This is a genomic window from Streptomyces sp. NPDC086989, assembly GCF_044745505.1.
Taxonomy (GTDB): domain Bacteria; phylum Actinomycetota; class Actinomycetes; order Streptomycetales; family Streptomycetaceae; genus Streptomyces.
Genome location: NZ_JBIVAL010000002.1, coordinates 565562 through 622617, shown reverse-complemented (window position 1 = coordinate 622617; position 57056 = coordinate 565562). Strand labels below are relative to the sequence as shown.

Genomic DNA, 57056 nt, shown 5'->3' with positions numbered 1-57056 from the left:
TACTGGGCACCCCCCGTTCCCGTCCCTGCGCCCCCACGGGTCCCGGCCACTCGGGGGCGGTCCGCGAGCGGTGCGTTCAGAACAGCACGCTCATGAACGCGCCGACCTCGCGGAAGCCGACCCGCCGGTAAGCGGCCCGCGCCGCGGTGTTGAAGTCGTTGACGTAGAGGCTGACCACGGGCGCCACGTCGCGCAGCGCGAAGTCGACGACGGCGGCCATCCCGGCCTCGGAGTGCCCGAGGCCGCGGAATTCGGGGTCCACCCAGACGCCCTGGATCTGGCAGGCCCGGGCGGTCGCGGCGCCGATCTCCGCCTTGAAGACGACCTTGCCGTCCTCGATGCGGGCGAAGGAGCGGCCGGTGCCGACCAGCTCGGCGACGCGGGCCTGGTAGAGCAGCCCGCCGTCGCCCGCCAGCGGCGAGACGCCCACCTCCTCCGTGAACATGGCCACGCAGGCGGGCATGATCAGGTCCATCTCGTCCTTGCGGATGCGGCGGACCAGCGGGTCGGGGCGCACCTCGGCGGACGACTGCTCGGTGACCATGAGCGGCTGGTGGGAGCGGACGTCGCGGGCGGGGCCCCAGCTGGGCTCCAGGAGCCGCCACAGCAGCCGGGTGGCTTCCGCGGGGCCGACGATGGAGGAGCAGCGGCGGCCGGTGCGGCGGGCCCGGTCGGCGAAGGCGCGGACGGCGTCGGGGTCGGCGCAGACGGGGACCAGGTTGGCGCCGGCGTAGCAGAGGGAGCGCAGCCGGCCGTCGGCGTAGTAGCCCCACATCTCGCCGCCGAGGCGCCAGGGGTCGAGTCCGGCGACCTGGACCCGGGAGGTGACGAAGGCGTTCTCGACCGGCTCGCGTCCGAGGACTTCGAGGGCGGCGTCGAGATCACTGGGCTCAAGGACCCGGGTGGTGGTCTGGGTCAACACGGGGGCCTCACCATACAAGTCTGCTGATCTCCGCACTGTACCCGCCGTCACCCGAGGATGCCCGGTCACACGGGTCACGAAAGCGCCCCGGCCCCGCCCGCGAGCTGCGGGAACGGGGCCGGGGCCGGGTGTGCGGGGCGCCGGGCGCCCGGGGTGCTCAGACGCCGATGGCGACGGTGGGCTCGCCGGACATCACGCCGTCCTTCTCCATCTGCTCGGCGATCTTCATCGCCTCTTCGATGAGGGTCTCCACGATCTTCGACTCGGGGACGGTCTTGATGACCTCGCCCTTCACGAAGATCTGGCCCTTGCCGTTGCCGGAGGCGACGCCGAGGTCGGCCTCGCGGGCCTCGCCCGGGCCGTTCACGACGCAGCCCATGACCGCGACGCGCAGCGGGACCTCCATGCCGGTGAGGCCCGCCGTGACCTCCTCGGCCAGCTTGTAGACGTCCACCTGGGCGCGGCCGCAGGACGGGCAGGAGACGATCTCCAGGCGGCGGGGCTTGAGGTTCAGCGACTCCAGGATCTGGAGGCCGACCTTGACCTCCTCGACCGGCGGGGCCGACAGGGAGACGCGGATCGTGTCGCCGATGCCCTCGGAGAGCAGCGCGCCGAAGGCGACGGCGGACTTGATGGTGCCCTGGAAGGCGGGGCCGGCCTCGGTGACGCCGAGGTGCAGCGGGTACGTGCACTGGGCGGCGAGCTGGCGGTAGGCGTTGACCATCACGACCGGGTCGTTGTGCTTGACCGAGATCTTGATGTCGCTGAAGCCGTGCTCCTCGAAGAGGGAGGCCTCCCACAGCGCGGACTCGACGAGCGCCTCGGGGGTGGCCTTGCCGTACTTCTTGAGCAGGCGGGCGTCGAGGGAGCCGGCGTTGACGCCGATGCGGATCGGAGTGCCCGCGTCGTTGGCGGCCTTCGCGATCTCCTTGACCTTGTCGTCGAACTGCTTGATGTTGCCCGGGTTGACGCGGACGGCGGCGCAGCCGGCGTCGATCGCGGCGAACACGTACTTGGGCTGGAAGTGGATGTCGGCGATGACCGGGATCTGCGACTTCTTCGCGATGACGGCGAGGGCGTCGGCGTCGTCCTGGGTCGGGCAGGCGACACGGACGATCTCGCAGCCGGAGGCGGTCAGCTCGGCGATCTGCTGGAGCGTGGCGCCGATGTCGGAGGTACGGGTGGTGGTCATCGACTGCACCGAAATAGGCGCGTCGCCACCGACGGCCACCGATCCGACCTGGATCTTGCGGCTGACCCTGCGGTCGGCAAGCTTCGTCGGCACGGCCGGCATTCCGAGAGAGATGGCAGTCATCTGCTGTGCAACCCCAAGGTGTGGATCAAGGTCCCGAGATCGGCGGGCTCCAGGCTTCGAGATTACGCCAACCAAAGGGCGGCCCATGCATCCGAGGGCCCGGAACACCCGAACGTAGGGAGCCGGGCACACTTCGTGCCCGGCTCCCGCACCTCTTTCCGCACAAGCGGACGTACTAGGTGATCTTGATCGGGTTCACCACGTCGGCCACGAGCACCAGCAGCGTGAAGCAGACGAACACGCCGGCCACCACGTACGCGGCGGGCATCAGCTTCGCCACGTCGAACGGGCCCGGGTCGGGGCGCCGGAAGACCCGCGCCACGTTGCGCCGGACCGACTCCCACAGGGCGCCCGCGATGTGCCCGCCGTCGAGCGGGAGCAGCGGGAGCATGTTGAACAGGAACAGCGAGAGGTTGAAGAAGCCGACGAGCTGGAGGTAGAACACCAGCCGCTGCTCGGCGGGGATGTCCAGGGTGGCGATCTCACCGCTGATCCGGGCCGCGCCGACGATGCCCATCGGGGAGTCGGGCTCGCGCTCGCCCCCGCTGAAGGCCGCGTTCCACAGCGCGGGGATCTTGGCGGGGAGCTGGAGCAGTCCCTGGACGCTGTTGTCGACGACCTCGCCCATGTGGTCCACGGACTGGCCGAAGGTCAGCGGGGCGATCTCGCTGCGGGGGCTGAAGCCGAGCCAGCCGGCCGTCACGTACTGGCCCTTGACGTACCCGCCGTGGCCGTCGGTCTTGGCGACCTTGTTCTCGATCAGCTTGACGGGGAGGGTCTGCTGCCGCCCGTCCCGGACGATGGTGACGGTGGCGGGGCCGACGGTGTCGCGGATCTGCTTCTGCAGGGCGGCCCAGTCGGCGATCCTGCGGCCGTTGAACGCCACGATCCGGTCGCCCTCCCGCAGGCCGGCGGCCTTGGCCGGGGCGACCGGGTCGCCGGCCTTGCAGACCTCGCGCTTCTCGCTCTGCTGGATGACGCACGGCGAGACGGTGGCGACCTGCGTGGTCGTCTGGTTGATGCCGAAGCTCATCCAGACGCCGAAGAAGACGGCCAGGGCCAGCACCAGGTTCATGAACGGGCCCGCGAACATCACGATCACGCGCTTCCACGGCCTGCGCGTGTAGAACAGCCGCGTCTCGTCGCCGGGCTGGAGCTCCTCGTACGCCGCCGAGCGCGCGTCCTCGATCATCGAGCGGAACGGCGAGGTCGACCGGGCGGTCACCTTGCCGTCCTCGCCGGGCGGGAACATCCCGATCATGCGGATGTAGCCGCCCATCGGGATGGCCTTGATGCCGTACTCGGTCTCCCCCTTGTGCCGCGACCAGATGGTCGGGCCGAAGCCGACCATGTACTGGGGCACGCGGATCCCGAAGAGCTTGGCCGTGGAGAGGTGGCCGAGCTCGTGCCAGGCGATGGAGACGAGCAGCCCGAATACGAAGATGAGTATTCCGAGCACCGTCATGAGTGCTGTCATGCGCGAGCCTCCACGGCGGCCCGGGCCGCCATCTCCTGTGCCCGGGCCCTGGCCCAGGTCTCCGCTTCGAGGACGTCCGCGACGGTCAGGGAAGTTCCCGCGTCCGGCGTTCCGTGCTCATCGACCACGGCAGAGACCGTATCCATGATTGCTGTGAACGGCAGCCGACCGGCCAGGAACGCCTCCACGCACTCCTCGTTCGCCGCATTGAACACGGCGGGGGCGGTGGAGCCCACGGTTCCCACGTGCCGGGCCAGTCCCACCGACGGGAAGGCCTCGGTGTCCAGCGGGAAGAACTCCCAGGTCGACGCCTTGGTCCAGTCGAAGGCGGGCGCCGCGTCCGGGACTCGCTCGGGCCAGCCGAGGCCGATCGCGATGGGACCGCGCATGTCCGGCGGGGTGGCCTGGGCGAGCGTGGAGCCGTCGGAGAACTCCACCATCGAATGGACGTACGACTGCGGATGGACCACGACCTCGATGCGGTCGAAGGGGATGTCGTAGAGCAGGTGCGCCTCGATGACCTCCAGCCCCTTGTTGACCAGGGTCGCCGAGTTGACGGTGATCACCGGACCCATGGCCCAGGTGGGGTGCGCGAGGGCGTCCGCGACGGTGACACCGGCCAGCTCGGCGCGGGTGCGGCCGCGGAAGGGCCCGCCGGAGGCGGTGACCACGAGCTTGCGCACATCGGCGCGGGTGCCGGCGGCGAGGGCCTGGAAGAGGGCTGCGTGCTCGGAGTCGACCGGGATGATCTGGCCGGGCTTCGCGAGGGCCTTGACCAGCGGGCCGCCCACGATCAGCGACTCCTTGTTGGCCAGGGCCAGGGTCCGGCCGGCCCGCAGCGCGGCGAGGGTGGGCGCGAGGCCGATGGAACCGGTGATGCCGTTGAGGACGGTGTGGCACTCGGAGGCGGCGAGCTCGGTCGCCGCGTCGGGCCCCGCCAGGATCTCGGGCAGCGGCTCGGAGGCGCCGTACTGGGCGTTCAGGGCCTCCTTCAGGGCCGGTACGACGTCCTCGCGGGCGACGGCCACGGCGTTGACCCGCAGCTGCCGGGCCTGCTCGGCCAGCAGTGCGACGCGCCCGCCGGCGGCGGACAGCGCGGTCACCCGGAACCGGTCCGGGTTGCGCAGGGCGAGGTCGATGGCCTGGGTCCCGATGGACCCGGTGGACCCGAGGATGACGATGTCCCGCCGGCCGGCCGCGGGGTCGAAGAGGAGATGCGGATCGGCGAGGGGGGCTGGGCGGTCGCTCATGCCCCCCATTGTTGCCGCAACTCAGACGCGGTTGGACACGGAGTCCCCTTGGACGACACCGGCGAGCAGTTCGGGCAGCGTCCCGGCGAAGTCGGGGAGGGCGGTGGCGGCCCGCCACCAGGCGTCGGCGTCGTCGGCGAGGGCCGCGTCGAAGAGCCGGTCGGCCTCGGCCCGCGCGGCCAGCACCGCCTCGGGCCGGTCGTGGCGGTCGGGGTGGTCCACCTCCCCCAGCCAGTGGCCCTCGTCCAGGGCCCAGGCGGCGGGGGCCTTGTGCCGGATCACGTCGGGTCCGGCCAGGACGCCGCCGTCGAGGCAGGCGCGGACCCACCGGACGTCCTCGCGCAGATCGCCCATGGCGTTGGGCACTCCCAGGCTCGCGAGGGCCAGCTCGCGGTCCACGCTGTCCTCGGGCTCCCACCGGGCTCCGGGGGCGAGGGCGTCCACGGCCGCGGCGAGACCCGGTATCGCCCCCTGCGGCTGCGCCGGGGACGCGGTGGGCGCGGTCCCGGCGGCCACGGCGGCCGCCAGCTCGGGCAGGGTGCCGGTGAAGCCGGGGGCGTGACGCGCCAGCCGGGCCCACAGCCGGGGGTCGTCGCCGAGCGCAGGACGCAGCACCCGCATCAGGGCGGAGCGCATGCCGGCCCACTCGGCGAGGTTCCAGCCGAGGCCGCCGGCGGCGTGGGCCTGCCCGAGGAGCAGGGTCCGGTGGGCGGGTGCGACGGCCGTGACGAGCTCGTCGAAGGTCAGGGAGCCGGTCCGCACGGCGCGGACCGCCGGCCGGTGCCACCCGCGGCCGTACGAGGCCTGCGCACGGGTGTCGAGCAGCGCGAGCCGGGCCGGCCGGTCCAGGTCGGCGACGAGCAGCAGGGCCTCCACGGAGCCGGGCGGCAGCGGGGCGCGGGCGTGTTCGCCCAGCAGGGTCTGCGGGTCGGGCTCGTACGGGAGGGACAGCACGTCGAGCGGTATCCGCGGCCGGCGGCTGCCGTGCCGGCGCAGCAGGCCGGCGAGTTCCCCACCGGTCAGCGGCGTCCCGTCGAGGGGGCGGCCGAGTTCGGCGGCCAGGGTGGCGAGCAGTTCGGGCGCGGGGGCGGGGCGGGCTGCGTACCGGGCGGGGCCGGGCAGACCGGGCAGCGGGCGGCCGAGCACGTGCGGGCTGCGGGCGATGGTGCGGCGGTCCTCGTCGGTGCCCGCGCGCAGCAGCAGCGTGACGGCGGAGGCCGGCAGGTACTCGTCGCGGCAGAGGTAGCGGCGCGTCGGTCCGTCGAGCCGCCGCAGGAGGTCGCAGGCGACGGCGTCCGGTGCGTGGCGCAGCAGGAGCGCCACGCACCAGGCGAGCCGTCGGCTCTCCCTGTCCACGTTCACATGCATCGCTTCCCCGGGTTCCTGTCGCCAGTGTCGTACGCCTGACGGGCACCCGGCGATGATCGCAGGTCAGCGGATGGGGCGGTGGACGTTCTTCCGGGTTGACGGGCCGGGGGCGGCGTCCGCGATCCAGGGGCCGTCGCCGGAGGGGTCGAGCACGCCTTCCTCGAGCCAGGTGTAGGTGCCGGAGAGCACGCCGGCGACGACCTTGCGGTCCAGGTCGTCGGTGTTGGACCAGAGCCGGCCGAAGAGCTCCTCGACGCGGATCCGGGACTGCCGGCAGAAGGCGTCGGCCAGCTGGTAGGCCTCGCGGCCGTGTTCGCCCGAGGCGCGCAGGTGCTCGGCGCGGACGCAGGCCGCGCTCATCGCGAAGAGCTCGGCTCCGATGTCGACGATCCGGCCGAGGAAGCCCTGCTTGGTCTCCATCCGGCCCTGCCAGCGGGACATGGCGTAGAAGGTCGACCGGGCGAGTTTGCGGGCGCTGCGCTCGACGTAGCGCAGGTGGCCGGAGAGGTCGGGGTGGCCGCCCGGGTGGAACGCGCGGTACGCGCCGGGGACGTGGCCGGGGCCGGTGGCGAGCTTGGGCAGCCAGCGGGCGTAGAACCCGGCGGCGCGGGCCCCGGCCTTCGCCTTGTCGCCGAGTGCCTTCTCGGGGTCGATGAGGTCGCCGGCGACCGAGAGGTGGGCGTCGACGGCCTCGCGGGCGATCAGCAGGTGCATGATCTCGGTGGAGCCCTCGAAGATCCGGTTGATGCGCAGGTCGCGGAGCATCTGCTCGGCGGGGACGGCGCGTTCGCCGCGGGCGGCGAGGGACTCGGCGGTCTCGAAGCCGCGGCCGCCGCGGATCTGGACGAGCTCGTCGGCCATCAGGCAGGCCATCTCGCTGCCGTAGAGCTTGGCGAGGGCGGCCTCGATGCGGATGTCGTTGCGGTCCTCGTCGGCCATCTGGGAGGCCAGGTCGACGACCGCTTCGAGGGCGAAGGTGGTGGCGGCGATGAAGGAGATCTTGGCGCCGACCGCCTCGTGCCGGGCGACCGGGCGGCCCCACTGCTCGCGGACCCCCGACCATTCGCGGGCGATCTTCAGGCACCACTTCCCGGCGCCGACGCACATGGCGGGCAGGGACAGCCGTCCCGTGTTCAGGGTGGTCAGCGCGATCTTGAGGCCGGCGCCCTCGGCGCCGATGCGCTGCGAGGCGGGGACCCTGACCTGGTGGAAGCGGGTGACGCCGTTCTCCAGGCCGCGCAGGCCCATGAAGGCGTTGCGGTGCTCGACGGTGATCCCGGGCGAGTCGGCCTCGACGACGAAGGCGGTGATCCCGCCGCGGTGGTTCTCCGACTTCGGCACGCGGGCCATCACCACCAGCAGGTCCGCGACGACCCCGTTGGTGGTCCAGAGCTTCACCCCGTCGAGGACGTAGGCGTCGTCGCCGTCGGGGACGGCGGTGGTCGCCAGCCGTGCCGGGTCGGAGCCGACGTCCGGCTCGGTGAGCAGGAAGGCGCTGATGGCGGTGGTCGCGCAGCGCGGCAGGAAGGTCTCCTTCTGCTCCTGCGTGCCGAACATCTTCAGCGGCTGCGGGACGCCGATGGACTGGTGCGCGGAGAGCAGGGCCCCGATGGCGGGGCTGACCGACCCGACGAGGGCCAGTGCCTTGTTGTAGTACACCTGGGTGAGGCCCAGGCCGCCGTACTTGGGGTCGATCTTCATGCCGAGGGCGCCGAGCTCCTTGAGCCCGCGCACGGTCTCGTCGGGGATCCGCGCCTCGCGCTCGATGCGCGCGCCGTCGATCTCGGTCTCGCAGAAGGCCCGCAGCCGGGCCAGGAAGGCCTCCCCGCGCCGGACGTCCTCGTCCGCCGGCATCGGGTGCGGGTGGATCAGGTCGAGCCGGAAGTGCCCCAGGAAGAGTTCCTTGGCGAAGCTGGGCTTGCGCCAGTCCTGTTCCCGGGCCGCTTCCGCGACCTGCCGTGCCTCGCGCTCGGTCACCTTGGGCTGTGCGGGCTGTGTTGCGGACATGAGGGGGCTCACCTCGCCGCCGGAGTCGGTGGTACCGGCCTACTGGCCGGTGCTACCTGTGAGTCGTACCCAATCCGTGCCCGCGGGAAAAGGGGGACGGCCGGAGCCCCCGCACAGTAGGCTCCGGCCGTCGGCTTTTTGGCCGTACGGGAATCAGATGTCGAGGCCGGTCAGGACCAGGACTCGCTCGTACGTGTAGTCGTCCATCGCATAGCGGACACCCTCTCGGCCGACACCCGACTGCTTGACGCCGCCGTACGGCATCTGGTCGGCGCGGTAGGACGGCGCGTCGCCGACGATCACACCGCCGACCTCGAGCTCGCGGTGGGCGCGGAACGCGGTCTGGATGTTCCGGGTGAAGACGCCGGTCTGCAGACCGAACTTCGAGTCGTTGACGGCGGCGAAGGCCTCGTCGGTGTTCTCGGCCTTGTGCAGGGTGAGGACCGGTCCGAAGACCTCCTCGACGGCGAGGGTGACGCCCTCGGGCAGGTCCGCGAGGACGGTCGGCTCGTACGAGGCGCCCTCGCGCTTGCCGCCGGTGAGCAGCTTGGCCCCGGCGGAGACGGCCTCGTCGACCCAGGACTCGACCCGCTTGGCGGCGTCCTCGGAGACGAGCGGGCCGACGTCGGTGGCGTCGTCGTTCGGGTCGCCGGTGACCTGGGCCTGGACCTTCGCGACGACCTTCTCGACGAGGCGGTCGTAGACGGAGGCGTCGGCGATCACGCGCTGCACGGAGATGCAGGACTGGCCGGCCTGGTAGTTCGAGAAGGTCGCGATACGGGTCGCGGCCCAGTCGAGGTCGGCCTCGGAGGACCAGTCGTCCAGAACCACGGCCGCGGCGTTGCCGCCGAGCTCCAGGGTGCAGTGCTTGTGGGGCACCGACTGCTGGATGGCGTAGCCGACCTTGTCGGAGCCGGTGAAGGAGATGACGGGCAGGCGCTCGTCCTTCACCAGGGCCGGCATCTTGTCGTTGGCGACCGGCAGGACGGACCAGGAACCGGCCGGGAGGTCGGTCTCGGCGAGCAGCTCACCGAGGATCAGGCCGGAGAGCGGGGTGGCCGGGGCCGGCTTCAGGATGATCGGCGCGCCGACGGCGATGGCGGGGGCCACCTTGTGGGCGCACAGGTTCAGCGGGAAGTTGAAGGGCGCGATGCCGAGAACCGGGCCCTTGACGAAGCGGCGGGTCAGGGCGAGACGGCCGACGCCACCGGCGTCGGTGTCGAGGCGCTGGGCGTCTCCGCCGTTGAAGCGGCGGGCCTCCTCGGCGGCGAAACGGAACACGGACACCGCACGGCCGACCTCACCACGGGCCCACTTGATGGGCTTGCCGTTCTCGGCGGAGATCAGCTGGGCGATCTCCTCGGTGCGCTCGGCGAGCCGCTTGGACACGTGGTCCAGGGCGGCGGCACGCACGTGGGCGGGAGTCGCGGAGAACTCGGCCGTCACGGCGTACGCCGCGGCCACGGCCTCTTCGACCTGGGCGTCGGTGGGCACGCTGACGGTGCCGACCAGGCGGCCGTCCCACGGGGAGTGGACGTCGAAGCTGTCCTCGCCGGTGGCCTCGCGGCCGGCGAGCCAGAAGGCGTGGGTGGAAGTCATGCGAATCCCGGCCCTTCGGATGTGTGCGGGGTCCTTGTCCCCTCCACCGTAGGTCTCCGTCCCGGTTTCGGCGTTTGTCCGGGGTGGAGCATGCCGGGCGCCGGGCGCGCCGCTTTGTCAGTGTCGCGGCCGCGCCGCTACGCCGTGGGGGGACTGGCCTTCAGGGCGAGCCACAGCTCCATGCGCACGTCCGGGTCGTCCAGGGAGCGGCCCAGGATCTCCTCCACCCGGCGCATCCGGTAGCGCAGGGTGTGCCGGTGGACGCCCAGGTCGGCCGCCGCCGCGTCCCACTGCCCGTGCCGCGACAGCCAGGCCTGCAGCGAGGCCACCAGATCACCGCGGCCCTTCTCGTCGTGCTCGCGCAGCGCCCGCAGCGTGCCGTCCGCGAAGGCCCGTACCGCGTCGTCCGCCAGCAGCGGGAGCACCGACCCGGCCGCCAGATCCTCGTGCTCCACCATCGGCCGGCCCCGCCGGCGGGCCACCGCCAGCGCCTGGTCGGCCTGCTTGAACGCCGCCGCCACCGCCGAGGGCCCCGCCGGAGCGGACAGGCCGACGACCAGTTCGTCCGGCTCCGGGCCCGTCGAGTCCCGCCCGCGCCGCGACTCCAGCGCCTCCGCGTGGTCCGCGCAGGCCTGCACCGCCGCGCCGCCGTCGGCCGCCAGCACCACCAGCCGGCCCGGCTCCGGCACCACCAGCAGCGCCTCCCCGGCCCGGGCGGCCGCCGACTCCACCGCATCGGCCAGCAGCGCCAGGCCTTCGGGCTGTGCCGTCCCCGGCAGCGCCGGCTCGGCCACGACCAGCCGGAACGGCGCCTCCAGCAGCGCCCCGTACAGGTCCCCGGCCACCGCGCGGGCGTGCTCGGCCTCCCCGTCCAGCAGCATCCGCAGGACCGCCGCGCCCAGCCGGGACTCGGCGTCGTGCAGCGACCTCGACCGTTCCGTGGTCAGGGTCAGCAACGCCACCGCCGAGTGCACGGCGTACCGTTCGGCGGTGCCCAGCGGGGCCCCCGTGCCGACGGCGAGCGCACCGCGGGCCCGCCGGCCCGTCCCCAGCGACTGGAGCTCGACGCGGTCCTCCGAGCCGCCCACCACCGCGCTCGCCGGCGCCGGGCGCTCCCGCAGCCGCTCCACGTCGGGGGTCAGCCGGGCGGCCCGCCGCGCGGCCCATTCCGGGGCGGCCGCGACCACCGCGCCCGAGGTGTCGTACAGAGCCGCCCAGCCGTGCACGTGCGCCGCCAGCTTCGCCAGCAGCTCGGCGGGGCCGTCGGCGGACAGCGCGGCCCGGGTCAGCTCCCGCTGCGCCTCGAAGCCGGCGGTCACCGCGCGGTACTGGTCCGCGGCCAGCGCCGCCGAGACGGCCTTGCTGATCGCGAGGAAGGGGGTGCGGCGGGGCACCTCCAGCAGCGGCAGGTCCTCGGCCCGCGCGGCGTCCACCAGTGCCTGCGGAACCGCCTCGTAGTTCACGCCGACCGCGAAGCCGATGCCGACGACCCCGGCCGCGGCGAGGCGGCGCACGTAGCGGCGCATCTCCTGCGGGTCCTCGGCGTCCACCTTCATGGCGGTGATCAGGAGCAGCTCCCCGCCCTCCATATAGGGGACGGGGTCGGCGAGCTCGCTGACGTGGGCCCAGCGCACGGGGGTGTCGAGGCGGCCCTCCCCCGCCCGGACGCTGAGTTTGAGCGCCGAGTGCTGGACGAGCGAGGCGAGGGTGAGCGGCATCGGGTTCCAGGGGCCTTGAAGAGGAAAGAGGAGGGGGGCGCGGGAGGAGCGGAGCGACGCGGCGGGGAATTTCGCCTTGTCGTATGAACGGCTCCCCTCGATTCTGCCACCCCGTACGGGTCGGCTCAGCCCGCCGCAGCCAGCCGGACCAGCAGCGGAGCCGCCCGTTCCCCCTTGACCGAGGTCAGCGAGAGCACCGCGTACCCGGGCGGCACGGCGTGCGCCAGTTCGGAAGCCGACCACCGCTCCCGCTCCACCTGCCGCACGGTCACCGCGTCCGTGGTCACGGCCTTGCCGGTGACGAGCTTGCGGAAGGCGTGGATGGCCCGGGTGAGGGGCTGGTCGGCGAAGACGGTGCGGTGGGTGACGTCCCGCGTCTCGACCCACTCGGTGCCCCAGGCCTCGGCGAATCGCTTGCCGTCCCAGGTCGTGACCCCGGAGAAGGCCATGCGACAGCCGACGGCCCCGAGCAGCGGGGTGCGCAGCGCCTCCGGTACGTCGTCCAGCGTGCGCAGCGTCAGCAGGACGCCCGCGTTGGCCGAGCGCAGTCGCTGCAGGCCCCGCACGGTCTGCGGGGTCAGCGTGTGCGAGGCGTCGTCGAAGGCGAGGAACGCGAACAGGGAGCGGTCGGCGCGGGCCGCGGCGGAGGCGTTGAACTGCGCGAGCAGCAGCCGGGCCAGGATGCGGGAGGCGTCGGCGTGGCCGCGCTCGGGCAGGTCGATGCGCACGCGCAGCGGATGCTCCAGGGCCCGCAGCGAGAAGGGCCGCCCCTGCCCGGTGGTGTCGAAGAAGCCGGCGAACGCCGGGCGGTCGAGCAGGGCCACCCGGTCGGCGAGGGCCGGTCCCGGATCGCCGGGGGCGCCGTACTGACGCGTCCGGGCGTCGAGTTCGCGGAGCATCACGTGCTGCCCGGCGTCCTCGAGGTCGGTGCGCAGCGCGCCGAGCGCCTCGGGCACCTGGTCGAGCAGTTCGCGCAGCTCGGGCACGGCCGGGAAGCGGCCGTACGCCGTCCGGAAGGGGCCGAGCAGCTGGGCGAGGGCGGTCGCGGCGCGGCGTACCTCCAGGCCGGGGACGTCGCCGACGAAGGCTTCGGCGAGCAGGGTGGCCGCCTCGTCGGCGTCGGTGGTGCCGCCGTAGAGGTCGAGGTCGTAGACGGACTCGGGGTCGCCGACGCGGACCACGACGTCGTAGGCGGCGTCCGGCCCGAGTTGGCTGCCGGCCGAGGCGACGGCGATGACGGCGGCCTGTCCGGCCAGCGCCTGGAGGGCGAGCGATTCGACGACGGGCCGGACCAGGTGCCGGGTCTTGCCCGCGCCGGAGGGGCCGACGGCGAGCAGGGAGGTGCCGAGCACGCCCGGGTCGAGGGCGAGGCGGGTGCCGCGCCGGCCGTACGGGTTGCGTTCGCCGTCCTCGACCGTGCCGAGCAGCACCTGCCGGGCGAGCAGGTCGTGCCGCGCGGCCCGCACGGGCAGGTCCCGGGCCCCGGAGGGGTGCACGCAGGCGCCCGCGCCCTTGTCGCGCACGGAGTCGGCGAAGGCGGCGGCGCGGGAGGGCTCGGCCCGTACGGACTCCCAGGCGCGACGGATCCGCGCGTAGTCCACGTCGTTCATCCGCCCGGCCGCGGCTTCGGCCTCCAGCCGGTCGGCGACCTCCCCGAGCCCGGCCCCCCGCACCTGCGGCCACCCCACGGGATCATCGGGGCCGCCCTCCTCGGGGCGGGCAGGCACGGCGGCCTGGACGGCCTGCACGGCGCGGCTGCCCAGCATCCGGCGGGCCAGTTCGGGCCAGCGGCCGAGTCGCCCGAAGCCGACCACCAGGGTGGCGATGACCACGCCGTACCAGATGTACGAGGCCACCACCGAGGGCAGCTTCCCGGCCCACGAGTCGGGCGTGAACATGTAGAGGGGCCAGAGCCAGAAGCCGCCCAGGTAGCCGTTCCACAGCAGGGACCACAGCAGCAGCCCGGCCAGCAGGGCGATCAGCGCTCCGCTGATCAGCTGCCGGGTCGGGGTCCGCTCGGGCTCCTCGGCGGCGCGGGGGACGTGGCCGTACGTCCATACGCCCGGGCCGTCGGAGGCGCGCGGGGTGCGCAGCCAGTCGGCGAGGGAGGGGCCGGCCCCGGCGGGGGCGTGGGCGGGCTTCGGCGGGAGGCCGGGCGGCGGCGGCCCGGCGGGCCGCGGAACGCGCCCGGCGCGCGGCGGCCGCTTCTCGTCCGTGCCGTACGTGCCGTCGGTGTCCATGAAACCCCTGCCCCCTGCCGTGCCTGCGCTGCGTCGCTCAATGTAGTTGCCCGGAGGCGGCCGTGGGCCCGTACCGGCCCATGCCTCCGCAGCGTCCACAAGACATGCGGCGGGTCCTTCCTATGGCCGTCACGGACAAGGACACGCGGACACCACTCCCGAACGGAGCATGCCGTACCCCCTCCCCCGGGCCTAGCCTGCGGACAAAGACACAAGTGCGTCCGAAAACACCCCCCAGGAGCCCCCTATGACCGCTGTTCCGCAGGAGCGCAAGATCGTCACCGCGATCCCCGGCCCGAAGTCGCAGGAGCTGCAGGCGCGCCGTCTGCAGACGGTGGCCGGCGGCGTGGGCTCCGTGCTCCCCGTCTTCACGGCCCGCGCGGGCGGCGGCATCATCGAGGACGTCGACGGCAACCGCCTGATCGACTTCGGCTCCGGCATCGCCGTGACCTCGGTCGGCGCCTCCGCCGAGGCCGTCGTGCGCCGCGCCTCCGCGCAGCTCGCGGACTTCACGCACACCTGCTTCATGGTCACGCCCTACGAGGGCTACGTCGAGGTCTGCGAGGCGCTCGCCGAGCTGACCCCGGGCGACCACGCGAAGAAGTCGGCGCTGTTCAACTCCGGCGCCGAGGCCGTCGAGAACGCCGTCAAGATCGCCCGTGCGTACACCAAGCGCCAGGCCGTCGTCGTCTTCGACCACGGCTACCACGGCCGTACGAACCTCACGATGGCGCTGACCGCGAAGAACATGCCGTACAAGAACGGCTTCGGCCCGTTCGCCCCCGAGGTCTACCGCGTCCCGGTCGCCTACGGCTACCGCTGGCCCACCGGCGCCGAGAACTGCGGCCCCGAGGCCGCCGCGCAGGCGATCGACCAGATCACCAAGCAGATCGGCGCCGACAACGTCGCCGCGATCATCATCGAGCCGGTGCTCGGCGAGGGCGGCTTCATCGAGCCGGCCAAGGGCTTCCTGCCGGAGATCGTGAAGTTCGCCAACGAGAACGGCATCGTCTTCGTCGCCGACGAGATCCAGTCCGGCTTCTGCCGCACCGGCCAGTGGTTCGCGTGCGAGGACGAGGGCATCGTCCCGGACCTGATCACCACCGCCAAGGGCATCGCGGGCGGTCTGCCGCTCGCCGCCGTGACGGGCCGCGCCGAGATCATGGACGCCGCGCACGCGGGCGGCCTGGGCGGCACCTACGGCGGCAACCCGGTGGCCTGCGCCGGTGCGCTGGGCTCCATCGAGACCATGAAGAAGCTCGACCTCAACGCCAAGGCGAAGAAGATCGAGTCGGTCATGAAGGCCCGCCTGACGGCCATGCAGGAGAAGTACGACATCATCGGCGACATCCGCGGCCGCGGCGCCATGATCGCGATCGAGCTCGTCAAGGACCCCGCGTCCAAGACCCCGTTCCCGGAGGCGGCCGGCGCGCTCGCCAAGGCCTGCCACGCCGAGGGCCTGCTCGTCCTCACCTGTGGCACCTACGGCAACGTGCTCCGCTTCCTCCCGCCGATCGTCATCGGCGAGGGCCTGCTGAACGAGGGCCTGGACCTCATCGAGGCTGCGTTCGCGGCCATCGGCACGGACGTCTGAGCGACTCACCGAACGCAGGAGCCAGCCGGTACCGCCGGTAACGGGCGGGCGCTGTGAAGAAGATGTGGGGGGCCGATGGCAGGAGCGCGTTCCTGCTGTCGGTCCCCTTTCCTCTGCCGTACGGTTTCTGCAGATGAGTGAGACACCCCGCTCCCGGGAGACCGGGGGCGACACCAGTACCGGGCTTCCCCAGCGCCGCACTGGGCCTGCGTTCGCGCACACTCCTCACCGATCGGACGGCCGTTCGCCCCAAACCCCCCGGGGCGCTCGGCAACCCGATCCGGGCGGCCGTCCCGGAACCATCCCCCCTGTTCCGGGACGGCCGGCCATCCTCCTCCTTCTCTCCCTGCTGGGGCTCGCCCTGACGACCTGGCAGGTCCTGGTGTCGGGTCCACTGCTCGCACCGGACGAACGCCTCAGCCGCGTCCTGGTCCGCACGGTCCCCGACGCCGTCACCGAGCGCCTCTCCGACCTGGGCAACGTCCCGGTCGCCGTTCCGGTCCTGGTCCTGGCGATGGCGTACTCGGTGCGCCGCTGCCGCGCCTGGGCGCCGGCCCTGACCGCGGGGGTGGCGATGGCCCTGGTCCCGGCGGTGATCGTGCCGCTGAAGGAGTGGACCGCCCGCCCGGGGCCGTTGGAGCCCTGGGCCGCCGGCTACTACCCCTCGGGCCACACGGCCACCGCGGCCGTCGCCTACATCGGCGCGGCCCTGCTGACCGGCCCGTACAGCCAGCGCCCCTGGCCCATGGCCGTGGCGCTCTCCCTGACGGCCGCGACGGCCACCGGACTGATCCTGCGCGGCTGGCACTGGCCCCTGGACGTCCTGGCCAGCTGCTTCCTGTGCATCCCCCTGCTCCTGGCCGTCCGTCGCGCCGCAACCCGCGCTGTCGGACCCGCCGCATAGCCTGACCGCCGTTCCGCACCGACGGGCGAGCCGCGCTGGAGCGGGCTGTACGCGCTGCTGTACTCCGCCGACGCGGGCGGTGCGGGCGAGGGGCCACCCACGTCGGCTTCTACGGCTCCTCCGGTGACCGACACCACCGGCCGGTCCGCCCCCCGGAGGGCGTCGGGCCGGCCGGCCCGGCGCCGGTCAGCCTCCGAAGTAGGCGTCGAAGTCCCGTGAGAACTCCCAGCCGCCGAAGCGGTCCCAGTTGACCGACCAGGTCATCAGGCCGCGCAGGCCGGGCCAGGTGCCGTGCGTCGCGTAGGTCCCGCAGTTCGCCCTCTTCGTCAGGCAGTCCAGCGCCTTGGCCACCTCCGCGGGCAGGGTGTGGCCGTTGCCCGCGTTGGCCGTGGCCGGCAGGCCGATCGCCACCTGGTCCGGGCGCAGCGGCGGGAAGACGCGCGCCGTGTCGCCCGCGACGGGGAAGCCGGTGAGCAGCATGTCGGTCATGGCGATGTGGAAGTCGGCGCCGCCCATGGAGTGGTACTGGTCGTCGAGGCCCATGACCGGGCCCGAGTTGTAGTCCTGGACGTGCAGCAGGGTGAGGTCGTCGCGCAGGGCGTGGATGACCGGGAGGTAGGCCCCGGCGCGCGGGTCCTGGCCGCCCCAGGGGCCGGAGCCGTAGTACTGGTGGCCGAGCTGGACGAAGAACGTCTCCGGGGCCATCGTCAGGACGAAGTCCGGGCCGTACTTGGCTTTGAGGGTTCTGACGGCCGAGATGAGGTTGACGATCACCGGGGTGGTGGGGGCCCGGAAATCGGTGTCGCCCGTCGCGAGCGAGAGGGAGTGGCCCTCGAAGTCGATGTCGAGGCCGTTGAGCCCGTACTCATCGATGATCTTGCCGACGGAGGACACGAAGGTGTCGCGGGCGGCCGTGGTGGCGAGCTGGACCTGGCCGTTCTGGCCTCCGACCGAGATCAAAACCTTCTTGCCGGCCGCCTGCTTGGCCCTGATGGCCGCCTTGAACTCGGCCGGGGTTTCCACGCCCGGGCACTCGGCGACCGGACAGAGCGAGAAGCGGATGTCCCCAGAGGTCACCGACGTCGGTTCGCCGAACGCGAGGTCGATGACGTCCCAGGAGGCCGGCACGTCGGCCATCCGGAGGTATCCGGATCCGTTGGCGAAGCTCGCGTGGAGGTAGCCGACCAGGGCGTGGGCCGGGAGGCCGGGATGGCCCGGGCTGCCGCCGCCGCTCGTCGTGGAGGCGGTGACGGGGGCGCTCTTCGCGGACTCGCCTGCCGCGTTCACCGCGCTGACCTGGAAGGTGTACGAGGTGGACGCGGCGAGTCCGGTGACGGTCGCCGAGGGTGCGGTGACGCTCACGGGCGCGGCGCCGTCCCGGTGGAGCCGGTAGGAGGTGGCGCCCGGGGAGGCCGACCAGGAGAGGTCCAGGCTGCTCGCGGTGGCGCCGGACGCCGTCAGGCCGGTGGGGGCGGCCGGGGGCTGCGGCTGTCCGGGTCCGGGTCCGGAGCCGCCGGGGTCGGGTCCGACGAGCGTGACGTCGTCGGTGAGGTGGGCGGGCTGGCCGTACCAGCCGTGCGTGTAGACCGTCACGGAGGTGGTGGCCGCGCCCGTACGGAACGTCGTGCTCAGCTGTTTCCAGGCACCCGGGGTCTGCGTCCAGGTGGACACGTCGGTGGTGCCGGTCCCGGCCGCGCCGAGGTAGACGTACGCCCCCTGCACCCAGGCGGTGAGCGTGTAGGCCGAGTCGGGCCTGACGGTGACGGTCTGGGAGCAGCGGGCGTTGTCCTGGCCGGCCGGGGTGGCCCGGAGGGCGGAACTGCCGCTGTGGACGGGGGTGGTGACGACGGCTGCGCTGCCGGCCGAACAGCTCCAGCCGTCGAGTCCGGCCTCGAAGCCGCCGTTGCTGGCGAGGTCTGCATCGGCCGCCGCGGCCGGCGCCCCCGCGGCGAGGAGGCCGGCGACCGCGAGGGCGGCCGCGGTGAAGAACGTCGTGATCCTGGCGGGGCGTCTGCGCACAACTGCCTCCGGAACATGGGGGGATGGAGCCAGGCCGCGGGTGAACCGGCAGCGCCGCCCAACATGGTCCAGACCAATGTTCTTGTCAAGGTGTACGACCCTCCTCCCCCGCCGCCGCCCGGCCCGCGGCCTCGTGCATCGCGAGCTCCAGCAGCACCGGATCGGTGAGCGTCCCGCGGCCGTCCGGAACCACCAGCCAGTGCAGTCCACCCGTCCGCCGGCCGGGGTACGGGACCACGATCCAGGTCCCGCGCCCGGCGCCCCGGACGCCGGTGGCGAGCCAGCGGGACGCCGTGCCCGGGGGCACGAAAAAGCCCAGCCGCTGCTCGCCGGAGTCGGCGAGCACCGGGCCGGGCCGGTCGAGGAGGTCCGTCAGGACCTCGAGGGCGGTCTGCCCCAGCTCGCCGGGCAGGATCAGCACGTCCCAGTGCCGGCCGGCGGGCAGCAGGGCGACCCCGAGGGGGTTGCGCTCCCACTCCCACCGGCAGGCGTCGGGGTCCGGCGCCACCGCCACCAGCCATTCCACCGCGGTCTTGATCTCCGAGCCCTGCATCGACCGGCCTCCGTTCTCTTCGGGTGAGTGGTTCTCACCGGGAGAGAGCGGGGCCGGGTCCTGTGATGACGCGGGTTTCACCACCTCGTGGTGGTGAAGCGGCTCACGTCGTGAACGGCCGTGCGCTCCGGGGGCGTCGGCGGGGGCGCCGGCCGGTCGGCGTCAGCTGTCGAAACCCAGGCCGAGCTTGTCCAGGGCCTTCAGCCACAGGTTGCGCCGGCCGCCGCGGGCGTCGGCGCGGGCCAGGGACCACTTGGTGAGGGTGATCCCGGTCCACGCGAAGGGCTCGGGCGGGAACGGCATCGGCTTGGACTTCACCATCTGCAGCTCGGTGCGCTCGGTACGGGCTCCGTCGAGCAGGTCCAGCATCACCTCGGCGCCGAAGCGGGTGGAGCCGACGCCGAGCCCGGTGTAGCCGGCCGCGTAGGCGACCCTGCCGCCGTGCGCGGTGCCGAAGAACGCCGAGAAGCGCGAGCAGGTGTCGATGGCCCCGCCCCAGGCGTGGCTGAACTTGATGCCCTCCAGCTGCGGGAAGGCGCTGAAGAAGTGCTGCGCGAGCTTCAGGTACGTCTCGGGGCGGTGGTCGTACTCGGAGTCGAGCTTGCCGCGGTAGGGGTAGATGGCGTCGTAACCGCCCCACAGGATGCGGTTCTCCGGGGTGATGCGGAAGTAGTGGAACTGGTTGGCGCTGTCGCCCAGCCCCTGGCGGCCCCGCCAGCCGATGGCCTTGAGCTGCTCCGCGGTCAGCGGCTCGGTCATCAGCGCGTAGTCGTACACCGGGACCGTGAGCGGGCGGATCCGCTTGACCAGCGAGGGGAAGATGTTCGTGCCGAGCGCCACCCGCCGGGCGAAGATCCGCCCGTACGGGGTGCGTACGGCCATCCCGGCGCCCGAGGAGGCCAGCGACAGACCGCGGGTGTTCTCGTAGATCCGCACGCCCAGCGACAGGCAGGCGGCCTTCAGCCCCCAGGCGAGCTTGGCCGGGTTGAGCATGGCGACGCCGTCGGTGTCCCACAGGCCCGCGAGGAAGGTCGGCGAGTCGACCTCCGCGCGCAGCTCCTCGCGGTCCAGCCAGCGCGAGCCGCCCGCGAGGCCCAGCTTCTGGGCCTCTTCGTACAGCTCCCGCAGCTCCTCGACCTGGTGGGGCTCGGTGGCCACGTCGATCTCGCCGGTGCGCTCGAAGTCGCACGCGATGCCGTAGCGGGTGATGGCCGCCTCGATCTCGTCGAGGTTGCGCGCACCCAGCTCCTCCAGCTTGGCGAGCTCGCCCGGCCAGCGGGCCATGCCGTTGGCGAGGCCGTGCGTGAGGGAGGCGGCGCAGAAGCCGCCGTTGCGGCCGGAGGCGGCCCAGCCCGCCTCCTTCGACTCGATCAGGACGACGTCCCGGGCGGGATCGCGCTCCTTGGCGATCAGCGCGGTCCACAGTCCGCTGTACCCGCCGCCGATGACGAGCAGGTCGCAGGCCTCGTCGGAGGTCAGCGCCGGCTGCGCGGCGGGCTTGCCGGGGTCGTCCAGCCAGTACGAGACCGGCAGTGCTTCGGAAAGGGATTGAGCAACACTTCGCATGGCGACTGGGGCCATGTCTTCCAACTCCCTACAGAGTTACTTGGGTTGTGCTTTCTTGCGGCGGTTGCCGACCGTCTGGCCGACGAGGACCACCAGCACCGCGATGACGAACATGGCCGTGCCGATGACGTTGATCTGTACAGGCGTACCGCGCTGGGCCGATCCCCACACGAACATCGGGAAGGTGACGGTGTTGCCCGAGTTGAAGTTGGTGATGATGAAGTCGTCGAACGACAGCGCGAAGGACAGCAGTGCGCCCGCCGCGATACCGGGCGCCGCGATCGGCAGGGTGACCCGTGCGAAGGTCTGCACCGGGCCCGCGTAGAGGTCGCGGGCGGCCTCCTCCAGCCGCGGGTCCATCGACAGCACACGGGCCTTGACGGCGGCGACCACGAAGCTGAGGCAGAACATGATGTGGGCGATCAGGATCGTCCAGAAGCCCAGCTGGATGCCCATGTTCAGGAACAGCGCGAGCAGCGAGGCCGCCATCACGATCTCGGGCATCGCCATCGGCAGGAAGATCAGCGAGTTGACCGCGCCGCGCGCCCGGAAGCGGTAGCGGACCATCGCGAAGGCGATGGCGGTGCCGAGGACGGTGGCGCCGATGGTGGCCCACACGGCGATCTGGAGCGACAGGGACAGCGAGCCGCACAGGTCGGCGACCCCGCAGGGGTCCTTCCAGGCGTCGAGCGAGAACTCCTGCCAGGCGTAGTTGAACCGCCCGGCCGGGTTGTTGAAGGAGAAGACCGTCACGACGACGTTCGGCAGGATCATGTACGCGAGCGTGCCGAGGCCGAAGATGACGACGAGATTGCGCCGGAGCCAACGCATCAGACCAGGTCCTCCGTCCCCGCTCGGCGGATGTAGATGGTGACCATGATCAGCACGATGGCCATGAGGATGAACGACAGCGCGGCCGCCGTCGGGTAGTCGAGGATGCGCAGGTACTGCGACTGGATGACGTTGCCGATCATCCGGGTGTCCGTGGAGCCGAGCAGCTCGGCGTTCACGTAGTCGCCGCTCGCCGGGATGAAGGTGAGCAGGGTCCCGGAGACCACGCCCGGCATGGAGAGCGGGAAGGTCACCTTCCGGAAGGTGGTGGCGGGGTGGGCGTACAGGTCCCCGGCCGCCTCGTGGAGGCGGGTGTCGATCCGCTCCAGCGACGTGTAGAGCGGCAGGATCATGAAGGGGAGGAAGTTGTACGTCAGACCGCAGACCACCGCCAGCGGCGTCGCCAGCACCCGGTCGCCCTGGGTGATGCCGAGCCAGCTGGTGACGTCCAGGAAGCCGGTCTTGTTGAGGACGGCGACGACGGGGCCGCCGTCGGCCAGGATCGTCTTCCAGGCCAGGGTGCGGATCAGGAAGCTGGTGAAGAACGGGGCGATGACCAGCACCAGCACCAGGTTGCGCCAGCGGCCCGCCCTGAAGGCGATCAGATAGGCCAGCGGGTAGCCGAGCAGCAGGCACAGCACGGTCGCGGTGCCTGCGTAGGCGAGGGAGCGCAGGAACTGCGGGTAGTACTCGGTGAGCGCGTCCCAGTAGGTCTGGAAGTGCCAGGTGACCCGGAAGCCCTCTTCGAGGGAGCCGGTCTGCACCGAGGTGGAGGCCTGGTAGACCATCGGCAGCACGAAGAAGACCAGCAGCCACAGGATGCCGGGGAGCAGCAGCCAGTACGGGATCAGCCGCTTGCGCACGGACGGCCTGTGGACCGGGGGTTCGGTGGCGGCCTCGGCCTCCGGTGGCGCGACGGTGGCGGTCATGCGCCCTCCTCGACCGTCTCGATGCCGGCGTCTATGTCCTGGGCGGCGTCGAGGCCGAACGTGTGCTCCGGGTTCCAGTGCAGGACCACCTCGGCGCCGGGGGCGAGGCGGGCGTCCCGCTCGATGTTCTGGACGTACACCTCCAGCTCGGGGCAGACCTGGCTGTCGACGACGAACTGGGTGGAGACCCCGATGAAGGAGGAGGCGGCTATCCTGCCGTGGATCTTGTTGCGGCCGGCGGCGACGGTGTCCGCCTCGTCCGCGTGGACCAGGGACATCTTCTCGGGGCGCACGCCGACCAGCAGCTTCCCGCCGGCCTTCGGGGTGGTCGAACACCGTGCCGCGGGCAGGCGCAGCGTGGTCCCGGCCGAGCTGACCGTGACATCGGCGCCGCCGGCCTCCAGGACCTCGGCCTCGATGAGGTTGGACGTGCCGAGGAAGTTGGCGACGAAGGTGGTCCGCGGGTTCTCGTACAGCTCGGCGGGCGCGCCCAGCTGCTCGACGCGGCCGCCGTTCATCACGGCGACCGTGTCGGCCATGGTCATGGCCTCCTCCTGGTCGTGCGTGACGTGCACGAAGGTGATGCCCACCTCGGTCTGGATCCGCTTGAGCTCCAGCTGCATCTGGCGGCGCAGCTTGAGGTCGAGGGCGCCGAGGGGCTCGTCGAGGAGCAGCACCTGGGGGTGGTTGATGAGTGCGCGGGCGACGGCCACGCGCTGCTGCTGACCGCCGGAGAGCTGGTGCGGCTTGCGCTGGGCGAACTGGCCGAGCTCGACCAGCTCCAGCATGTCGTCGACCTGCTTCTTGACGGACTTGATGCCGCGGCGGCGCAGCCCGAAGGCCACGTTCTCGTAGATGTTCAGGTGCGGGAACAGCGCGTAGCTCTGGAACACCGTGTTGACGGGGCGCTTGTACGGCGGCAGGTGGGTGACCTCGCGGTCGCCGAGGTGGACCGTGCCGGTGGAGGGCTCCTCCAAGCCGGCGATCATGCGCAGCGTGGTGGTCTTCCCGCAGCCGGAGGCGCCGAGCAGGGCGAAGAAGGAGCCCTGGGGGATGGTGAGATCCAGCGGGTGCACGGCGGTGAACGAGCCGTAGTGCTTGCTGATCCCGGCGAGGCGGACGTCGCCGCCCGCGGTCTTGTCAGTCATGGGTCGCGGCCTTCGGTGGTGGTGTCGTCGGAAGGGTGCGGGGCGCGGATGCCGGCAGAGGGGGTTCGTCAGGCTCCGATGAGCTTGGTGAACTTCTCCTCGTACGCGGTCTCTTCCTCACTGCTGAGGGAGCGGAAGGCGTGGGCCTTGGCCGCCATCGCCTTGTCCGGGATGATCAAGGGGTTGTCCGCGAGCGCGAGGTCGATCTTCGCAAGGTCTTCCTTGACGCCTTCGACCGGGCAGACGTAGCTGATGAACGCGGCCAGCCGGGCGGCGTTCGGGGGCTCGTAGTAGAAGTCGATCAGCTTCTCGGCGTTGGCCTTGTGCCGGGCGTGGGCGGGGACCAGCAGGTTGTCGCTGGAGGTGATGTAGCCGGGCGCCGGTATCGCGTACTTGATGTCCGGGTTTCCGGCCTGGAGCTGGATGATGTCGCCGGCCCAGGCGAGGCAGGCGGCGAGGTCGCCCTTGTCGAGGTCCGCGGTGTAGTCGTTGCCCGTGAAGCGGCGGATCTGCTTGGTGTCCACGCCCTTCTGGAGCCGGCCGATGGCCGCGTCGTAGTCCGCGGTGGTGAAGTTCGCCGGGTCCTTGCCCTGGTCGAGCAGGGTCATGCCGACGGTGTCGCGCATCTCGGTGAGGAAGCCGACGCGCCCCTTGAGGGAGGGGTCGTCGAGCAGCTGGGTGACGGAGTCGACCTTCTTGCCGTCGGTCGCCTTCGCGTTGTAGGCGATGACGGTGTCGATGCCGGTCCACGGGTAGCTGTACGCGCGGCCCGGGTCCCAGTCGGGATTGCGGAACTGCGGGATCAGGTTGGCGTAGGCATGCGGGAGATGCGAGGGGTCGAGCTTCTGCGCCCAGCCGAGCCGGATGATGCGCGCGGCGAGCCAGTCGGTGACGACGATCAGGTCGCGGCCGGTGTCCTGGCCGGCCGCGAGCTGCGGGCGGACCTTGCCGAAGAACTCGACGTTGTCGTTGATGTCCTCGGTGTACTTGACGGCTATCCCGGTGCGCTGGGTGAACTCGTCCAGCGTGGGGTGGGTCTTCTCGTCCTCGCTGGTGTCCATGTACTCGGTCCAGTTGGAGAAGTTGATCTCCTTCTCCCGGTCCGAGTGGTCGTCGGAGGCGACGGCGGTGTCGCCCGCGCGCTTGGCCGGCGGGATGCCGCAGGCGGACAGGGAGGCCAGGCCGCCGAGGGTGAGCGCTCCGACACCGGAGGCGCGCAGCAGCGAGCGGCGGGTGAGGGCGCCGCGCCCGCTGGTGAGGCTGCGCCGCATCGCGGCGAGTTGCGCCGCCGAGAGGCGGTCGGGCTCGAACTGCTCCATGAGCTGCCCTTTCGGGATGGGTGGCGCCGCTGGTCAGGCGGCGGGCTGCCACGCGGCGGAAGCCGGATTCGGTTAGGTGCGGTCCCCGAAGATGGTGCGGTGCCAGTCCTTCGCGGCGACCGCCGTGTTGTCATACATCACATGCTTGACCTGCGTGTACTCCTCGAAGGAGTAGGCGCTCATGTCCTTTCCGAAGCCACTCGCCTTGTAGCCGCCGTGAGGCATCTCGCTGATGATCGGGATGTGGTCGTTCACCCAGACGCAGCCCGCCTTGATCTCGCGGGTGGCGCGGCCCGCCCGGTAGACGTCGCGGGTCCAGGCGGAGGCGGCGAGCCCGTACGGGGTGTCGTTGGCCAGCTCGATGCCCTCGTCGTCGGAGTCGAAGGGCAGGACGACGAGGACCGGGCCGAAGATCTCGGACTGGACGACCTCGCTGTCCTGGGCGGCGCCGGAGACGAGCGTGGGCCGGTAGTACGCGCCCTCGGCGAGCTCGCCGCCCGGGATCTCGCCGCCGGTGACGACGGTGGCGTAGCCGCGGGCGCGCTCCACGAAGCCGGCGACCCGGTCGCGCTGGGCGTGCGAGACCAGCGGGCCGAGGTCGGTGGCCCGGTCGAACGGGTCGCCGAGGCGGACGGTCTCCATCAGCGCGGCCACGCGGGCGACGAAGGCGTCGTGCAGGGGGCGCTGGACGTACGCGCGGGTGGCGGCGGTGCAGTCCTGGCCGGTGTTGATCAGGGAGGCGGCGACGGCGCCGTGCGCGGCGGCCTCCAGGTCGGCGTCGTCGAAGACCACGAAGGGCGCCTTCCCGCCGAGCTCCAGGTGGAGCCGCTTGACGGTGGCGGTGGCGATCTCGGCGACGCGCTTGCCGACGGCGGTGGAGCCGGTGAACGAGGTCATCACCACGTCCGGGTGGCCGACCAGGTGCTCGCCCGCGTCCCGGCCGGCGCCGGTGACGATGTTGACCACGCCGTCGGGCAGGCCCGCGTCCTTGGCCGCCTGCGCGAACATCAGGGAGGTGAGCGGGGTCAGCTCGGCGGGCTTCAGGACGATCGTGTTGCCCGCGGCGATCGCCGGGAGGATCTTCCAGGCGGCCATCTGGAGCGGATAGTTCCAGGGGGCGATGGATCCGACGACCCCGATGGCCTCGCGCCGCACGTAGGAGGTGTGGTCCCCTGAGTACTCGGCCGCCGCCTGCCCCTGCAGATGCCGGGCGGCGCCCGCGAAGAAGGCGGTGTTGTCGATGGTGCCCGGTACGTCGAACTCGGTGGACAGCCGGATCGGCTTGCCGCACTGGAGGGACTCCGCGTACGCGAAGTCCTCCGCCTGCTCGGCCAGCACCGCGGCGAGCCGGTGCAGGGCGTCCGAGCGCTCGCCGGGGGTGGCCGCGGACCAGGCCGGGAAGGCCCGCTTGGCGGCGGCGACGGCCTCGTCGACGTCGGCGGTGGAGGCCAGCTCGTACGTGAGCACCTCCTCGCCCGTCGCGGGATCGACCACGGTGTGCGACCGCCCGGAGGTTCCGGACCTCAGCTGCCCGTCGATGTACTGCGCGCCGTCTGCGAAGCGGTCCTTGACCTGGAAGCGATTACCCATCACGCTCTCACGCTCTCCGTAGCTTCAGCTCGAATTGAGTGCCGATCCTGGCAGAGGTGTTACCCGCAGCCAAGTGATTCCGTTGTTGCCTTTTGATTACGCGACGGAATCGGTCGACCATGTGTCGAGGCACACCCCAAATCCCGTACGAAGTGTCAGTGGCGAGTGCCAGACTCGCGTGCATGGAGAAGATCGACAAGTTGATCGAGCAGGTCAGCCGTGGTGAGCGGGTGAAGTACCTGCCGTTCTGGGGGCACCGCCCGCGTCCGGACGGGACGCTCGGCCCCAGCTGTCTGAGCCAGTGGTGGCCCTCGCCGTTCACCGTGGGTGATGTCCGGTACGACACGGCGGAGCACTGGATGATGGCCGGCAAGGCCCGGCTGTTCGGCGACCCCGGGGCGGAGCGCGCCGCGCTGGAGGCGAAGACTCCCGCGGAGGCCAAGAAGGCCGGCCGGCTCGTGCGCGACTTCGACGACGCGGTCTGGGAGCGGGAGCGGTTCGCGCTGGTGGTCGAGGGCAGCGTGCACAAGTTCGCGTCCACCCCCCAGCTGCGGGCGTACCTGCTGGGCACCGGGAACCGCGTGCTGGTGGAGGCGAGTCCGATGGACCGCATCTGGGGCATCGGACTGGCCGCGGACGACGAACGCGCCCTGGACCCGGCCCGCTGGCGGGGCCTGAACCTGCTGGGCTTCGCCCTGATGGAGGCGCGCGAGCGGCTGCGCACGGAGGCTTAATTGCGTGGCGGGCGGGCGAGCCGGCCGCCTACGGTGGGACTCGTCCAGGTGCGCAGGTGAGACCTCCTTCCACTCTTCATGGGCAGGTCGCGGGTTCGAGTCCCGCCACCGGCTTCCGGGCCGGTGTAGCTCAGTCGGCAGAGCAGCACGCGGTTTCGCCGACCTCGGTCTCTGGACACCCACGTCACGCACCTCCCGGTGCGCGGGCTGCGGCTCCTTCTTTCCCAGGAATCCCAAGCCGCCGCCACCTTGATCTCGGGAGGCACGCGTGCGCGATGCCCGGTGCGCAGGCGACGGTTACTTCGGGGACCAGGAGGTCGCGGGTTCGAATCCCGCCCGGCTCCGACCGGTGGAGCAGCTCGGCAGCTCGCCTGGACAAAAGTCCGTCGCCGACTCCGATCTCGGGCATCCCGCACGTCACGCCTCCCCCACGTTCCACTGAATTCGGGGGGATTCACCATGGCTCGCTTCAACCTGCGCGCACGCGGGAAGGCCTCCGCCGCCGCGGGGCCCGTCTCGCCCGTGCGCTCCACCGGCGGCCGCGCCGCCAACCACCAGGGCGGCCCCGGCTACGTCCGCGACGCGCGCTCCGAGCTGTTCCTGCTCGCCGTCGCCAACTTCGTGACGCAGCAGACCTTCCACGAGAGCGGCGCGGCACGCGACGACCGGTTCTCCGCCCTCGTGCGCCGTCTCGCCGTGGAGGACCCCGCGTGGACCGCCGGCCTGCTCGGCTGGCTGCGCACCGACGGGAACATGCGCACGGCCTCGCTGGTCGGGGCGGCCGAGTACGTGAAGGCGCGGCTCGACGCCGGAGCCACCGGCGGCCCCTCGAACCGCACGGTCGTGGACTCCGTACTGCGGCGCGCGGACGAGCCCGGTGAGCTGCTGGCCTACTGGACGGCGACGTACGGGCGGGCCGTCCCCAAGCCGGTGAAGCGCGGCATCGCCGATGCCGTGCGCAGGCTCTACTCCGCCACCTCGCTGTTGAAGTACGACACCGTGTCCCGCGGCTATCGATTCGGCGACGTGCTGAACCTCGTGCACGCCTCCCCCGATCCCGCGAAGCCCTGGCAGGGCGAGCTGTTCCGGTACGCCCTCGACCGGCGGCACCACCCGGAGACGGCCGAGGTGCCGGCCGGCAACCGCAGCCTGCTCGCGCACCGGGAGCTCATGGAGCTGCCGGTGGAGGAGCGCCGGGCCGTGGTGACCGCGCCCGACGGGGCCGAACGGCTCGCCGCCGCGGGCATGACCTGGGAGGCGCTGGCCGGCTGGCTCCAGGGGCCGATGGACGCGGCCGCCTGGGAGGCGGTCATCCCGTCCATGGGCGCGATGGCGCTGCTGCGGAACCTGCGCAACTTCGACCAGGCCGGTGTCTCGGACGCGGTGGCCGCGCAGGTCGCGGCGAGGCTCTCCGACCCGGAGGTCGTCGCCCGGTCCCGGCAGTTCCCCTTCCGCTTCCTGGCCGCCCACCGGCACGCGCCGTCGCTGCGCTGGGCGTACCCGCTGGAGCAGGCGCTCGGCCACTCGCTGGCCAACGTGCCCGCGCTGCCGGGCCGGACGCTGGTCCTCGTGGACCGTTCGGGCTCGATGTGGGCGCCGCTGTCGGACCGCTCCCAGCTCAACCGGGCGGACGCGGCGGCCGTCTTCGGCACGGCGCTGGCGCTGCGCGCCGAGGACGCGGACCTGGTGCAGTTCGGTACGCACAGCAAGCGGGTCCCGTACGTCCGCGGCGAGTCCGCGCTGAAGGTGCTGGAGCGGTTCGAGGACCTCGGCGGCACCAACACCTCGGAGGCCGTGCGGCGGTACTACAGGGGACACGACCGGGTCCTGATCGTCACCGACGAGCAGGCGACGTACCACTACGGCGGCGACCCGACGGCCCTCGTCCCGGACGGGGTCCCCGTGTACACCTGGAACCTGGCCGGCTACCGGACGGGCCACGCGCCCTCCGGGTCCGCCGGCCGGCACACCTTCGGCGGGCTCACCGACGCGGCGTTCCGCATGGTCACCCTGATCGAGGGCGGCCGGGACGCGGACTGGCCGTGGGCGGCGCAGGCGGCGTAGCCGGACGGCGGATGACGGACAGGGCCGGGCCCGGGCAGCTGCGGCCCGGGCCCGGCCCTGTGCCGTGTGCGGTGAGGTGCCGCAGGGTCCCCGCGGTACCCGTGGGACCGGGTGGCCCGGGGACCCCGTGATTCCCGCGTCCCCGCGTCCCCGCGTCAGACGTTCTCGCGCATGTGCGTGCGCGAGGGCGGCCTGTCGAAGTCGTTGCCGCTCTGCTCGTCACCGAGCAGGACACCGAAGATCAGGAGCCCGATCGTCAGCAGGCTGAGCACGATGCCCACCGCGCCCAGGATGATGCCGGCCAGTGCCATCGGGCCGTTGTCGGCTTCGCCGCGCTTGGCCTTGCCACGGCCCAGAATGCCGAACACGAGCGCCGGGACGGCGAACAGCAGGCCCACGTAGCAGGTGACCACGCCGATGATGCCGAGGACCAGGGCCGTGACCCCGAAGCCGTTGCTCTTCGGCTGCTGGTACGGAAAACCCGGGTATCCGGGGTATCCGGGGTACGCCTGCTGGCCGGGGTACCCGGGGTACCCGTACCCCGGCTGCGCGGGCGGGGGTCCGGGGTACGCGTATCCCCCGGGATCCGGCTGGGCCGGGTACCCGTACGCGGGCGTGGAACCGGGAGCCGCCACCGGCGGTGTCTGTGCGGGCTGCTGTCCCGGCGCCGGCGCCGGCCCGGGTATCCGGTCCGCCGGACCCTCCGCTCCCGGCATTCCCGCCATCGTGGGCTGGTCGTGCACGGACGGCGAACCCGACACGCCCGGTGCGGCCTGCGGTTTCCCGAGCTCCACCGCCGGCCGCTCCGGCGGCGCCCACGGGTCCCTCGGCTCGGGGCTCTGGTCGGTCATGCGGCGCCCCCCTCTCGTACGGCCATGCTATGCGCTGCCTCGGACAGTCCCGGGGCTGCCTACGATGAAGCCCGATCTGTCCGCACCCATGTCCCACCCGCGTCCTCCCGGAGGCTCCTTCATGCCCGACCTGAACCCCTTCATCGCGGGGCTGCCCAAGGCGGAACTCCACGTCCACCACGTCGGTTCGGCCTCCCCGCGCATCGTGGCCGAACTCGCCGCCCGCCACCCCGACTCCAAGGTCCCCACGGACCCCGAGGCACTCGCCGACTACTTCACGTTCACCGACTTCGCGCACTTCATCGAGGTCTACCTGTCCGTCGTCGACCTGGTCCGCACCCCCGCCGACGTCCGCACCCTGACCTTCGAAGTCGCCCGCGACATGGCCCGGCAGAACATCCGCTACGCCGAACTGACCATCACCCCGTACTCGTCCACCCGCCGCGGCATCGACGAGAAGGCGTTCATGGAGGCCATCGAGGACGCCCGCAAGGCCGCCGAGACCGAACTCGGCGTCGTCCTGCGCTGGTGCTTCGACATCCCGGGCGAGGCGGGCCTGGAGGCCGCCGCCGAGACCGCGCGCCTCGCCGTCGACCTGCGCCCGGAGGGCCTGGTCTCCTTCGGCCTCGGCGGCCCCGAGATCGGTGTCCCGCGCCCGCAGTTCAAGCCGTACTTCGACGCCGCCCGGGCCGCCGGCCTGCACAGCGTGCCGCACGCGGGCGAGACCACCGGCCCGGAGACGATCTGGGACTCGATCCGCGAACTGGGCGCCGAGCGCATCGGCCACGGCACCAGCGCCACCCGGGACCCGCAGCTCCTGGCCTACCTCGCCGAGCACCGGATCGCCCTGGAGGTCTGCCCGACCTCCAACATCGCCACGCGCGCCGTGACCGACCTGGACCGGCACCCGGTCAAGGAGATGGTGGAGGCGGGCGTGCTCGTCACCATCAACAGCGACGACCCGCCGATGTTCGGCTCCGACCTCAACAACGAGTACGCGGTGGCCGCACGTCTGCTGGACCTCGACGAGCGCGGGCTCGCGCAGCTGGCGAAGAACGCCGTCGAGGCCTCCTTCCTGGACGACGCCGGCAAGGCGGAGCTCAGCGCGGAGATCGACGCGTACACCGAGGCCTGGCTGGCGCGCTGACGGGCCGCCGGCCGCCGGGAACGCCGACAATGGCAGTCATGCGCACCCTGACTGCCGTCGGCCACCGCGGCGATCCCTACCGTGTCCGCGAGAACACCCTGCCCTCGATCCGCTCGGCCTTCCTCCGCGGGGCCGACGCCGTCGAGATCGACGTACGGCTGACCCGTGACGGGATGCCGGTCCTCCTCCACGACGACACGCTCCAGCGGCTGTGGGGCCATGACGTGCGGCTCGACGCCGTCACGGCCCCGCAGCTCAAGGAATTGACGGGCGGGCGCGTCCCGACGCTGCCCGAGGCCCTCATGGCGGCGGGCGCGGGCCGCGTGATGATCGACCTGCCCGGGGCGACGGCGGAAGCCGTACGGACGGTCGTCGGCCAGGTGCGGGAGTGCGGGGCGCGCGACCGTACGTACTACTGCGCGGGCCCGGACACCATGCTGGCGGTGCGCGCGGCCGATCCGGGGGCCGAGATCGCACTGACGTGGACCACGCTGTCGCCGCCGCGCCGGGTGCTGATCGACGCGGTGGCGCCGGCCTGGCTCAACTACCGCTTCGGGCTGGTCGACCGGGAGCTGACGGACGCCCTCCACAAGGAGGGCCTGCTGGTCTCGGCCTGGACGGCGGACACCACGCGGACGATGCGCAGGCTGATCGCGGCGGGGGTGGACGCCGTCACCACCAACCGGGTGGACGCGCTGTGCCGCGTACGGGCCGAGCTCGGGCGGTCCGGGCGGTGATACGCGCCCGGGGGGAGCGGATCCGATGGGCGGATCCGCGGTGGCGGGACCTGGGGCTGACGCTGCTGGTCCAGGTGGCGACGACGATTCCGTTCGTCGTACCCCGCGATCCGCACGATTCTCCGGCCACCTGGCCGGCGTACCTGCTGACCACACTGGGCAATCTGCCGCTGGTGTGGCGGCGGCGGGCGCCCGTGGCGGCGATCTTCGGGATGGTCGCGGCGGGGACGCTCTACACGCTGGCGCTGGACGGCCCCGGCCAGCCGCTGCCGTACGCACCGCTGATCGGGGTGTACACGATGGCGCTGCTGTGCCCCGCCCGGGTGCGGATCACGATGGGCGTGACCCTGACCGTGCTCATCCTCGTCTCGGTGGCGCTCAACACCGGGACGGCCAGGGAGCTGCTGTTCGCGCTGTTCGTCTTCGCGGCGGCCTACGCCCTGGGGCGGCTCCAGTACACGCGGCAGGCGTACACGGAGGCCGTCGAGGCCCGGGCGGCCGAGTTGGAGCGGGCGAACCGGATCGAGGCGGAACAGGCGGCGGCCCGCGAACGGGCCCGGATAGCACGCGAGATGCACGACGTCCTCTCGCATGCCGTCAGCATCATGATCGTGCAGGCGGAGGCCGGTCCGGTGGCGGTGCGCCGGGCCCCGGAGCGGGCGGAGGCGGCGTTCGACGCGATCGCGGAGACGGGGCGCGACGCGATGGCGCAGCTGCGGACCATGCTGGGCGTGCTGCGGACGGACGGGCCGCCGGCGCACGAGGCGGGGCGCGAGGCGGCTCCGCGGTCGCCGCAGCCCGGGATCGGGGAACTGCCCGCGCTGCTGGAGCGGGTCCGGGGCAGCGGGCTGGAGGTCTCGTACGAGCGGACGGGCGTGGTGCGCGCGCTGCCGGCGGCGCTGGAGGCGACGGTGCACCGGGTGGTTCAGGAGGCGCTGACGAACGTACTGAAGCACGCCGGGGCGTCGGCGGTGTCGGTCCGGCTGGAGTACGGGCCGCGGACGCTCACGGTGACGGTGACGGACGACGGGCGGGGCCTGGCGCCGGTACGGGCGTCGGTACCGGGGGCGGCGTCCGGCGGGCACGGGCTGATCGGGATCCGGGAGCGGGCGGCGGCGCACGGCGGCACGGCGGAGTGCGGTCCGGGCCCCGCCGGCCTGGGGTTCTCGGTCCGGGTCGTACTAGTAACCTCGCCGCTGGAGGTGGGGAGTTGACGATCCGTGTGGTGGTGGCGGACGACCAGGAGCTGGTGCGCAGCGGCTTCGCGATGATCCTGGACGCGCAGGACGACATCGAGGTCGTCGCGGAGGCCGGGGACGGCGCGGCGGCGGTGGCGGCGGTGCGGGAGCTGCGGCCGGACGTGGCGCTGCTGGACGTCCGGATGCCGGTGCTCGACGGGATCGGGGCGTGCCGGACGATCTCGGCCGGGACGTCCTGCCGGACGGTGATGCTGACGACGTTCGACTCGGACGAGTACGTGTACGAGGCCCTGCACGCGGGGGCGAGCGGGTTCCTGCTGAAGGACGTGCGGCGCGACGATCTGGTGCACGCCGTACGGGTGGTGGCGGCGGGCGAGTCGCTGCTGGCGCCGTCGGTGGCCCGGCGGCTGATCGAGGAGTACACGGCGGTGACGGCGCGGCCGGCGGCGGGGGCGCTGTCCGCGCAGCGGCTGGAGGTGCTCACGGCGCGGGAGCGGGAGACGCTGCTGCACCTGGGGCGGGGGTTGTCGAACGCGGAGATCGCGGCCGCGCTGGTGGTGAGCGAGCACACCGTGAAGTCGCACGTGGGGCACGTGCTGGCGAAGCTGGGGCTGCGGGACCGGATCCAGGCGGTGATCTGCGCGTACGAGACGGGTCTGATCGCGGCCGGAGTGGGGACCGCAGCGGGGACCGGGGCGGGAGCCGGGGCAGGGGCAGGGGCAGGGGCAGGGGCCGGGGGCGCAGGTGCCTCGGGGGTATCTCCCTCTGGGGAGTGAGAGGGCAAGGGCGGGCTCCCTCGCGCCGGTGAGTTGTCGTACCGGTGAAGACCCCTCTTGGTGGTGATCCGCGAGGACCCGGGTGACCTGCAGCATTGAGTCATCGGGGCCGCTGGGGCCCGGACGAACTCACAGGGGGATCCCGCCATGAAGGTACGTACGCGCGCACTGATCGCCACCGCCCTGGTCCTGGGCATCGCGGCCGGACCGGCCGTGGCCCATGCCGCTCCGGCCGCCGTGCCGATGTCGGCCCGCGATGTGTACCCGCCCGTGTACACGACCGCGCCCGATGCGACGGCGCTGCGCAGGGCGATCGCCGGCGTCGGCCCGGGGAACGGGGACGCGACGGCCGCGCTGGTCCGGGTGGGCGGTACGAGCGGCCGATGGGTGGGCAGTTCCGGCGTGGCCGATGTCCGCACCGGACGCAAGGCGTTCGACGACGCCCGGTTCCGGGCCGGTTCGGTGACGAAGACGTTCACGGCGGCGGTGGTGCTCCAGCTTGCCGCCGAGGGCAGGGTCGATCTGGACAGGCCGGTGCAGCAGTACCTGCCCGGGCTGCTGCCGTCCGGCCCGAAGGGCTTCGAGCCGGTCAGCGTGCGGCAGTTGCTGAACTACACGAGCGGCATACAGCCGGCCGAGGGGCCGGGGGATTCGTTCGAGGCGCAGTACGCCCACCGGTTCGACGTGGTCGATCCGCACGCGCTGATCGCCGGGGCGGTGGCCAAGGGCCCCGAGTTCAAGCCGGGTGAGAAGCAGCACTACCTCAACATCGACTACACGGTCCTGGCCGTGCTGATCGAGAAGCTGACGGGGACGACGTACGAACAGGCCCTGTCCGAAAGGATCCTGAAGCCGCTCGGCCTGCACCACACGTCGGTTCCGGGGCGTGGGGAGAACCGGATACCCGGCCCGCACCACCACGGCTACCAGGCCGTGGACAAGCCGGGCGGTGGGAGCGCCCTGGTGGACGTGACCGACTGGAACTCCTCGTCCAACTGGGCCGCGGGGGACCTGATATCGACCACGGCCGACCTGGAGAAGTTCACCCAGGCCCTGTTCGCGGGCCGGGTGGTGCCGAGGGCGCAGCTGGAGGAGATGTTCACGGTGCCCGCGGTCAAGGACTTCGACTCCGGGGAGGACGCCGTACAGACCGCGGGGATGAAGCGGTTCGTCCTGCCCGACGGCACGGTGGTCTACGGCAAGACGGGCTCCCGGTACGGCTACAGCACGGTGATCGGCGGGGCGCGCGATCTCTCGCGCACGCTCGTCTACTCGGTGAACTCCACCGACGCGAAGGGGCAGGACATGAACAAGGTTGCCTACGGAATCGTCATGGCGGCCTTCGCCCGGTAGCGGTCAGGCGGGCAGCGCCTCCAGGCGCTTGATCATGCGGCGGAGCACCAGCAGGGGGATGACCCCGAAGACGCCGAACGACATGTCGATGAGGCTCCACCCGAAGGGGATCCCCCGGACGGGGCCGCAGATGAGGGCCAGGGGGATCACGCCGACGCAGGCGATCATGCCGGCTTCGACGATCCAGACGTTGCGGACGGGGTCGCGGTGGACTCCGTAGAAGAAGACCGCGATCACCAGGTGGGCGAAGGCGAGCCAGTCGGTGCCGTAGAGGAGGAAGGGGTAGTCCCCGTCCGCGCGGTCCAGCCCGTCGCCCACGCGCTGGAGCCACGCGTGGGACACGAGCGAGTTGGCCCAGTGCAGTTCGGTGACCAGGGGGAAGGCGGTGAGACCACTGAGCACGAGGCAGACGATGAACAGGACCAGCCAGGCACGGATCCGCCGCTGAAGGGCGCTTCTCTCGCTCATGGAAGAAAGCGTACGCCCGTTTCTGAACGCGTTCAGCAAAAATCATGAACATGTTCAATTCTATGGCGGGACCGTGATCATCTGGGCCGTCGCCCGGCCTCAGAGGCCGACGATGGCGTTCCAGCGCTGGGCGAACGAACGGCGCTCGGCCGAGGAGATGTCCCGGGCCACGACGAGCCGCTTGCGCATCTCACCGTCGGGGAAGACCAGTGGGTTCTCGGCGAGCTGTGCGGTCTCCTTGTCGTCGGAGCCGGCCAGGACCTCGCGGGCGGCGGGGACCGGACAGACGTAGTTGACGGCGGCGGCGAGCTCGGCGGCCACCTCCGGGGCGTAGTAGTAGTCCACCAGGGCCTCGGCGTTGGCCTTGTGGCGGGCCAGGTTGGGGACCAGCAGGCTCTCGGCCCAGAGCTCGGCCCCCTCCTCCGGGACCACGAACTCGATGTCCGGGTTGTCGGCCTGCAGCTGGATGGCGTCACCGGAGTACGCCTGGCAGGCCAGGACGTCCCCCTTGCTCAGATCGGAGGTGTAGTCGTTGCCGGTGAAGCGGCGGATGTGCTTCTTCTTCACCATGCTCTCCACCTGGTCGCACATCCGGTGGAAGTCGGACTCGGTCCACCGCGTGACGTCCACGCCGTTGCCCTGCATCAGGAGGGCGAAGGACTCGTCCAGGCCGGAGAAGAGGGTGACCTTGCCGGCCAGGTCCGGGTGCCAGAGGTCCTGGACGGACTTGATCTCCCGCCCCAGCGCCTTGCGGTTGTAGGCGATGCCGGTGATCCCCGACTGCCAGGGGACGGTGTGGAGGCGGCCCTCGTCGAAGGCGGGGGACCGCAGTTGCGGGTCCAGGTGCGCGGCCACGTTGGGCTGCGCCGAGCGGTCCATCTTCTGGGCCCAGCCCAGGTGGACGAAGCGGGCGGCCATCCAGTCGCTGACCACCACCAGGTCGTGACCGGTCTCCTGGTGGTTCATGAGGGCCGGGCTGACCTTGCCGAAGAACTCGTCGTTGTCGTTGATCTCCTCGGTGTACCGGACCTGGATGCCGGTCTTCTCCGTGAAGGCGTCCAGCGTGGGGCGACGCTCCTCGTCCTTGTCATCGGTGTCGATGTACAGCGGCCAGTTGGAGAAGGCGACGCTCTTGTCCCGGTCGGAGCGGTCCGGTCCGCCCCGTCGATCCTCGGGGACGTACGCGGCGGGCACACCGCAGCCGGTGAGGGCCGCGAACAGGCCGGCGGCACCGAGGCCGCGCAGCGCAGCGCGGCGGGAGAAGGCGAGTTCAGGCATGGGCAAAGCCTCGGGGACGAGAAGAGGGCGGGCAATAGACACATTGTCTACTGCCCGCCCCCTCAAGGCTCTTCGATGATCGATGCGACCTCCGCGGAGACCGGTCAGCCGTCGAGCGAGGTCATCACGTGCTTGATGCGGGTGTAGTCCTCGAAGCCATAGGCGGAGAGGTCCTTGCCGTAGCCGGACTTCTTGAAGCCGCCGTGCGGCATCTCGGCGACGAGCGGGATGTGGGTGTTGATCCACACGCAGCCGAAGTCGAGGTTCTTGGACATGCGCATCGCCCGGCCGTGGTCCTTGGTCCACACCGAGGAGGCGAGGGCGAACTCGACGCCGTTCGCGTACTCGAGGGCCTGGGCCTCGTCCGTGAAGGACTGGACGGTGATGACGGGGCCGAAGACCTCGTTCTGGATGATCTCGTCGTCCTGCTTGAGGCCCGAGACCACGGTCGGGGCGTAGAAGTAACCCTTGTCGCCGACCTGGTGGCCGCCCGCCTCGACCTTGGCGTGCGCGGGGAGGCGCTCGATGAAGCCGGCCACCTGCTTGAGCTGGTTCGGGTTGTTCAGCGGGCCGTAGAGCACGTCCTCGTCGTCCGGCTGGCCGGTCTTCGTGTCGGCGGCGGCCTTGGCGAGGGCGGTCACGAACTCGTCGTGGACGGACTCGTGCACGAGCACGCGGGTCGCCGCGGTGCAGTCCTGGCCGGCGTTGAAGTAGCCGGCGACCGCGATGTCCTCGACGGCCTTGGCGATGTCGGCGTCCTCGAAGACCACGACGGGGGCCTTGCCGCCGAGCTCCAGGTGGACGCGCTTGACGTCCTTCGAGGCGCTCTCGGCGACCTGCATGCCGGCGCGTACCGAGCCGGTGATGGAGGCCATCGCCGGGGTGGAGTGCTCGACCATGGCCTTGCCGGTCTCGCGGTCGCCGCACACGACGTTGAAGACGCCCTTGGGCAGGACCGAGTCGATGATCTCCGCCATCAGGACGGTGGAGGCGGGGGTGGTGTCCGAGGGCTTGAGCACCACGGTGTTGCCCGCGGCGATCGCCGGGGCGAACTTCCACACGGCCATCATCATCGGGTAGTTCCACGGCGCGACCTGGGCACACACGCCGACCGGCTCACGGCGGATGATCGAGGTCATCCCGTCCATGTACTCGCCGGCCGAGCGGCCCTCCAGGAGGCGGGCCGCACCCGCGAAGAAGCGGATCTGGTCCACCATCGGCGGGAGCTCCTCGCTGGCCGTGAGGCCCAGCGGCTTGCCGGTGTTCTCCGACTCGGCGGCCACGAGCTCGTCCGCGCGCGCCTCGAAGGCGTCCGCGATCTTGAGCAGGGCCTTCTGGCGCTCGGCCGGGGTGGTGTCGCGCCAGCCCGGGAAGGCGGCAGCGGCGGCGGCCATGGCGGCGTCGACATCGGCCTGGCCGGAGAGCGGGGCGGTGGCGTACACCTCGCCGGTGGCGGGGTTGACCACCTCGGTGGTCCGCCCGTCGGCGGCGTCCTTGAACTCTCCGCCGATGTAGTTGCGCAGACGACGCAGTTCGGTGGTCACTCCAGCCACACTCCTGATCACATGTCCAACGATTGAGACGAATCCCAATCCTAGCCCCTAGGCGGACGCTTTCGGCAGGGCCAGACATCACGAACTACGAAATCGGTGAGATCCAAGACTCGAAACAACGGATTTCATCGATTCCGTCTTGCGGAACAGACGACTCCTCGTGCACAGTGAGGTCGTGGTCAGTCGAAGCGCAGATTCCAGGAACAGACAACCGTCCCCTTCGGTCGATGCTGTGTCCCTGGCGATCATCGAGCAACTGCAGGAGGACGGTCGCCGTCCCTACGCAGCGATCGGCAAGGCCGTCGGCCTGTCGGAGGCAGCCGTGCGCCAGCGCGTGCAGAAGCTGCTCGACCAGGGCGTCATGCAGATCGTCGCCGTCACCGACCCGCTCACCGTGGGTCTGCGGCGCCAGGCCATGGTCGGCATCAACGTCGAGGGGGACCTCGACCCGGTGGCCGACGCACTGACCCAGATGGCCGAGTGCGAGTACGTGGTCATGACCGCGGGCTCGTTCGACCTGATGGTGGAAATCGTCTGCGAGGACGACGACCACCTGCTGGAGACGATCAACAAGAAGATCCGCGCGCTCCCCGGCGTGCGATCAACCGAAAGCTTCGTATATCTGAAGCTGAAGAAGCAGACCTACATGTGGGGAACTCGATAGCCCGTGAGCCAGGACCTCTCCAAGACCGCGTACGACCACCTGTGGATGCACTTCACCCGCATGTCGTCGTACGAGAACTCCCCCGTCCCCACCATCGTTCGGGGTGAGGGAACCTACATCTTCGACGACAAGGGCAAGCGCTACCTGGACGGTCTCGCCGGACTGTTCGTGGTCAACGCCGGTCACGGCCGCAAGGAACTGGCCGAGGTCGCCTACAAGCAGGCCCAGGAGCTCGCCTTCTTCCCCGTGTGGTCGTACGCCCACCCCAAGGCCGTCGAGCTGGCCGAGCGCCTCGCCCACTACGCCCCGGGCGACCTGAACAAGGTCTTCTTCACCACCGGCGGCGGCGAAGCCGTCGAGACCGCGTGGAAACTCGCCAAGCAGTACTTCAAGCTGCAGGGCAAGCACACCAAGTACAAGGTCATCTCGCGTGCGGTCGCCTACCACGGCACCCCGCAGGGCGCCCTGTCCATCACCGGTCTGCCGGCCCTGAAGGCCCCCTTCGAGCCGCTGGTCCCCGGCGCGCACAAGGTGCCGAACACCAACATCTACCGCGCCCCGATCCACGGCGACGACCCCGAGGCCTTCGGCCGCTGGTGCGCCGACCAGATCGAGCAGCAGATCCTCTTCGAGGGTGCCGACACCGTCGCCGCCGTCTTCCTGGAGCCGGTGCAGAACGCGGGCGGCTGCTTCCCGCCGCCGCCCGGGTACTTCCAGCGGGTCCGCGAGATCTGCGACGAGTACGACGTGCTCCTCGTCTCCGACGAGACGATCTGCGCCTTCGGCCGCCTCGGCACGATGTTCGCCTGTGACAAGTTCGACTACGTCCCGGACATGATCACCTGCGCCAAGGGCATGACCTCGGGCTACTCCCCGATCGGCGCCTGCATCATCTCGGACCGCCTCGCCGAGCCGTTCTACAAGGGTGACAACACCTTCCTGCACGGCTACACCTTCGGCGGACACCCGGTGTCCTCCGCGGTGGCGATCGCCAACCTCGACATCTTCGACAAGGAAGGCCTCAACCAGCACGTGCTGGACAACGAGGGCGCCTTCCTCAAGACGCTGCAGAAGCTGCACGACCTGCCGATCGTCGGCGACGTCCGCGGCAACGGCTTCTTCTACGGCATCGAGCTCGTCAAGGACAAGGTCACCAAGGAGTCCTTCACGGACGAGGAGACGGAGCGCGTGCTCTACGGCTTCCTCTCCAAGGCGCTCTTCGACAACGGCCTGTACTGCCGTGCCGACGACCGTGGGGACCCGGTCATCCAGCTGGCCCCGCCGCTGATCGCGGACCAGGGCACCTTCGACGAGATCGAAGGCATCCTGCGCTCGGTGCTCACCGAGGCGTGGACCAAGCTCTAAGAGCTCTGAAGAGCAGCAGACAGTCCGAACCACACGGCCCGGATCGCCCGTTCGAGTGAGAACGGGGGGTCCGGGCCGCGTGCTGTCACCATTCAAGACGTTCATCTCTTTACATCTCAGTGCGGCGCCAGTGACCGAACCGGCTCCGCTTCGTTCCCCCGGACGGAGGTGTACGCCATGGTGGCTCCACCGGACAACGCCCCACCGGACAACGACGTCCTCTGGGCCCGGTCCGTTCACTACTCCCACCGGGGGTCCCCACGGACGAAGTCCGCAGGAGGCTCACCCGCCCTCATCGGGGTCTCGCTCGGTGTCCGTCAGGGCGAGATCCTGGCCCTGACCGGCCCCCGCGGCAGCGGAAAGACCACCCTGCTGCGCTGTCTGGCCGGCCATCTGGTGCCCGAACAGGGCGAGATCTGGTTCAACAGCGTGCCCGTCCACACCATGGGCGCCGTGGCCCGCGAACGGCTGCGCCGCGACCGGTTCGGCTGGATCGGCCCCGAGCCCCTGCTGCTGCCCGAACTCAAGGTGTGGGAGAACGCGGCCCTGCCCCTGCTGGTCGCCGGCGCCTCCCACCGCACCGCCAAGGCCGCCGCCTGCGAATGGCTGGACCGGCTCGACATCGGCGCGTTCGCCCGCAAGCGCCCCGGCTCCCTGACCCGGGCCGAGTCCCAGCGCGTCGCCCTCGCCCGGGCGCTGGCGGGCGGACCCTCCGTGGTCTTCGCCGACGAACCCACCGCCCCGCTGCACCGCACCGAGTGCGCCCTGCTGCTGCGTACGCTCACCACCGCGGCCCGCTCGCACGGGATCACCGTGCTGCTGGCCACCCACGACGAGGAGACCGCCGCCGTCGCCGACCGCCGGGTCGCCCTGCTCGACGGCCGCCCCGCGAGTGCCGCGTCCGCCGTCGGCGTGCTCGACGTCGACGGTCCGCCCGAGGAGAGTCCGGGAGGGCAGGCCGCGTGCTCGCTCTCCGCCTAGCCCGCGGCTCCCGCCCGCTCGTCCAGGTGCGCCGGCTCCTGGTCGCAGCCGCCTGCGCGGGCACCGGATTCCTGCTGCTGTACGTGCTCGCCGGGGCCACCGCCCACCCTGTCGGATCGTTCCCGCGGCTGCTGTGGGCCCTGGTCCCGTTCGCCGTCACCGTGCAGTTCGCGGTCGCCGTCGCGCGGACCGACCCCGCGACCCGGCCGCGGGAGGGGCTGGACGCCGTCGGGCTGGGCCCCGTACGGATCATGTTCGTCGCGGCGCTCTCCACCGCCGTCGCCTGCACCCTGGGCAGCGCCCTGGCCCTGGCCGCCTTCCTGCACCTGCGGGGCGACCTCGCCGGGCTGCCCTTCGACGGAGCCGGGGCCGCACTGCTGCACGCCGACCGGCCGCTGCCCGTGGCGGCGGCCCTGACCCTGGTGGCCCTGCTCCCGCTGGCGGCCTCCGTCGCGACGGCCCTCGCCCTGCGCCCGCACCCCCCGCTGGCCCCGCAGACCGCCCTGCCCTGGGGCATCGCCGTCACCGCCTGCGGACTGGCGGTCGAGGCGTACGCGGGCCTCGGCGGCGCGGGCATGCCGGCCGGATGGGCACTCACCGCCGTCGGGCTCTCCCTCGCCGGGCCGGGCCTGGCCTACGCCTGCGGGGCCCTGGTCCAGTCTGTCCGCCCGGGCGCCCTGCGGCTGCTCGCCGGGCGGGCCCTCCAGGAGGACGCGCCGCGGCTCGGCCGCCCGCTCGGTGTCCTGTGCGCGGTCGGCGCGGGCGCCCTCACCGCCGTGGCCCTGCGCGACCGGGGCGGATTCGCCGTCCCGCTGGGCCCGCTCACCGGCCCGGCCTGCGCCCTGGTGGTGCTGTGCGCGGGTGCGACCTTGCTCACGTGCGCGGTGGAGGTCCGCCAGGACCGCTCCGCCTCCCGCCGGACCCTGCGCGACCTCGGAACTCCGGGCTCTGTCCTGCGTACCGCCGCGGTGGTGCGGGCCGCCGCACTGGTGGCCGTGTGCGGACCGGTCGTGTGGGGTGTGGCACAGCTGACCTCGCTGGCGTTGACCCGCTGACACGGGCAGCCCTTAGGGTGGGCCGAATGGTCAACGCAGACATCGAGATCGAGACGCTCGCCGAATTCGACCAGGTCGTGGCCCGCGGTTCACTCAGCGGCTACCGGGTCCAGTCGGTCAACCTGATGGAGCGCACGTTCGCCCTGCTGTCCGCCGACACCTCCGCGGCCGTGTTCCTGGGCTGCCCGATGGAGCCCGACGCCTCGGCGAAGGTGCGCGCCGACGGCGCGCTCGTCTTCCCACCCGTGCCGGACCTTCCGTTCAACCCGTACCGCGGCCTGCTGTACACCGCCGACGAGCTGTTCACGGGTCTGTCCGCGGGCTACGAGGCCACCCCTGACGCCCAGTCGTACGCCTGGTTCCAGGAGACCAAGGCCGACGGCGACGTCTTCTCCTCGATGCTGCGCTCCGTCCACGACGACGCGGTCTCCGACGCCCTCGACGAACACCTCGCCGGCGCCCGGGTGGTGGGCGTCATGGGCGGCCACGCGATGGCCCGCGGCGGCCTGGACTACCAGGGCGCCGCCGAGCTCGGCCGGACCCTGGCCCGCTGGGGAGCGACCGTGGCCACGGGCGGCGGCCCGGGCGCGATGGAGGCGGCCAACCTCGGCGCCTACCTGGCGCCGGCCCCGGACGAGGCCCTCACGGAAGCGCTGGAGATCCTGGCCAAGGCCCCGTCGTTCACGCCGTCGGTGTCCGACTGGGCGCGGGCGGCGTTCACCGTGCGGGACCGCTGGCCCTGCGGCGGCGACTCGGTGGGGATCCCCACCTGGTTCTACGGGCACGAGCCGCCCAACGCGTTCGCCGGTCACATCGCCAAGTACTTCGCGAACGCCACCCGGGAGGACGGGCTGCTCGCCCGCTGCAACGCCGGCGTCGTGTTCCTGCCGGGCGCCGCGGGCACCCTCCAGGAGATATTCGACAACGCCACACCCAATTACTACGGGTCCCGGGGCGAGCCGACGCCGATGGTGCTGGTCGGGCGGACGCACTGGACCGAGCACCTGCCGGCATGGCCGCTGCTGCAGGCGCTCGCGCGCGGACGCGCGATGGCGTCGCGGATCGCGCTGGTCGACTCGGTGGACGAAGTGCCCGCCGTGCTCGACGCGATGAAGTGACCGCCGCGTCGAAGTGAGCGCCCCGGCGAAATGAGGTGCGGCCCGAGGCAACTTCCCGGCCCGATCGCACGTCTGCCATAGGTAATCAAAACGCAAAAACCTGCCAGACGTGAACGGAGCCCTCGGTGCTCATAGGCCTGCTGACCGCGATCGCGGCGTCCATCTGCTACGGCACGGGATCCGTCCTGCAAGCCGTGGGCTCGCGCCGGGCGGCCCGGACGTCCCCGGCCGCCGCGGGCGTGACCGCGCACGGCGGCCCGAACCTCTCGTCCACCGCGAAGGCGGCCATGACGTGGGAGTTCATCGTCGGCACCGTCCTGGACTTCGTGGGCTTCGGGCTGGGCGCGCTGGCCGCCCGGCTGCTGCCCCTCTTCCTCTCCCAGACGGTGATCAGCGCCAACCTGGTCATCACGGCCGTGCTCAGCGTCAAGATGCTGGGCATCCGGCTGACCCGGAAGGAATGGACCTCGATCGGGGTCGTCTGCGCGGCGCTGGTGCTGCTGGCGACGGCCGCCGGCCACGAGGGCGGCCACCACGCCCCGGCGGCCACGCACTGGTGGCTGTTCGCGGTGACCCTGCTGATCATCGCGGGCGGCACGGTGGCCGTCCGGTTCCTGGGCGCCCGGGCCGCGATCCTGGCCGGCCTGCTGTCGGGCCTGGCCTTCGGCGCGCTCGGCGTCGGCGTCCGGATCCTCGACGGGATCGACCCCTTCGCCCCGGGCACGCTGCTCGCCGACCCGGCCCTCTACTCCATCGTGCTGGCCGGCGTCGGCGGCATGTACCTGCACACGGTCGCCCTCCAGATCGGCTCGGTGAACGGCGCGACGGCCGCGCTGGTCGTCGGCGAGACCGTCCTGCCGGGCGCGATCGGTGTCCTCTGGCTGGGCGACGCGTCCCGTCCGGGCCTGGCGTGGCTCGCGGTCCTCGGCTTCGTCCTCGCCGTCACGGGCGCGGTCGCCGTCGCCTGGTACGGCAACCACGACGGAGCGCAGACCCCGGCGGAAGAGCTCAGCCCCGCCGGCGTCTGAGGCGCGGGGGCCGGGGCGGAGCCACGGGGGCCACGGGGTGGGACGCCTCCCGTCCGTGGTGCGGGGCGGCGGAAGAGTGGGGCGGGGAGCAGGACCTCCCGGTGGTCATGCCGCCGGGAGCACGACCACCTCGGCCGGTGAGAAGGCCACCGCCACCCGGTCACCCACCCCCGGCGCCCCGGCCAGCCCGCACTCCGCCTCCAGCTCCGGCCCCGCCTCCGGCCGCAACCGCAGCGCCACGTGCGTCCCCCGGAACGTCCGCGCGAGCACGTCGCACCGCAGACCGGCGGCCGCCTGCACCACCCCGGCAGGCCGGATGAGCAGGGTCTGCTCCCCCTCCGGCGACCCGGCCGGCACCTGGACCCTTCCCCAGGCCGTCACCGCGGCCCCGCCCGACACCACCGCCGGGATCACGTTCTCGAAGCCGAGGAAGCGCGCCACGAACTCCGAGGCCGGCCGCTGCCAGACCTCCAGCGGGGTCCCGGCCTGCGCGATCCGCCCGTCCTGCATCACCACCACCCGGTCGGCCAGGGCGAAGGCCTCGCCCTGGTCGTGGGTGACGGCCAGGACCGTGGTCCCGAGCCGGGAGAACAACTCCCGCAGCTCCACCACCAGCCGCTCGCGCAGTCCCCGGTCCAGCTGTCCCAGCGGTTCGTCCAGCATCAGCAGCCGCGGTGAGGGGGCCAGGGCCCGGGCCAGGGCGACCCGCTGCTGCTCACCTCCCGACAGCGAGGCCACCGAGCGGCCCTGGGCCCCGGGGAGGCCCACCAGTTCCAGCAACTGCGCGACCTTCGCCTCGTACGCGCCCCGGGCAGAACCCCGTACGCGCAGCCCGAACGCGACGTTCCCGGCCACGTCCCGGTGCGGGAACAACTGGTGGTCCTGGAACATCAGGCCGACCCCGCGCCGGTGCACGGGCACCCGCGCCTGGTCCGCCCCGTCCAGCAGGACCCGCCCGGCCGAGACCGGCTGGAGTCCGGCCACCACCCGCAGCAGCGTGGACTTCCCGCTCCCGCTCGGCCCCAGCACGCAGACGACCTCGTGCTCGGCCACATCCAGGTCCACAGCGTCGACGACGGCACGCTCGCCGAAGCGGACCGACACCCCGGCCAGTTCGAGCAACGTCATCAGAACTCTCCCGAGGTCTTGTCCGGGCGCAGCCGCTCCAGCAGCAACAGGGACACCGCGCACACCAGCATCAGAATCGTGCTCAGGGCCATGGCCTGCCCGTAGTTCATCTCCCCGGCCCGCCCCAGCAGCCGGGCGACGGCCACCGGCAGCGTCGGGCGGTCGGGCCGGGCGATGAACACGGTCGCGCCGAACTCCCCGAGCGAGACGGCGAAGGCGAACCCGGCGGCGATCAGCAGCGCCCGCCGCACCAGCGGCAGGTCCACCTCCCGCCAGGCCCGCAGCGGGGACGCCCCGAGCACGGCGGCGGCCTCCCGCAGCCGCCCGTCCACGGCACGCAGCACCGGCAGCATGCTCCGTACGACGAAGGGCACGCCCACCAGCGCCTGCGCGAGCGGCACCAGGATCCACGAGGTCCGCAGGTCCAGCGGCGGCTCGTCCAGGGTGATCAGGAACCCGAAGCCGACGGTCACCGCCGACACCCCGAGCGGAAGCATCAGCAGCGCGTCGAACCCGCGCACGAAGCGGCCCCCGCGCCGGGTCAGTGCCGCGGCCGCGAGCCCCCCGATCAGCAGGGCGATGGCGGTGGCGGCGAGCGCGTACTGCAGCGAGTTCCAGATGGCCTCCAGCGGTGGCACCAGGAACGTTCCGCCGCCCGCGCCCACCTCCTGGAGCGCCCGGTAGAAGCCGAACCCGTAACCGCCGGGCGCGTCGAGGGAGCGCTCCACCAGGACCACCAGCGGCGCCACGATCAGCAGCGCCACGGTCAGCAGCACCCCGCCCAGCAGGGCGCGCTGCCCCGGCCCGCTCGGCCGGTGCGCGGTCCGTGCCGGGTCCACGAGCCGCAGGGCGGTCTCGCGCCGGCGCACCGTCCAGGCGTGGACGGCGAGGATCAGGCCGACTGCGACGAACTGCACCATCGTCAGGACGGCGGCCGTCGACAGGTCCAGCAGCTGCGCGGTCTGCCGGTAGACCTCCACCTCCAGGGTGGCGTACGAGGGTCCGCCCAGGATCTGCACGACGCCGAAGGAGGTGAACGTGAACAGGAACACCATCAGCGCGGCCGCGGCCACCGCCGGGCCGAGCGCGGGCAGCGTCACCCGCCGCCAGGCGGCGAAGCGCCCGGCGCCCAGCACCCGGGCGGCCTCCTCCTGACGCGGGTCCAGCTGCGCCCAGAGGCCGCCGACCGTCCGTACGACGACGGCGTAGTTGAAGAAGACGTGCGCGAGCAGGATCGCCCACACGGTGGTGTCCAGCCGCACGCCCCACAGCTCGTCCAGCAGCCCGCCCCGCCCGACCAGCGCCAGGAAGGCGGTGCCGACCACCACGGTCGGCAGCACGAACGGGACCGTGACCACCGCCCGCAGCAGCTGTTTGCCGGGGAACTCGAAGCGCGCGAAGACGTACGCGCCGGGGAGTGCGATCAGCAGCGTGAGCGCCGTGGAGGCGCACGCCTGCCAGGTGGTGAACCAGAGCACGTCGGCGATGTCCGGCCGGGTCAGCACCTCGCCGATCCGGCCGAACTGCCAGCCCTCGTCGGTCTTGATCCCGCGGCCGACGATCGCGGCCACGGGGTAGGCGAAGAACAGCGCGAAGAAGGCGAGCGGCACGGCCATCAGGGCGAGCCTGGAGGCCGTGGCGCGCGCGCCCTCCTTCACGGGAGTGCCCTCGCGTCCTACTTCACGACGAGCGAGGACCATGCCTTGACCCACTGCTCACGGTTCTTGGCGATGGTCTCCGGAGGGACGGTCTCCGGCTTCTCGATGACCACGCCGTGCTTCGTGAACAGCTCCGGCAGCTGCGCGTCCTTGGTCACCGGGTTCACGAACATCTGGAGCGGCATGTCCTCCTGGAACTTCTTGCCCACCAGGAAGTCGAGGAGCGCCTTGCCGCCCTCCTCGTTCTTCGCGCCCTTGAGCAGGCCGGCGAACTCGACCTGGCGGAAGCAGGTTCCGGTGGAGACGCCCGTGGGGGCCTCGGCCGGCTGCGGCTCGCCGTAGAGGACCTCGGCCGGCGGGCTGGAGGCGTAGGAGACGACCAGCGGGCGGTCGCCCTTGGCCTTCTTGCCGCCGGCGGAGCCCGAGAAGCGCTCGTTGTAGGCCTGCTCCCAGCCGTCGACGACCTCGACGCCATTGGCCTTGAGCTTGGTCCAGTAGTCCTTCCATCCCTCGTCGCCGTACTTGCCGATGGAGGCGAGGAGGAAGCCGAGGCCCGGCGAGGACGTCGCCGCGTTCTCGGTGACCAGCAGGTTCTTGTACTCCGGCTTGATCAGGTCGTCGAGCGTCTGCGGCGGGGCGATCTTCTTGTCGGCGAAGTACGCCTTGTCGTAGTTGACGCAGATGTCGCCGGAGTCGATGGGGGTCACCCGGTGCTCCTTGTCGAGCACGTACTCGGGCTTCACGTCGGCCAGGCCCTTGACCTCGTACGGCGTGAAGATGCCGTTGTCGAGGGCGCGCGAGAGCAGCGTGTTGTCCACGCCGAAGAAGACGTCGCCGCGCGGGGAGCCCTTGGTGAGGATCTCCTGGTTGAGGGCGGCGCCCGCGTCCCCGGACTTCAGGACCTTGACGGTGTAGCCGCTCTGCTGCTCGAACTCCTTGAGGACCGAGTCGGTCACGTTGAAGGAGTCGTGGGAGACGAGCGTGACGGTCTTGGACTTCGGGGACCCGCTCGCGGCGGCGCCCTCGTCCTTCTTGCCGCCGCCGCACGCGGCGAGCGTGCTCACGCCGAGGGCTGCGGCCAGCGCCGCACCCGCGATCTTCCTGGTGGTGCTCACGGAACATTCCTCCTGGGTTGACCAGGAGAAGACGCGGCCCTGCCCGGACGCCCTCGTGGAGGGCGTCCGGGCAGGGCGCAACAGCTTGAGGTGGTGACCGAACTTCCTACCCAGAATGACCTGGGCAAGGTTCAGAGGGTCTGCGGCCGACGCGCTCGCGAAAAGCGTGTGGCCGCACTCTCAGCGCTGTGGCGCTCCCCTGTCGGAAATGAGTATGCAGATATACGCGTGTCAGCCTACCGCTCGCTCGCGGCGAGCTGGCCGCAGGCACCGTCGATCTCCTGGCCCCGGGTGTCACGGACGGTCACCGGCACGCCGTGGCGGGCGATGGCCTCGACGAAGGCCTTCTCGTCCTCGGGGCGCGAAGCGGTCCACTTGGAGCCGGGCGTCGGGTTCAGCGGGATCAGGTTGACGTGGACGCGCTTGCCCTTGAGCAGCCGGCCGAGGAGGTCACCGCGCCAGGCCTGGTCGTTGATGTCGCGGATCAGGGCGTACTCGATGGAGATCCGGCGGCCGGACTTCTCGGCGTACTCCCAGGCCGCGTCGAGGACCTCGCGGACCTTCCAGCGGGTGTTCACGGGGACGAGCGTGTCGCGCAGCTCGTCGTCGGGGGCGTGCAGCGAGACCGCGAGGCGGCACTTGAAGCCCTCGTCGGCGAACCGCAGCATCGCCGGGACCAGGCCGACGGTGGAGACGGTGATGCCGCGCTGCGACAGGCCCAGGCCGTCGGGCTCGGGGTCGGTGAGGCGGCGGATGGCGCCGACGACCCGCTTGTAGTTGGCGAGGGGCTCGCCCATGCCCATGAAGACGATGTTGGACAGCCGGGCCGGCCCGCCGGGGACCTCGCCGTCGCGCAGCGCGCGCATGCCGTCGACGATCTGGTGGACGATCTCGGCGGTCGACAGGTTGCGGTCCAGGCCCGCCTGGCCGGTGGCGCAGAACGGGCAGTTCATGCCGCAGCCGGCCTGCGAGGAGATGCACATGGTGACCCGGTCGGGGTAGCGCATCAGCACGGACTCGACGAGCGTGCCGTCGTGCAGCTTCCACAGGGTCTTGCGGGTGGTGTCGTCGTCGCACGAGATGTGCCGGATGACGTTCATCAGCTCGGGGAGCAGCTCCTCCCGGAGCTTCTCCCGGGAGGACGCCGGAATGTCGGTCCACTCGGCCGGGTCGTGCGCGTACCGGGCGAAGTAGTGCTGCGAGAGCTGCTTGGCGCGGAACGGCTTCTCACCGATCGCGGCCACGGCTTCCCGGCGCTCCTCGGGCGTGAGGTCGGCAAGGTGCCGCGGCGGCTTCTTGGCTCCGCGGGGTGCGACGAAGGTGAGCTCTCCCGGAACAGGACGGGGGGCCATGAGTGGTACTCCTCAAGTCTGGCGAACCAGCGGCGGGCGACCTCCGCGCACGGTCCATCCCCGCAGACACGGGGAAAGCGCGCCACTCACCAGTGGCGCGCTTTCCAGGATAACCCGGGCGGCTCAGCCCGTTCCGACGAAGGCCGCGAGCAGCAGCCACACCACCGGGGCGGTCGGGAGCAGGGAGTCGAGCCGGTCCATGATGCCGCCGTGGCCCGGCAGCAGCGTGCCCATGTCCTTGATGCCCAGGTCCCGCTTGATCATGGACTCGCCGAGGTCGCCCAGCGTGGCGCTGACCGCGACGGCGAGACCGAGCAGCAGGCCCTGCCACCAGGCGCCCCCGTCGATCAGGAACTCCATGCACAGCGCGCCCGCCGCCATCGCGAAGGCCACTGCGCCCAGCAGTCCCTCGCGGGTCTTGCCGGGGCTGATGCGCGGAGCCAGCTTGTGCTTGCCGAAGCGCCAGCCCACGGCGTAGGCCCCGGTGTCGCTGACCACGGTCAGGAGCAGGAACGTGACCACCCGCTGCGGGCCGTCGTCCGCGGTGAGCAGCATCGCGACGAAGGTGGCCAGGAAGGGCACGTAGAACGCCGCGAAGACGCCCGCCGTGACGTCCTTGAGGTAGTCCTCGGGCGGTTCGGTCATCCGCCAGACCAGGACCGCCAGCGCGGTCAGGGCCATCGCCACCCAGGCGCCCTCGGCGCCCCGGACGTATCCGGCGATGACCATGGCGGCGCCGCCGACCGCGAGCGGGACGAGCGGTGCCTTGATGCCCTTCTTCTCCTGGAGCCGGGAGGTGAGCTCCCACAGGCCCACGACGACCGCGACGACGATGACGCCGACGAAGACCGCCTTGACGATGAACAGCGAAGCGAAGATCACCGCACCGAGGCCGACACCGACCCCTATGGCGGCACGCAGGTCTCGCCCCGCCCGCTTCTTCTGCGGAGGGGGCGAAGCGTCCTGCGGTGCCTGCGAGGGCGGGGGCGGGGGGCTGGGCATGGGCTCCTGCGTCGGCGTCTCGGCGCGGAACGGGGGGCCGCCGTCGGCGGCGGCCCCCCGATCGCGTGCTTCCCGGTCGTCGAAGTCACGGCCGGCGGCATCGGGCACGATGGGCATGGGCCGAGTGTGCGGGCCCACCAGCGCATCGTATGCGGGACCCGCCGGAACCGGCTCCGTGGCCCAGGGAGAGTCGTTCATCAGACCTCGAGCAGCTCGGCTTCCTTGTGCTTGAGCAGCTCGTCCACCTGCGCGACGTACTTCGCGGTGGTGTCGTCGAGCTCCTTCTCCGCGCGGCGCACCTCGTCCTCGCCGGACTCCTTGTCCTTGACGAGCTTGTCGAGGGCGTCCTTCGCCTTGCGGCGGATGGAGCGGATCGAGACCTTGGAGTCCTCGGCCTTGGTGCGCGCGACCTTGATGTACTCCTTGCGGCGGTCCTGCGTCAGCTCGGGGAAGGTCACCCGGATGATGTTGCCGTCGTTGCTGGGGTTGACGCCCAGGTCGGAGTCGCGGATGGCCTGCTCGATGTTGCGCAGGGCGCTCTTGTCGAAGGGGGTCACGATCGCCATGCGCGGCTCGGGCACCGAGAAGGACGCGAGCTGGTTGATGGGCGTGATGGCGCCGTAGTAGTCCGCCACGATCTTGTTGAACATCGCCGGGTGCGCACGACCGGTGCGGATCGCGGCGAAGTCTTCCTTGGCGACGACGACGGCCTTCTCCATCTTCTCCTCGGCCTCGAGGAGGATTTCTTCGATCACCACGTGCTCCTGCATGTCAGATTTGGATGGTTCAGGCGGGCGGGGCGGGCTCGGCCCGGGGGGCCGGGCCCGGCGTCGGGACGCTCAGGCCCGGGTGCCCTGGTCGCTCACGAGCGTGCCGATCTTCTCACCCTTGACGGCGCGGGCGATATTGCCCTCGGTGAGCAGCTCGAAGACCAGGATCGGCAGCTTGTTGTCGCGGCACAGCGTGATGGCGGTGGCGTCGGCGACCTTGAGGTCGCGGGACAGCACCTCGCTGTACTCCAGCGCGTCGAACTTCACCGCGTCGGGGTTCTTCTTCGGGTCGGAGTCGTAGACCCCGTCGACACCGTTCTTGCCCATGAGCAGGGCCTCGGCGTCGATCTCCAGGGCGCGCTGGGCGGCCGTGGTGTCGGTGGAGAAGTAGGGCATGCCCATGCCTGCGCCGAAGATCACGACGCGGCCCTTCTCCAGGTGCCGCACGGCACGCAGCGGGATGTACGGCTCCGCGACCTGGCCCATGGTGATGGCGGTCTGCACACGGGAGTCGATGCCTTCCTTCTCCAGGAAGTCCTGGAGGGCGAGGCAGTTCATGACGGTGCCCAGCATGCCCATGTAGTCGGACCGCGCACGGTCCATGCCGCGCTGCTGGAGTTCGGCGCCGCGGAAGAAGTTCCCGCCGCCGATCACGACGGCGATCTCCGCGCCGCCACGGACCACCGCGCCGATTTCTCGCGCGATGGCATGGACGACGTCGGGGTCGACGCCCAGCCCTGTACCACCGGAGAAGGCTTCGCCCGACAGCTTCAGCATGAAGCGGCGGCCCTTCTTGTCGTGGTCGCTCTTGTCGTCGGAAGCGGTGTGGGGGTCCACGCCCTGATTCATGGAGATCTCCTCGTGCACATACGAAGAAGGCCATTGCCGGTGGGTCCTCGCGGTTCCCTCTACGGCAATGGCCTCCTCGTCAGATCTGCGGTCGCTGCGCGCGTGCGCGGACGACTGCTTCAGACCCTACCGGGGTCCGGTGTCCGTCGTGTACGGACGGACTCAGATGCCGACCTTGATGCGCGCGAAGCGCTTCAGGGTGACACCGGCCTCGTCCAGAACCTTCTGGACGGACTTCTTGTTGTCCAGCGCGTACGGCTGGCCGAGGAGGGTGGCCTCCTTGAAGAAGCCGTTGACGCGACCCTCGACGATCTTGGCGATCGCAGCCTCGGGCTTGCCCTCCGCGCGGGTGACCTCTTCGGCGATGCGACGCTCGGACTCGACCTTCTCGGCCGGGACGTCCTCGGCGGACAGCCACTGCGGGGCGAACGCGGCGATGTGCTGCGCGACGCCGCGGGCGACGTCCGCGTTCTCCTTGTCGAGCTCGACCAGGACGCCGATCTGGAACGGCAGGTCGGGCATCGTGCGGTGCATGTACGAGGTCACGTAACCGCCGGTGAACTGCGCGAAGCGGTCCAGGACGATCTTCTCGCCGAGGTTGGCGTTGGCCTCGTCGACGAAAGCGGTGACGGTCTTGCCGGGCGCGATCTCGGACGCGAGGAGCGCCTCGATGTCGGCCGGGGAGGTGGCGGCGACGTGGGCGGCCAGCTCGTTGGCGACGGCCAGGAACTTCTCGCCCTTGGCGACGAAGTCCGTCTCGCACTTCAGCTCGACGATGACACCGGAGGTGTTGTCGTCGGCGATCAGGGAGACGACGGCACCGTTCTCGGCAGAACGGCCCTCGCGCTTGGCGACGCCCTTCTGGCCCTTGATGCGGAGGGCTTCCTGGGCCTTCTCGACGTCACCGTCGGCGTCCACGAGCGCGTTCTTGCAGTCCAGCATGCCGGCGCCGGTGAGCTCGCGGAGCTTCTTGACGTCAGCGGCGGTGTAGTTCGCCATGAGTCTGTGATTCTCTCTCGAAGTCGTAGATCTACGGGTGAACGGCGGAGGCGCCGCGCTCGTGGCGCGGCTCCCCCGCCGTCATCGTCCGTGCTGTGAGTGCCCGGCGCGTGAACGCCGGGCGCTCTCAGTGGGTCAGGCCTGCTCGGCGTCGGCGGCCGGGGCGGCCTCGGCAGCGGGGGCCTCGGCAGCGGGGGCCTCGGCAGCGGCCTCGGCCGGGGCGGCCTCGGCGTCGTCGGCCTTCTTCTCGCCCTCGAGGAGGTCGCGCTCCCACTCGGCGAGCGGCTCGGCGGCGGCCTTCTCGCCCGGCTTCGAGTCACCGGTCGCAGCGCCAGAGCGGGCGATGAGGCCCTCGGCGACGGCGTCGGCGATCACGCGGGTGAGCAGGGTGACGGAGCGGATCGCGTCGTCGTTGCCCGGGATCTTGTAGTCGACCTCGTCGGGGTCGCAGTTGGTGTCGAGGATCGCGACGACCGGGATGTGGAGCTTGCGCGCCTCACCGACGGCGATGTGCTCCTTCTTGGTGTCGACGATCCAGACGGCGCTGGGAACCTTCGACATCTCGCGGATACCACCGAGGGTCTTCTCCAGCTTGGTCTTCTCGCGGGAGAGGACCAGGAGCTCCTTCTTGGTGAGACCCGACGCGGCGACGTCGTCGAAGTCGATCGCCTCAAGCTCCTTCAGACGCTGGAGGCGCTTGTAGACGGTGGAGAAGTTGGTGAGCATGCCACCCAGCCAGCGCTGGTTGACGTACGGCATGCCGACGCGCGTCGCCTGCTCGGCGATGGCCTCCTGGGCCTGCTTCTTCGTACCGACGAACATGATGGAGCCGCCGTGGGCGACGGTCTCCTTGACGAACTCGTAGGCGCGGTCGATGTACGACAGCGACTGGAGCAGGTCGATGATGTAGATGCCGTTGCGCTCGGTGAAGATGAAGCGCTTCATCTTCGGGTTCCAGCGACGGGTCTGGTGACCGAAGTGGACGCCGCTCTCCAGCAGCTCCCGCATCGTTACGACGGCCATGGCCATCTCCTTGGTTTCTCGGTTTGGTTCCTGACGCCCCACCGCGCCCTGCCCCCGACGAAGGGGACCGAGAGACGCTTGCAACCGGCCTGAGCGGCTGGTGCTGGGGCGTGCGAAGTCGACCCGGTGACCCGGATCGCCGTAAGAAGTGTACGGGACCGGGCGGTATGCCAGGTGACGCCGTTGTCCACAACGGGCCGTCCGTCCACAGGCGCGCTCACGCTGCGCGACGGCGCGCCAACCTGGAGCGCATGACGACACTGCTGCTCACGCTGCTCCTGACCCTGGCCCAGGCATGGACGCCGGGCGCCCGGCCGCTCCCGCCGCCGCTCGTGGTGGCCCGCTGGTGGGATCCGCCCCCGACCCCGTACGCGGCGGGGCACCGCGGGGTCGACCTGGCGGCCCCGGTGGGCGCGGAACTCCGGGCGGTCGGGCCGGGCCGGGTCCACTTCGCGGGCCCGGTGGCCGGCCGCGGAGTCCTGTCCCTGACCCTGCCGGGCGGCCTGCGCACCACGTACGAGCCGGTCCGGCCGCTGGTGGCGGAGGGCGAGGAGGTCACGGCGGGCCAGGTGGTCGCGGTCCTCACGGAGGGCTCGCACTGCGGGAGCCCGTGCCTGCACTGGGGTCTGCTGTCCGGGACCACGTACCTGAACCCGCTGACGCTGCTCCCCCGCCCCGCCCCGAGGCTCCTGCCGTTCGGCCCCGGACGGCCCGGGGGCGGGCTTCAGCCCCGTACGCCCCCGAGGGCCATGGCCACGGCCGCCTCGGTGACGACGGAGGGGTCCTCGGCGGCGCCGAGCTCGATGCGCCGGACCGCCGCGTCGACCACGCCCTGGAGCAGCATCGCGGCGAGCCGGGGCTGCTCGTGTCCGAGGGCCGCGAGCGCCTCGACGATCATCGCCACGAGCCCTCCGTGCGCGGCGCGGATCTTCTCGCGCGCCCCCGCGTCCAGCTCGCTGGCCGAGATGGCGACCACCGCCCGGTGGCGCCGGTCCCCGACCAGCCCGAGCTGGCTCCGCACATAGGCCTCGACCTTGGCCTCCGGGGACTGCGCCCGCTCCATGGCCGCCTCGATCTCGGCGGCCCAGACGGGGAAGTCCACCGCGCACAGCTCTTCGACCACGGCCGCGCGGGAGCGGAAGTACTCGTACACGGAGGACCGGGCGAGGCCGGTGCGCTCCGCCAGGGCGGGGAAGGTCAGCGCTTCCGTCCCGCCTTCGGACAACAGGGAGCGCGCGGCGTCCAGCAGGGCGCCGCGCTGCATCGACCGGTGCTCGGCCACGGAGGCCGCTCGAATCCTGGGCACACGTCCACTCTACGGAGGCGGTGCAAGCTCACCGGCCCACATCCGCCAGCTTTGCGCGCAGTTGGAGCACGGACTTGGTGTGGATCTGGCTGACGCGGCTCTCCGTGACGCCGAGGACGTTGCCGATCTCGGCCAGAGTGAGGCCTTCGTAGTAGTAGAGCGTGACCACGGTCTTCTCGCGTTCGGGCAGGGTGTTGATGGCCCGGGCCAGGAGCCGGCGCAGCTCGCGGTCCTCGGCGACCTCGACCGGGTCGTCGGCGGCGGTGTCCTCCAGGGTGTCCATCAGCGAGAGGCGGTCGCCGCCCTCACCGCCGGCGTGCAGCAGCTCCTCCAGGGCGACCACGTTGGCCAGCGACAACTGGCTGAACACGGTGTGGAGTTCCTCCACGGCGATGCCCATCTCGGCGGCGACCTCGTGCTCGGTCGGGGTCCGCCGCAGCTGTGCCTCGAGGGTGGCGTAGGCCCGCTCCACGGCCCGCGCCTTCTGCCGGACCGAGCGCGGGATCCAGTCCAGGGCGCGCAGCTCGTCGATCATCGCGCCGCGGATCCGGGTGATCGCGTACGTCTCGAACTTGATGGACCGGTCGATGTCGAACTTCTCGATGGCGTCGATCAGCCCGAAGACCCCGGAGGAGACGAAGTCGGCCTGTTCCACGTTGGGCGGCAGGCCCACGCTGACCCGGCCGGCCACGTACTTGACCAGGGGCGAGTAGTGGAGGATCAGCTGCTCCCGCAGCCGCTCGTCACCGCTCTCCTTGTACGAGCGCCAGAGCACCTCCAGGGACGAGGGCGCGGTGGACCGCACGCTGCCGCGGGCAGCGGGGGGCACCGCAGCGCGGTCGGACCCTGAGGTGTGCTGGGGCATGCTTCGCCTTTGCCGGAGCCGGATTCCTTGGGAGCGTAGCGTGACGGAAGTGTCGCGGTGCGCGAAGAGTACGGGATCGCGCGGGGGCGCAGCGGCGTCCTGACTCACGCGGGCGACCCGGGACCGGCGCCTGGCGCTCGGTCCCGGCAGCTGCCGGCGGGAAGACCGCGTCTCTCATCGGCTTCACTCTTTCACCGGAACGCCCCAGGTCAACGACCGCCTCGCCGGGCGCCACCGGTTTGTGTGCCTCCTTCAGGTGATTGTGTGGT

48 protein-coding genes, 1 tRNA gene, 1 pseudogene and 1 riboswitch (1 of these 51 cut by a window edge) are annotated in these 57056 nt (G+C 71.6%); of the genes and pseudogenes, 17 read left to right on the top strand and 33 right to left on the bottom strand.

From position 1 onward, the window contains the following. Window positions 1-76: 76 nt before the first annotated feature. The 9 genes from ACIPK4_RS06545 to ACIPK4_RS06505 all read right to left on the bottom strand — a co-directional run bounded on the left by ACIPK4_RS06545 (window position 77) and on the right by ACIPK4_RS06505 (window position 13896). On the bottom strand, window positions 77-922 hold the full coding sequence (locus tag ACIPK4_RS06545; protein ID WP_376194769.1) for a GNAT family N-acetyltransferase: 846 nt from the start codon (window positions 920-922) through the stop codon (window positions 77-79). A 157-nt stretch (window positions 923-1079) separates the two neighbouring features. Further along, complete coding sequence (ispG, locus tag ACIPK4_RS06540; protein ID WP_054221322.1) at window positions 1080-2237, bottom strand: flavodoxin-dependent (E)-4-hydroxy-3-methylbut-2-enyl-diphosphate synthase; 1158 nt, start codon at window positions 2235-2237, stop codon at window positions 1080-1082. A gap of 175 nt (window positions 2238-2412) precedes the next feature. Continuing rightward, entirely contained in the window at window positions 2413-3714 is a 1302-nt protein-coding gene (locus tag ACIPK4_RS06535) for a M50 family metallopeptidase (protein WP_402309657.1), read from the bottom strand. Then, the gene (dxr, locus tag ACIPK4_RS06530) at window positions 3711-4973 is read right to left on the bottom strand and encodes a 1-deoxy-D-xylulose-5-phosphate reductoisomerase (RefSeq protein WP_376194774.1); all 1263 of its coding nucleotides are present in this window, start codon (window positions 4971-4973) and stop codon (window positions 3711-3713) included. Before dxr ends, ACIPK4_RS06535 begins: the two co-directional genes overlap by 4 nt. Before the next feature lie 12 nt (window positions 4974-4985). Further along, on the bottom strand, window positions 4986-6332 hold the full coding sequence (locus ACIPK4_RS06525) for a hypothetical protein (protein WP_402309656.1): 1347 nt from the start codon (window positions 6330-6332) through the stop codon (window positions 4986-4988). Window positions 6333-6395: 63 nt separating this feature from the next. After that, entirely contained in the window at window positions 6396-8339 is a 1944-nt protein-coding gene (locus ACIPK4_RS06520) for an acyl-CoA dehydrogenase family protein (protein WP_402309654.1), read from the bottom strand. Between the two features lie 153 nt (window positions 8340-8492). Beyond that, entirely contained in the window at window positions 8493-9938 is a 1446-nt protein-coding gene (locus ACIPK4_RS06515; RefSeq protein ID WP_402309652.1) for an aldehyde dehydrogenase family protein, read from the bottom strand. Between the two features lie 137 nt (window positions 9939-10075). Continuing rightward, complete coding sequence (locus tag ACIPK4_RS06510; protein WP_402309650.1) at window positions 10076-11656, bottom strand: PucR family transcriptional regulator; 1581 nt, start codon at window positions 11654-11656, stop codon at window positions 10076-10078. 125 nt (window positions 11657-11781) lie between these two features. Continuing rightward, complete coding sequence (locus ACIPK4_RS06505) at window positions 11782-13896, bottom strand: ATP-binding protein (protein WP_402309649.1); 2115 nt, start codon at window positions 13894-13896, stop codon at window positions 11782-11784. A 247-nt stretch (window positions 13897-14143) separates the two neighbouring features. Here ACIPK4_RS06505 and gabT point away from each other — a divergent pair, with 247 nt between their 5' ends. Next, a complete protein-coding gene (gene gabT, locus ACIPK4_RS06500) occupies window positions 14144-15490 on the top strand; it encodes a 4-aminobutyrate--2-oxoglutarate transaminase (protein WP_402309647.1) in 1347 nt (448 codons plus the stop codon). A 382-nt stretch (window positions 15491-15872) separates the two neighbouring features. Then, window positions 15873-16394: a phosphatase PAP2 family protein gene (locus tag ACIPK4_RS06495; RefSeq protein ID WP_402309645.1), complete on the top strand. Its 522-nt coding sequence runs from the start codon at window positions 15873-15875 to the stop codon at window positions 16392-16394. Between the two features lie 186 nt (window positions 16395-16580). Here ACIPK4_RS06495 and ACIPK4_RS06490 read toward each other — a convergent pair whose 3' ends face one another. From ACIPK4_RS06490 to ACIPK4_RS06455, 8 genes are all read right to left on the bottom strand, one after another. Next, window positions 16581-18413, bottom strand: coding sequence for a chitinase (locus ACIPK4_RS06490; RefSeq protein ID WP_402309643.1), 1833 nt, complete (start codon window positions 18411-18413; stop codon window positions 16581-16583). An 85-nt stretch (window positions 18414-18498) separates the two neighbouring features. Beyond that, the gene (locus tag ACIPK4_RS06485) at window positions 18499-18966 is read right to left on the bottom strand and encodes a hypothetical protein (RefSeq protein WP_402309642.1); all 468 of its coding nucleotides are present in this window, start codon (window positions 18964-18966) and stop codon (window positions 18499-18501) included. 162 nt (window positions 18967-19128) lie between these two features. Continuing rightward, a complete protein-coding gene (locus ACIPK4_RS06480; RefSeq protein WP_402309640.1) occupies window positions 19129-20547 on the bottom strand; it encodes an NAD(P)/FAD-dependent oxidoreductase in 1419 nt (472 codons plus the stop codon). A 21-nt stretch (window positions 20548-20568) separates the two neighbouring features. Continuing rightward, on the bottom strand, window positions 20569-21363 hold the full coding sequence (locus ACIPK4_RS06475) for an ABC transporter permease (protein WP_054226525.1): 795 nt from the start codon (window positions 21361-21363) through the stop codon (window positions 20569-20571). Beyond that, a complete protein-coding gene (locus ACIPK4_RS06470) occupies window positions 21363-22292 on the bottom strand; it encodes an ABC transporter permease (protein WP_376194790.1) in 930 nt (309 codons plus the stop codon). The genes ACIPK4_RS06475 and ACIPK4_RS06470 overlap by 1 nt, the downstream gene beginning before the upstream one ends. Beyond that, complete coding sequence (locus ACIPK4_RS06465; RefSeq protein WP_402309638.1) at window positions 22289-23440, bottom strand: ABC transporter ATP-binding protein; 1152 nt, start codon at window positions 23438-23440, stop codon at window positions 22289-22291. Before ACIPK4_RS06465 ends, ACIPK4_RS06470 begins: the two co-directional genes overlap by 4 nt. A gap of 68 nt (window positions 23441-23508) precedes the next feature. Further along, a complete protein-coding gene (locus ACIPK4_RS06460; protein WP_402309637.1) occupies window positions 23509-24759 on the bottom strand; it encodes a spermidine/putrescine ABC transporter substrate-binding protein in 1251 nt (416 codons plus the stop codon). A gap of 72 nt (window positions 24760-24831) precedes the next feature. Continuing rightward, window positions 24832-26349 carry a gamma-aminobutyraldehyde dehydrogenase gene (locus ACIPK4_RS06455; RefSeq protein ID WP_402309743.1) on the bottom strand — a complete coding sequence of 506 codons (1518 nt, stop codon included), beginning with the start codon at window positions 26347-26349 and terminating at the stop codon, window positions 24832-24834. Between the two features lie 182 nt (window positions 26350-26531). Between ACIPK4_RS06455 and ACIPK4_RS06450 the strand changes: the two genes are divergently transcribed. The 3 genes from ACIPK4_RS06450 to ACIPK4_RS06440 all read left to right on the top strand — a co-directional run bounded on the left by ACIPK4_RS06450 (window position 26532) and on the right by ACIPK4_RS06440 (window position 29147). Continuing rightward, complete coding sequence (locus ACIPK4_RS06450) at window positions 26532-27083, top strand: NADAR family protein (RefSeq protein WP_402309635.1); 552 nt, start codon at window positions 26532-26534, stop codon at window positions 27081-27083. A gap of 52 nt (window positions 27084-27135) precedes the next feature. Next, a tRNA-Ser gene (locus tag ACIPK4_RS06445) sits at window positions 27136-27197 on the top strand. A 345-nt stretch (window positions 27198-27542) separates the two neighbouring features. Further along, window positions 27543-29147 (top strand): TROVE domain-containing protein, encoded by a 1605-nt coding sequence (locus ACIPK4_RS06440; RefSeq protein WP_402309633.1) that lies wholly within the window; start codon window positions 27543-27545, stop codon window positions 29145-29147. Window positions 29148-29302: 155 nt separating this feature from the next. Here the strand turns inward: ACIPK4_RS06440 and ACIPK4_RS06435 are convergent, their stop codons facing one another. Then, the gene (locus ACIPK4_RS06435) at window positions 29303-29998 is read right to left on the bottom strand and encodes a DUF4190 domain-containing protein (protein ID WP_402309631.1); all 696 of its coding nucleotides are present in this window, start codon (window positions 29996-29998) and stop codon (window positions 29303-29305) included. Window positions 29999-30119: 121 nt separating this feature from the next. Here ACIPK4_RS06435 and ACIPK4_RS06430 point away from each other — a divergent pair, with 121 nt between their 5' ends. The 5 genes from ACIPK4_RS06430 to ACIPK4_RS06410 all read left to right on the top strand — a co-directional run bounded on the left by ACIPK4_RS06430 (window position 30120) and on the right by ACIPK4_RS06410 (window position 35210). Continuing rightward, complete coding sequence (locus ACIPK4_RS06430; protein ID WP_402309629.1) at window positions 30120-31145, top strand: adenosine deaminase; 1026 nt, start codon at window positions 30120-30122, stop codon at window positions 31143-31145. Between the two features lie 29 nt (window positions 31146-31174). Beyond that, window positions 31175-31882, top strand: coding sequence for a glycerophosphodiester phosphodiesterase (locus ACIPK4_RS06425; protein WP_402309627.1), 708 nt, complete (start codon window positions 31175-31177; stop codon window positions 31880-31882). Next, entirely contained in the window at window positions 31879-33096 is a 1218-nt protein-coding gene (locus ACIPK4_RS06420; protein ID WP_402309626.1) for a sensor histidine kinase, read from the top strand. The genes ACIPK4_RS06425 and ACIPK4_RS06420 overlap by 4 nt, the downstream gene beginning before the upstream one ends. After that, window positions 33093-33857: a response regulator gene (locus tag ACIPK4_RS06415; RefSeq protein WP_402309624.1), complete on the top strand. Its 765-nt coding sequence runs from the start codon at window positions 33093-33095 to the stop codon at window positions 33855-33857. Before ACIPK4_RS06420 ends, ACIPK4_RS06415 begins: the two co-directional genes overlap by 4 nt. Before the next feature lie 147 nt (window positions 33858-34004). Then, complete coding sequence (locus tag ACIPK4_RS06410; RefSeq protein ID WP_402309622.1) at window positions 34005-35210, top strand: serine hydrolase domain-containing protein; 1206 nt, start codon at window positions 34005-34007, stop codon at window positions 35208-35210. Between the two features lie 3 nt (window positions 35211-35213). On the opposite strand, the gene ACIPK4_RS06405 is transcribed toward ACIPK4_RS06410, so the two are convergent. The 3 genes from ACIPK4_RS06405 to ACIPK4_RS06395 all read right to left on the bottom strand — a co-directional run bounded on the left by ACIPK4_RS06405 (window position 35214) and on the right by ACIPK4_RS06395 (window position 38500). After that, on the bottom strand, window positions 35214-35678 hold the full coding sequence (locus tag ACIPK4_RS06405) for a hypothetical protein (protein ID WP_402309620.1): 465 nt from the start codon (window positions 35676-35678) through the stop codon (window positions 35214-35216). Between the two features lie 99 nt (window positions 35679-35777). Continuing rightward, window positions 35778-36956: a PotD/PotF family extracellular solute-binding protein gene (locus ACIPK4_RS06400; RefSeq protein WP_402309619.1), complete on the bottom strand. Its 1179-nt coding sequence runs from the start codon at window positions 36954-36956 to the stop codon at window positions 35778-35780. A gap of 104 nt (window positions 36957-37060) precedes the next feature. Continuing rightward, the gene (locus ACIPK4_RS06395) at window positions 37061-38500 is read right to left on the bottom strand and encodes a gamma-aminobutyraldehyde dehydrogenase (RefSeq protein WP_402309617.1); all 1440 of its coding nucleotides are present in this window, start codon (window positions 38498-38500) and stop codon (window positions 37061-37063) included. 169 nt (window positions 38501-38669) lie between these two features. On the opposite strand from ACIPK4_RS06395, the gene ACIPK4_RS06390 reads away from it, so the two are divergent. The 6 genes from ACIPK4_RS06390 (at window position 38670) to ACIPK4_RS06365 (ending at window position 44720) form a co-directional block, all read left to right on the top strand. After that, window positions 38670-39173, top strand: coding sequence for an Lrp/AsnC family transcriptional regulator (locus tag ACIPK4_RS06390; RefSeq protein WP_030298396.1), 504 nt, complete (start codon window positions 38670-38672; stop codon window positions 39171-39173). A gap of 3 nt (window positions 39174-39176) precedes the next feature. Further along, entirely contained in the window at window positions 39177-40538 is a 1362-nt protein-coding gene (locus ACIPK4_RS06385; protein WP_376202461.1) for an aspartate aminotransferase family protein, read from the top strand. 177 nt (window positions 40539-40715) lie between these two features. Continuing rightward, the gene (locus ACIPK4_RS06380; RefSeq protein WP_402309616.1) at window positions 40716-41519 is read left to right on the top strand and encodes an ABC transporter ATP-binding protein; all 804 of its coding nucleotides are present in this window, start codon (window positions 40716-40718) and stop codon (window positions 41517-41519) included. Further along, window positions 41501-42574, top strand: coding sequence for a hypothetical protein (locus ACIPK4_RS06375; RefSeq protein WP_402309614.1), 1074 nt, complete (start codon window positions 41501-41503; stop codon window positions 42572-42574). Before ACIPK4_RS06380 ends, ACIPK4_RS06375 begins: the two co-directional genes overlap by 19 nt. A 26-nt stretch (window positions 42575-42600) precedes the next feature. Further along, window positions 42601-43692 (top strand): LOG family protein, encoded by a 1092-nt coding sequence (locus ACIPK4_RS06370; RefSeq protein WP_402309612.1) that lies wholly within the window; start codon window positions 42601-42603, stop codon window positions 43690-43692. Window positions 43693-43817: 125 nt separating this feature from the next. Beyond that, complete coding sequence (locus tag ACIPK4_RS06365; protein ID WP_402309610.1) at window positions 43818-44720, top strand: hypothetical protein; 903 nt, start codon at window positions 43818-43820, stop codon at window positions 44718-44720. A 105-nt stretch (window positions 44721-44825) separates the two neighbouring features. Here the strand turns inward: ACIPK4_RS06365 and ACIPK4_RS06360 are convergent, their stop codons facing one another. The 9 genes from ACIPK4_RS06360 to rpsB all read right to left on the bottom strand — a co-directional run bounded on the left by ACIPK4_RS06360 (window position 44826) and on the right by rpsB (window position 54616). After that, window positions 44826-45848 carry an ABC transporter ATP-binding protein gene (locus ACIPK4_RS06360; protein WP_402309608.1) on the bottom strand — a complete coding sequence of 341 codons (1023 nt, stop codon included), beginning with the start codon at window positions 45846-45848 and terminating at the stop codon, window positions 44826-44828. Continuing rightward, window positions 45848-47464, bottom strand: a complete 1617-nt coding sequence (locus tag ACIPK4_RS06355; RefSeq protein ID WP_402309742.1) for an ABC transporter permease — start codon at window positions 47462-47464, stop codon at window positions 45848-45850. The genes ACIPK4_RS06360 and ACIPK4_RS06355 overlap by 1 nt, the downstream gene beginning before the upstream one ends. A gap of 59 nt (window positions 47465-47523) precedes the next feature. Next, on the bottom strand, window positions 47524-48621 hold the full coding sequence (locus tag ACIPK4_RS06350) for a thiamine ABC transporter substrate binding subunit (protein ID WP_402309607.1): 1098 nt from the start codon (window positions 48619-48621) through the stop codon (window positions 47524-47526). 85 nt (window positions 48622-48706) lie between these two features. Beyond that, a riboswitch (TPP riboswitch) is annotated at window positions 48707-48832 on the bottom strand. 25 nt (window positions 48833-48857) lie between these two features. Continuing rightward, window positions 48858-49973, bottom strand: coding sequence for a 23S rRNA (adenine(2503)-C(2))-methyltransferase RlmN (gene rlmN / locus ACIPK4_RS06345; protein WP_054226504.1), 1116 nt, complete (start codon window positions 49971-49973; stop codon window positions 48858-48860). A gap of 123 nt (window positions 49974-50096) precedes the next feature. Then, window positions 50097-51173, bottom strand: coding sequence for a phosphatidate cytidylyltransferase (locus ACIPK4_RS06340; RefSeq protein WP_402309604.1), 1077 nt, complete (start codon window positions 51171-51173; stop codon window positions 50097-50099). After that, window positions 51173-51730: a ribosome recycling factor gene (frr, locus tag ACIPK4_RS06335; RefSeq protein ID WP_030298420.1), complete on the bottom strand. Its 558-nt coding sequence runs from the start codon at window positions 51728-51730 to the stop codon at window positions 51173-51175. The genes ACIPK4_RS06340 and frr overlap by 1 nt, the downstream gene beginning before the upstream one ends. A gap of 84 nt (window positions 51731-51814) precedes the next feature. Beyond that, window positions 51815-52594, bottom strand: coding sequence for a UMP kinase (pyrH, locus tag ACIPK4_RS06330; RefSeq protein WP_054226535.1), 780 nt, complete (start codon window positions 52592-52594; stop codon window positions 51815-51817). Between the two features lie 162 nt (window positions 52595-52756). Continuing rightward, window positions 52757-53593, bottom strand: a complete 837-nt coding sequence (gene tsf / locus ACIPK4_RS06325; RefSeq protein WP_054226502.1) for a translation elongation factor Ts — start codon at window positions 53591-53593, stop codon at window positions 52757-52759. 135 nt (window positions 53594-53728) lie between these two features. After that, window positions 53729-54616 (bottom strand): 30S ribosomal protein S2, encoded by an 888-nt coding sequence (gene rpsB / locus ACIPK4_RS06320; protein WP_402309603.1) that lies wholly within the window; start codon window positions 54614-54616, stop codon window positions 53729-53731. 167 nt (window positions 54617-54783) lie between these two features. Here rpsB and ACIPK4_RS06315 point away from each other — a divergent pair. Next, window positions 54784-55212: pseudogene (locus tag ACIPK4_RS06315) on the top strand (M23 family metallopeptidase); the annotation flags it as partial. Window positions 55213-55340: 128 nt separating this feature from the next. On the opposite strand, the gene ACIPK4_RS06310 reads toward ACIPK4_RS06315, so the two are convergent. The 3 genes from ACIPK4_RS06310 to dprA all read right to left on the bottom strand — a co-directional run. Continuing rightward, entirely contained in the window at window positions 55341-55898 is a 558-nt protein-coding gene (locus tag ACIPK4_RS06310; RefSeq protein ID WP_082410962.1) for a TetR/AcrR family transcriptional regulator, read from the bottom strand. Window positions 55899-55950: 52 nt separating this feature from the next. Continuing rightward, window positions 55951-56787 (bottom strand): RNA polymerase sigma factor WhiG, encoded by an 837-nt coding sequence (gene whiG, locus ACIPK4_RS06305; RefSeq protein ID WP_054226499.1) that lies wholly within the window; start codon window positions 56785-56787, stop codon window positions 55951-55953. A 209-nt stretch (window positions 56788-56996) separates the two neighbouring features. Beyond that, window positions 56997-57056 carry the final stretch of a DNA-processing protein DprA gene (gene dprA, locus ACIPK4_RS06300; protein WP_402309601.1) on the bottom strand. It continues 1254 nt past the right edge of the window, so only the last 60 of its 1314 coding nucleotides appear in the window; its start codon lies beyond the right edge, outside the window — the gene reads right to left on this strand; the stop codon is at window positions 56997-56999.

Bases quoted from the DNA above. Each gene is read 5' to 3' on its own strand.
- ACIPK4_RS06480 (WP_402309640.1), bottom strand. From the start codon at position 20,547: ATGGCCCCAGTCGCCATGCGAAGTGTTGCTCAATCCCTTTCCGAAGCA.
- ACIPK4_RS06510 (WP_402309650.1), bottom strand. From the start codon at position 11,656: ATGCCGCTCACCCTCGCCTCGCTCGTCCAGCACTCGGCGCTCAAACTC.
- tsf (WP_054226502.1), bottom strand. From the start codon at position 53,593: ATGGCGAACTACACCGCCGCTGACGTCAAGAAGCTCCGCGAGCTCACC.
- ACIPK4_RS06460 (WP_402309637.1), bottom strand. From the start codon at position 24,759: ATGGAGCAGTTCGAGCCCGACCGCCTCTCGGCGGCGCAACTCGCCGCG.
- ACIPK4_RS06440 (WP_402309633.1), top strand. From the start codon at position 27,543: ATGGCTCGCTTCAACCTGCGCGCACGCGGGAAGGCCTCCGCCGCCGCG.
- ACIPK4_RS06425 (WP_402309627.1), top strand. From the start codon at position 31,175: ATGGCAGTCATGCGCACCCTGACTGCCGTCGGCCACCGCGGCGATCCC.
- pyrH (WP_054226535.1), bottom strand. From the start codon at position 52,594: ATGAATCAGGGCGTGGACCCCCACACCGCTTCCGACGACAAGAGCGAC.
- ACIPK4_RS06435 (WP_402309631.1), bottom strand. From the start codon at position 29,998: ATGACCGACCAGAGCCCCGAGCCGAGGGACCCGTGGGCGCCGCCGGAG.
- ACIPK4_RS06355 (WP_402309742.1), bottom strand. From the start codon at position 47,464: ATGGCCGTGCCGCTCGCCTTCTTCGCGCTGTTCTTCGCCTACCCCGTG.
- ACIPK4_RS06450 (WP_402309635.1), top strand. From the start codon at position 26,532: ATGGAGAAGATCGACAAGTTGATCGAGCAGGTCAGCCGTGGTGAGCGG.
- ispG (WP_054221322.1), bottom strand. From the start codon at position 2,237: ATGACTGCCATCTCTCTCGGAATGCCGGCCGTGCCGACGAAGCTTGCC.
- rlmN (WP_054226504.1), bottom strand. From the start codon at position 49,973: ATGGCCCCCCGTCCTGTTCCGGGAGAGCTCACCTTCGTCGCACCCCGC.
- ACIPK4_RS06485 (WP_402309642.1), bottom strand. From the start codon at position 18,966: ATGCAGGGCTCGGAGATCAAGACCGCGGTGGAATGGCTGGTGGCGGTG.
- gabT (WP_402309647.1), top strand. From the start codon at position 14,144: ATGACCGCTGTTCCGCAGGAGCGCAAGATCGTCACCGCGATCCCCGGC.
- ACIPK4_RS06525 (WP_402309656.1), bottom strand. From the start codon at position 6,332: ATGCATGTGAACGTGGACAGGGAGAGCCGACGGCTCGCCTGGTGCGTG.
- dxr (WP_376194774.1), bottom strand. From the start codon at position 4,973: ATGGGGGGCATGAGCGACCGCCCAGCCCCCCTCGCCGATCCGCATCTC.
- ACIPK4_RS06410 (WP_402309622.1), top strand. From the start codon at position 34,005: ATGAAGGTACGTACGCGCGCACTGATCGCCACCGCCCTGGTCCTGGGC.
- whiG (WP_054226499.1), bottom strand. From the start codon at position 56,787: ATGCCCCAGCACACCTCAGGGTCCGACCGCGCTGCGGTGCCCCCCGCT.
- ACIPK4_RS06405 (WP_402309620.1), bottom strand. From the start codon at position 35,678: ATGAGCGAGAGAAGCGCCCTTCAGCGGCGGATCCGTGCCTGGCTGGTC.
- rpsB (WP_402309603.1), bottom strand. From the start codon at position 54,616: ATGGCCGTCGTAACGATGCGGGAGCTGCTGGAGAGCGGCGTCCACTTC.
- ACIPK4_RS06380 (WP_402309616.1), top strand. From the start codon at position 40,716: ATGGTGGCTCCACCGGACAACGCCCCACCGGACAACGACGTCCTCTGG.
- ACIPK4_RS06340 (WP_402309604.1), bottom strand. From the start codon at position 51,173: ATGAACGACTCTCCCTGGGCCACGGAGCCGGTTCCGGCGGGTCCCGCA.
- ACIPK4_RS06470 (WP_376194790.1), bottom strand. From the start codon at position 22,292: ATGACCGCCACCGTCGCGCCACCGGAGGCCGAGGCCGCCACCGAACCC.
- ACIPK4_RS06430 (WP_402309629.1), top strand. From the start codon at position 30,120: ATGCCCGACCTGAACCCCTTCATCGCGGGGCTGCCCAAGGCGGAACTC.
- ACIPK4_RS06370 (WP_402309612.1), top strand. From the start codon at position 42,601: ATGGTCAACGCAGACATCGAGATCGAGACGCTCGCCGAATTCGACCAG.
- ACIPK4_RS06535 (WP_402309657.1), bottom strand. From the start codon at position 3,714: ATGACAGCACTCATGACGGTGCTCGGAATACTCATCTTCGTATTCGGG.
- ACIPK4_RS06515 (WP_402309652.1), bottom strand. From the start codon at position 9,938: ATGACTTCCACCCACGCCTTCTGGCTCGCCGGCCGCGAGGCCACCGGC.
- ACIPK4_RS06360 (WP_402309608.1), bottom strand. From the start codon at position 45,848: ATGACGTTGCTCGAACTGGCCGGGGTGTCGGTCCGCTTCGGCGAGCGT.
- ACIPK4_RS06455 (WP_402309743.1), bottom strand. From the start codon at position 26,349: ATGGGTAATCGCTTCCAGGTCAAGGACCGCTTCGCAGACGGCGCGCAG.
- ACIPK4_RS06505 (WP_402309649.1), bottom strand. From the start codon at position 13,896: ATGGACACCGACGGCACGTACGGCACGGACGAGAAGCGGCCGCCGCGC.
- ACIPK4_RS06400 (WP_402309619.1), bottom strand. From the start codon at position 36,956: ATGCCTGAACTCGCCTTCTCCCGCCGCGCTGCGCTGCGCGGCCTCGGT.
- ACIPK4_RS06475 (WP_054226525.1), bottom strand. From the start codon at position 21,363: ATGCGTTGGCTCCGGCGCAATCTCGTCGTCATCTTCGGCCTCGGCACG.
- ACIPK4_RS06465 (WP_402309638.1), bottom strand. From the start codon at position 23,440: ATGACTGACAAGACCGCGGGCGGCGACGTCCGCCTCGCCGGGATCAGC.
- ACIPK4_RS06520 (WP_402309654.1), bottom strand. From the start codon at position 8,339: ATGTCCGCAACACAGCCCGCACAGCCCAAGGTGACCGAGCGCGAGGCA.